Here is a 57,671-nt window from a genome sequence, read left to right as displayed (position 1 = left end):
CTGAAAATAATATGACAGTAAAAGCATTATATTTTGATGGACAGATATACAATATTGATAACGATAAAATTCCTCTTAATTTAATGATGAAAAAAGCCTATACATACTGTAATGATTGTAATTATGATTTCAGTTCAAGAAATGTTGAAAAGTGTTTATTTGGTGATCCAACAGAAACAGCATTGATTAAAGGTTTTTTCAATAATTCAAAGGAATTACAGGAATTTTTAAACAAAGCGAGACGTGTATATGAAATAGCATTTAACTCAACAAGAAAAATTATGTCCGTTATTGTTAAAGAAGATGGCAGAGAAGTTTGTTATGTAAAGGGTGCTCCGGAACGGGTTATAGAAAAATGTAATTATATATTAATTGAGGGACTTATACAGCCGATGCTTCCCGTTTATAAAAACAAACTAATGAGATCAGTTGAGGCTATGTCAAACAAGGCTTTAAGATGTATCGCCTCGGCCTATAAGGTTACTGGGGTTGTGCATAATGATAATTTGGAAAGTAACTTAATTTTCATAGGTGTAGCAGGTATAATTGATCCTCCAAGGAAAGAAGTAAAGGATGCAGTTATAAAGTGTAAGATTGCAGGTATAAGACCTATAATGATAACAGGAGATCATAAAAACACAGCTTATGCTATAGGAAAAGATTTAGAAATCTGTAAATCGCAAGAAGAAGTTATAACTGGGGATGAACTGGATAAATTAAGTGATAAGGAATTAGATAAGAATATTGATAATTTAAAAATATTTGCAAGAGTGAGTCCTAAACACAAGCTAAGGATAGTTAAGGCATTTAAACATAAAAATCATATTGTAGCTATGACTGGGGATGGTGTTAATGATGCACCAGCTATAAAAGAGGCAGATATTGGTATAGCTATGGGTATATCTGGTACAGATGTAACCAAAGAGGCATCATCTATGATTTTACTCGATGACAATTTTGCGACTATTGTTTCTGCAGTTGAAGAAGGACGAGTAATTTATAATAATATTAGAAAATTTATAAGATATTTATTATCTTGTAATTTGGGCGAAGTACTTACCATGTTTTTGGCTTCTTTATTTTATTTAGAGAATCCACTTCTTCCAATTCAAATTTTGTTTGTAAATTTAGTTACGGATGGTCTTCCAGCTATTGCATTAGGAGTAGATCCTGCAGATCCTGATATAATGCTCGAAAAACCTAGAGGAAAAAATGAAAGTGTATTTTCAAGAGGTCTTACAGAAAAGATTATCATACGTGGCTGCCTTATAGGTGTTTGTACTATATTGTCATTCATTGGTGGTAAATATTATGGTATGAGTATTGAGGCCTGTAGAACACTTGCTCTTGGAACTTTAGTTTTATCTCAACTAATACATGTGTTTGAATGTAGATCTGAAAAACATTCTTTATTTGAAATTAACCCATTTACAAATATGTATTTATTGGGGGCTGTAAGTATATCGGTAATTATGTTACTTAGTATAGTTTATATTCCATTTTTGCAGAATGTTTTTCATACTATACCACTTAATTTAGGACAATGGTTAATTGTTTTGTTTTTCTCAGGTATTATTTCATTTATAAATAGTTTGTACTTATATTTAACAAACAAGCACTAGCGGCACCTGATGGTGACAAGTTTTGTGAATTTAAAAAGCTATATGACAAAAGTCATATAGCTTTTATTACTTAAATCGTTTATCTGCTCTTACTCTTTGTACCTTTTGAGGCGGGGTTCCTTGTTTTTGTGGAACTAAGTCTTTTTTCGTAGTCATGTTTCTAATGTTAACAATTTGAATATGTTCCCTGTGTTCTTTACCTTTTTTGCCTTTCATTCCTTGAATTATAACAGACTGTCCTTGAAGTACTGATATAAAGCCTATCTTTTTAAACCAACGATGTTTTTTATATATGCACTTAGAAATTGATTTGCTTCCATCAGCCTTTACAAGGATGGTTACTGTTAATTTATAAAATATTCTAAGATAATTTTTTGCTTCCACTTTGACAGATAGAACTCTGCCTTGTGCTTGAGTAAGTCTATCACCATATCTTTTTAAATAAGCATTTGTGTAGCTATTAGTCAATTTGTCTTTTAATCCCATTAAATTACTCCTTCACAAAAAAAATTATAAAAAATATAAAAAGTCAATAAGCTTATTATATCTTAAGTTCTTATTTAACTCAAGTATTAAAAAAGGTGTATTTATAAATTTATTTTTACAATATATGTATAAAAGTGGGCGTAATCATAAAATTAGAAAAATTATTAATCCATAATGAGAATATTTGTCCCCAAATGTGTGATTTAAGAATATTAATAGAATAAAGAATTGAAAGGAGGAGGAATATGAGTAAGGAATTAACTCCAAAGGATATAATATATGAATTTGATATTGAAAATATAGATGCAAGGGAAACATTAAATCCCATGCCACAATATTTAGATGTAATAAAAAATATTAAAACTGCTATGAGTATAGATAAAGAGGGTTTTAATGTTTATTTAATAGACGATTTTTCAAAGGAAAGTCTTAAGGATATTACTGAATGTGTAGATAAAATCTTTCAGAATAATAGTAAACCAAAAGATATTTGTTATGTATTATATGAAGATGAAAAATCTCCTAAACCTATTATTGTAAGTAATGGGAGTGGAAATAGGTTAAAAGATATACTTGAGGGATTACAGGATGAGTATTTAGAGTGTACATTTCAGTTTTATAATAATTCATCAAATAAAGAAAAAGAGGGAATCCAAGAAGGAATTCAAAAAAAAAGGAATGAACTTATTGGGGGTCTAATAGATATAGCAAAAGAGAGAGGTTTTGATATAAAATCTACTAATAGTGGGTTTACATTCATTCCTTTAAGTAAAGGAAAGGAAATGTCAGAGAATGAATATGATACACTAGATAAAGAGAGAAAAGAAGAAATTTTAGCTACGGCAAAAATGTTAAAGGAAAAAGCTAAGGATACTTTAGAAAAATTAAAAGAATTTGAAGCAAGGGACTTAGAAAAAATAAAACAAATAATGGGAATATACTACAAAAATGAAATGAGTCAATTAAAAGATGATTTTAAAGATATGTTTATGGAAGATGAAATTGTAGTGAAGTATATTGATATAGTATGTAGTAGTATCGAAACAAGACTTATAGATAATTATTCTATGAATTATGATGAAGATGAGGAACAAATAAATGAAATTATCTACAAATATATTGTTAATGTAATTGTAGATAATAGCAATAATCAAGTTCCACCAGTAATTTTTGAGCAAGATCCTAATTTAACGAACTTAATTGGGAATATAGAATATGAAAATCACAAAGGGGTTTATTCAACTAATGTCGGATTTATAAGGAGCGGAAGTTTACTCAAAGCAAATGAAGGGTGTTTGATAATTAGAATAAATAGTTTGCTAAGTAACCCTTTGGCGTATAATCAGTTAAAGAAATCTTTATTAGCAGAAAAGGTAGATGTTGGAGCTAATAGTAACCATTATGAGATTATTTCTTTAAACACTTTAAAACCAGAACCTATATCCATCAAAACAAAAATTATTCTTATTGGAGATTATGAGACATACGACTTGCTTTATAATTATGATGAGGACTTTAAAAAAATTTTCACTATAAAAGCAGAATGTAATCCAGTACAGAATATAGATAATAATCTAAAAAACTCTTTAGTATTTGGGATTAATAAGATTTGCCTTGAAAATAATTTTAAATCACTTACAAACGGAGCTATTAGAGAAGTGGCAAGGATAATGTCTAAGAGGATAGAAAGCAAGAAAAAAGTTTATTATGACAAACATGAGATTAAAAAAATATTAATTTTAGCCAGTAATAAGGTTGAGTCAGAAAATAGAGCTGAGATTAATGAAAATGATATAATTGACGTAGGGTACACAAAAGATATTATGGAAAAGGAAATTTTAAATCACTATACTGAAAAGAAAATGCTTATCGATGTTACAAATAGTAAAATAGGACAGGTGAATGGATTATCAGTAATTGATACAGGATATTTTAGTTTTGGTAAGCCGATAAAAATTACCTGTTGTTGTTATAAGGGAGCAGGTAATATAATAGACGTTCAGCAAGAGAGCAATCTAAGTGGTAGCATTCATAGTAAATCTATTAATATTCTGAAGGGTTATATGAGCAATATAAATGGCGGGTTTAGTAAACTACCAGTTGATTTTCACGTAAGTTTTGAACAAATATACGGAAAAATAGATGGTGATAGTGCATCAGTTGCAGAAATTATAAGTATGATCTCTGCCTTAAGCAAAATACCAGTAAAGCAAAACATTGCCCTTACAGGTTCGGTAAATCAATTTGGAGAAGTCCAACCTATTGGAGGAGTAAATCATAAAATAGAAGGTTTCTTTGCAGCATGTAAAGCCTTAGACACTATAAAAGGCAAAGGTGTATTGATTCCACTATCTAATGCAGACGATTTGGTCCTAAATGGGGAAGTTGAACAGGAAATTAAAAATGGAAACTTTCATATATATACAATGACCTCAATCGATGATGCAATTCAAGTGATAATGGGTGACTCAGATCAAAACTTTGAATCTCTAATGTTAATCATTAGCAAAGAATTAAAAAAATACAGCAGCAGAAAATAACTAGTAATTGAAAATATAAATACAAAAAAATAGATATAAAAGTTGAAAATAATAAGATTAGACTACAAACCTATGTTTTATCCGTTAGGATATTGAGTTGGTTCAAATTTCAATGTGTTGTACTTGAATATATTGTAAAACAATAGAAAAGTAACAATAAAAAATATAATTAAAGCGTTAGTCGTATTTTTGAGAAGGTTGACTAGTAGCCTTTTAAAATTATATACAGGTGAGTAGTATTGTTTTGTCGTTGTCGTTAATCATAACATGTTAACAAAAGTATATATTGCGTAAAATGCATTTGAGCAAACCTTAGAAATTCTTAATTTATTATATTTATGTATGCGCTAAGAAACCCACATGTTTGAGCGCAGCGAGTTTGTGGGTTTTAGCATCCATAAATATAATAAATTCTAGAATTTCAAGGTGAAGCGAAACGCAGTTGTAGCAATATATACTCTTAGTTAACAGACATGAAAAACTATGAGATTAATGAAAAAAACCGCAGAAACTAATTTCTTAGTATCTGCGGCTTATATTTTTTATACGTTAAATCTAAAGTTGACCACATCACCATCTTGCATGATATACTCTTTTCCTTCAAGTCTATATTGTCCTTTTTCCTTAGCAGCAGCTTCGCTCCCACATTCAACTAATTTATCATATGAAACTATTTCTGCTCTTATAAAACCTCTTTCTATATCAGAATGAATTTTACCGGCAGCAGCAGGGGCTTTAGTTCCAACGTGTATAGTCCAGGCTCTTATTTCTTGAGGGCCTGCAGTTAAGTAACTCATTAGTCCGAGTAATCTATAACTTGAATGAATGAGTTTATCAAGTCCTGTTTCGTTAAGACCATATTCTTGTAAAAGCTCCATTTTTTCTGCGTCATCTAAAGTAGATAATTCTTCCTCTAGGCTTGCACAAACTACAATTACTTCTGAATTTTCATTTTTAGCAAATTCCTGGACTTTTTTAACCATAGCATTTTCTGTATTACCAGACATAAGATCATCTTCACTAATGTTTGCAGCATATAATACTGGTTTTGAAGTAATTAGGAAAAGACTGTTTACGAAAATAGTTTCTTCCTCTGTAAACTCAAGGGTCCTTGCCGGAAGATTTGCTTCAAGGTGTTCTTTTATTCTTTCCATAAGTTCATATTCCATTTTTGCCGTTTTATCTCCAGAACGAACAAGTTTTTGTGATCTTTCGAGTCTTCTCTCTAATACATCAAGATCAGAAAAAATAAGTTCTAAGTTAATAGTGTCTATATCTCGAAGTGGATCAACGTTACCATCTACATGTATGATATTTTCATCTACAAAACATCTTACTACATGAACAATAGATGCAACCTCTCTTATGTGAGATAAAAATTTATTACCTAAACCTTCTCCTTTGCTTGCTCCCTTTACGAGGCCAGCTATATCATAAAATTCAATAGCAGTGTGAATTATTTTTTTACTATCGTAAATACCTTGTAATACATCCAGTCTTTTGTCTGGAACACTTACAACGCCTACATTTGGTTCTATAGTACAAAATGGGTAGTTAGCAGATTCTGCGCCTGCCTTTGTAATTGCATTAAATAATGTGCTTTTTCCTACATTTGGTAAACCTACAATTCCTAGCTTCATATATATGTACATTCCTTTCCTGCGTTTAATATTATTAAGTTCTAATAAATTATACTCTAGATATTATTCTATTTCAAGCTAATGCATTTTAAAGAAGTAAATTTGGCTAATTGCTTAACTAAATACAGTTCAAAGATATTAATGTAATATTAGTTAATAAATTCAAGTAAAGGATTGAAATGATTTAATTACATTTAAAATTTCATTTAAAATTTTAAAAATGATATAAAATAAAGAGGAATTTTTGTTTTTCTATAGAATATTACTTAATAGTGGTTTAAAATGGTTTAAAGTGGTTCAAAGTGGAGTAATAATATAAAGTGGGGTAATAATATGTTTATTGGTGAATATCAACATGCCATTGATAGTAAAAACAGAATGATTATTCCCACAAAATTTCGCGAAGGACTAGGTAGCGAATTTATATTGACTAAGGGCCTTGATGGGTGCTTGTATATATATACAATGGACGAATGGAAAATAATGGAGGAAAAATTAAAAAAACTTCCATTAACGAGTAAGGATGCCAGAGCATTTGTGCGATTTTTTTTCTCAGGTGCAAATGAAATAACAAGTGATAAGCAAGGAAGGGCCTTAATACCACAAAATTTATGTGAATATGCTTCAATTAAAAAGGAAATAGTAAGTATAGGTGTATCAACTAGAATAGAAATATGGGCTAAAGACAAATGGGATAAATATAATGAGTCAGATATAAATTTTGATGAGATTGCAGAAAAAATGAACGAATTAGGTTTATAAAAGGAGATAAAAATGGAGTTTAAACATATATCAGTTTTATTAAATGAATGTATTGAAGCACTTGATATAAAGGAAGATGGAATTTATGTCGATTGTACATTAGGAGGTGCAGGTCATTCACTCGAAATTTTAAAAAGATTATCTTCTAAAGGAAGGCTTATTGGAATTGATCAAGACGAGGATGCACTAAAGGCTGCAAAAGAAAAGATTAAGGAATTTAACAACGTTACATACGTACATGATAATTTTTACAATATAAAAGCAATACTAGATAAATTAGAAATTGAAAAAGTTGATGGTATTTTTATGGATTTAGGGGTTTCGTCATATCAATTAGATAATACAGAGCGTGGATTTAGTTATATGAGGGATGCAAAACTTGATATGAGAATGGACAGAAGTAAAGGAATAACAGCTTTCGACGTTGTAAATAATTATGAAGAACAGCAAATAGCAGATGTATTAAGAAATTATGGTGAAGAAAAATTTTCTAAAAGAATTGCAAATTTCATAGTGGATAGGAGAAAAGACAAACCAATTGAAACAACGCTTGAGCTAGTGAATGTTATAGATGCAGCTATCCCTGCAAAGTTTAAGAGAGATGGAGGTCACCCGGCTAAAAGAACTTTCCAAGGCATAAGAATTGAAGTTAACGGGGAACTGAAAATACTTGATAAAGCAATAGAAGATGGGATAGATAGACTTCACTCCGGTGGAAGAATGGCAATTATTACATTCCAGTCACTGGAGGATAGAATTGTTAAAGTTAAATTTAAAAGCTTAGAAGATCCATGTAAATGTCCAAAAGAGTTACCTATGTGTGTGTGTGGTAAAACACCAATCGTAAAACTTATTAGTAGAAAACCTATAAGGGCAACAGAAGAAGAACTAGAGGTAAATAGTAGGAGTAGAAGTGCAAAACTAAGAGTTGCAGAAAAAATTTAGTTCTAAATTGTGGATGGGGTGAATAAAGTGATAGTAGCAAAAAAAGAGTTTGAAATGTTTGGAAATACAGTTTTAGCACCACAAGAACCAATTACAAAACGAAAATATGAAGATTTAGAAAAGTTACGAAGGCAGGCTAAGCAAAGTAAAAGACAAAAGGATATTAAAAAGAAAAAAAGAGTTCTTTTTAATATTTTTATAGGGTTTGCTATAGGAATGGTTATTATTGCAAGGTATTGTATGATCTATTCTTATCAACAAGCAAGTTCTAAAGCCAAAGCTCAGATCGATACAATAAGTAAACAAAATGATGCATATGAGGTAGACCTAATAAAGTTTAGAAATATAAGTTTTATTGAGAAAACGGCTACGACAAAACTTCATATGGTTAAACCTAAAATAAGTGATATACAATATTTTAATTTAAGCAAAAACAATTTAGAAGCGAATGATAATTCAAAAGTTAGAATAAGTAATAATGTAGTAAATAAAATAAAAGATATTATGTTTTAGAGAGTAGGTAATGCCCAGTTAAAAGTAGCAAGGGGGAAATAAGTTGGCAAGAGGAGAGTATAGAGACAAGGTAGTAGTTAAACGCAGAATGTTAATTGTCTTTTTCATACTTTTTATTTTGTTTTTTCTATTAGTTAGTAGGTTAAGCTACGTAATGATAGTTAAAGGATCTGATTACAAAGAAAAAGCAATTCTACAGTGGACAAGTGATGTTCGAATTTCACCAAAGAGGGGACGAATTCTAGATAGAAGTGGAAAAGAGTTAGCTATAAGTGCAAATGTTTTTAGAGTAGATTTAGATCTTAATGCATTAAGAGAAACTACGACGAAAAATAACTTAACTATGAAAATTATTGCGCCAGAACTAGCTACAATACTTGGAATGGAATCTAGTGACGTTTTATCAACTTTGACTAAGACAAATTCAAAAGGCAAAGTTATTGGATCAGCTATTTTGAAGAGAAGGATAGAAAAGGCTACAGCTGATAAAATAAGTGATTATTCGAAAAAACATAATCTTCGTGGAATTGTGGTTACAGGAGACACAAAAAGATTTTATCCCAATAATAATTTCTTATCAAGTGTTTTAGGACATACAAATTCTGATGGGAATGGATTAACAGGTGTTGAACTTTATTACAATAAGTTTCTATCAGGGGTACCTGGAATAAAAATTTCAGAAACCGATAGAAAAAGTGAGGAATTGCCTTACACAATATCTGATTATACAAAACCCATAAATGGTAAAGATGTAGTGCTTACAATTGATGAGATGATTCAGTATTTTTGCGAAAAAGCTGCATCACAAGCTATGATTGATAATAAAGCAAAAGCAGTTAGTATAATTGCAATGAATCCTAAAAATGGCGAAATATTAGGAATGGTTAATAAACCAGATTATAATCCTAATGATCCTTGGGATCTTAGCAAAAGTTATGATGAAAACCAAAAGGTATGGAGAAACAGGGCTGTTAGTGATATTTTTGAACCGGGGTCTATTTTTAAAGTGTTTACAGCCACAGCTGCAATGGAAGAAAAGTTAGTTAAGGAAGATGATAAATTTTTCTGCTCTGGAAGTACTGTAGTTGCAGGGAGAAGAATTAAGTGTTGGAAAACTACAGGGCATGGAGCTGAAAACTTTGTGGACATATTAAAAAACTCATGCAATGTTGGATTTATGGAGCTAGGTCGTAGACTAGGACCGGAAAAATTAAATAAGTATATTCATTTGTTTGGGTTTGGCCAAAAAACTAATATTGATGTAAATGGAGAAGCCTCAGGAATAATTAGAAAGACTAAAGATATGACTGCTCAAGATGTAGCGACAACATCATTTGGTCAAAGTAATGCTATATCTTGTATACAATATTTAGCGGGCTTTAATGCTATTGCAAATGGAGGAAAGCTTATAACTCCTCATATCATGAAAGAGATAGTTGATTATGGGGATACAAATACTAAAAAAGTTTTAGAGACATATTCAAATTACAATGAGAGAAAGATAATTGAACCAGCAGTTGCAAAGCAGCTTAGGGGTTACCTTGAACAAGTTGTAGAAAATGGTGGTGGTAAGAAGGCATTTATCGCAGGATATCATATCGCTGGAAAAACAGGAACTGCTCAAAAAATTAGTGAGACAGGTCCAGGATATGCAGCACAAAAATATGTTTCATCATTTGCGGGAATGGCTCCGTCAAATGATCCTCAAATAAGTATACTAATTAATATAGATGAGCCAGACCCATCTAATTACTATGGTGGTCAGATTGCGACTGTTGTTGGAAAACAAGTATTTAATGATATTTTTAATTATTTATCATTGAAATCTGATGCTACTAGTGAGGAAATTGGCAAAAGTTTATTAAAAGATATTATTGTACCTGAAGTAAGAGGTCTTAAAACAGCAGATGCGCAGAAGATAATAAAAGAAAACAATTTAAAGATAAAATTAACTTCAGATGGAGGTACTATTACTGATATGACCCCAAAACCTGGTTATACGGTTAAAGAGGGAACTGAAATTATCCTGCATACTGGAGCAGTAAAAGAAGATAGTAATACGGTTATGGTTCCAAGTATTATAGGGCGTAGTTCAGAAAGCGCTAGTGAGCTGTTGAGTAGTCTTGGACTGAAAGTTACATTTACTGGGGACGGAATAGTAACAGAGCAAACTTTAGAAGGTAAAGTCGTGAAGAAAGGAACTACAATCACTGCAGATCTAGATATTATGGCTGATTAGCTTTTATTTTTAGTAATAGATGACTATGATTCTGAAATGTTATTAAATATAGTGTATAATTATAAATTAGTACGTGGCAAACAAAAACCGACAGTATTCAGCATTTGTGAACTGTCGGATTTGCCATGTTAGAGGGTAGAGTGATTTTTTATAAAATCAACTTTATTTGTATATTATTTGTAAAAGAGGTTAGTAATAAAAAGAATAATATATTTTGCTTTGTGGCAATATGTTATGAATTAAGGGAGCGATTGTATGAAGTTAAGAAAAATTATGGAGAATATTAATTTCAATTTAATAAAGGGTGATATTGATATAGATATAAAAGAAATTCAATATGACTCAAGAAAGGTAAAAAAAGGGGACGTGTTTTTCGCTATAGAAGGATATAATCTCGATGGTCATAAATATATTCAAAGCGCTATTAATAATGGCGCTGTTGCTGTTGTATGTCAGAAAGATATAGAAGATGGACTAGATATCGTTGTAATTAAAGTTGAGGATGCGAGAAGGACACTAGCTATAAGCGCGGCTAATTATTACGAAAATCCAAGTCGTAGTATGAAAACGATAGGGATTACAGGAACTAACGGAAAAACAACATCAGCCTTTATGGTCAAAGCAATACTCGAGCAGAGTGGGTACAAGGTTGGACTAATAGGTACCATAGCAAATTTTATAGGAAAAAAGAAGATTCATACAGAGAGGACTACTCCAGAATCGCTAGAATTACATGAGCTTTTCAAAGAAATGGTAGATTCTAATGTTGATTATTGTGTAATGGAGGTGTCATCACATTCTTTAAGTTTAGACAGAGTATATGGAATAGAGTTTTGCGAAAGCATTTTCACAAATTTAACTCAAGATCATTTGGATTTTCATAAAACTTTTGAAAATTATTTTAATGCTAAATTAAAATTGTTTAAGCTAAGCAAAATATCAGTAATTAATATTGATGATGAATATGGCGCAAAAGCCTATAATTTAATAAAAAATAGTAAATTAAGTTTTGCATTAAACCATAAAGCAGATATTATGGCTAGCAATATAAAAATGCATTCAAGGGGGAGTGAATTTACTTTAAAGTATAAAGAAAGTTCTTTTGATATAGAATTAAATATACCAGGAAATTATAATGTATATAATGCTCTTGGGTCTATAGCAGTTTGTTTAAATCAAGGAATAGAGATTCAAGTAATTAAAAAAGCATTACAAAAGGTTCAAGTGCTTGGACGTTGTGAACTTGTTGAAAACAATCATAATTTGGGGTTTGAAATAATTTTAGATTATGCACATACACCTGATGGTTTAGAAAATATTTTGGAAACTGTAAGGGAATTCACAAAAGGTAAACTTATATCTGTTTACGGTTGCGGTGGAGATCGTGATAAAACCAAAAGACCTATAATGGGTAGAATAGGAACAAGCTTAAGTGATTTCTCATTTATAACTTCTGATAATCCAAGAACCGAAGACCCACTAGAAATAATAAAGGATGTGGTTCGCGGCATTGAAAAGAATAGCTATGAAATAATAGAGAATAGACGTGAGGCTATAAAACGAGCAATAGAGAGTGCAACAACTGGGGATATAATTGTTATTGCGGGAAAAGGTCATGAAGATTATCAAATACTTAAAGATAAAACTATACATTTTGACGAGAGAGAAGTCATTTCAGAGATACTTAAGGAGAAATTATAAATGGAGTATATTACTACAAATGAGATAATAGAGGCAATTCATGGAGAATTAGTATTGCAAGGTGAGGGGACTAAGCATAATAATGTATGCATAGATACAAGAATTATAAAAGATGAAGATGTTTTTATAGCAATAAAAGGTGAAAATTTTAATGCTAATGATTATGCCTTAGAGGCTAGTAAAAAAGGAGCTTCAATTTGTATAATTGATGATATGAAGTTTGAGAGGAGTGCGTTTAATAAGAAAACATCTGTTATTAAGGTAGAAGACACTAAAAAAGCACTTCTTATGCTTGCTAAATTTTACATAAATAAACTTAATATAAAGGTAGTAGGAATTACTGGTTCTACAGGTAAGACATCTACAAAAGATTTGGTTGCAGCAGTGCTTAGTGCTAAGTTCAAAGTGTTTAAAACACTAGGTAATTTTAATAACGAAATAGGATTACCTATGATGATATTTAAGTTAGATAAAAGTTATGATGTTGCTGTTCTTGAAATGGGCATGAGTGACTTTAAAGAGATTCATAACTTATGTGAAGTTGCAAAACCTGATATTGCTATTATTACTAATATTGGAATGTCTCACATTGAAAATCTTAAAACTAGAGAAAATATTTTAAAAGCTAAAATGGAAATAACAGACTTTTTTAGTGAGAATTCTGTTCTAATTGTAAATTCAGATAATGATCTATTGCAAGATATTGCATCAAAATATAAACTTATAAAAACGGGGATTGACTCTAAGGCTGATTACACAGCATGTAATTTAAATATACTTGAAAATAAAATAATATTTAACATAATGCACAAGGAAAATTTAATAGAAACTGGTATTGAGGTAAATATACCAGGACGTCATAATATACTTAATTCGATGCTCGCTGTAGCTTGCGCAAGGGTAATGGATATGAGTTACAAAGAAATTGCGGTAGGTTTTAAAAAACTTGAAGTTACATCTATGCGTTTAAATATAAAAAAAGGAAAAAGGTTTACTATAATTAATGATTGTTATAATGCTAGTCCTGATTCAATGCTCGCTGCAATTGATGTCCTAGGAAATACTAATGGTAACTCCAAAATTGCAATTTTTGGCACTATGAGAGAATTAGGGAATAGTGCATATGATGCGCATAAGCAAGTTGGAGAATATGCTAAAAGTAAAAACATTGATTTGTTAATTACACTTGGTGAATTTAATGAGGAATATAAAGAAGGATTTAATGATATAAATAAATATAGAAGTTTTAAAACCTATAAAGAGGTAGTTTCATTTTTAGATGGAATCATAAAACCCGGGGATGTTGTTTTGGTTAAGGCTTCAAGATATATGAAGTTTGAGAGCATAGTGAAGGAACTCGAAAACTTGAATTCTTGCGAAAATATTAATAATAAAGAGGTGATAGAAAAATGAATTTAATTATTTATTCTGTAATAATTGCATTTTTATTATCAATTATACAAGGACCCTTGTTAATTCCACTCCTACATAAGCTTAAGTTTGGTCAGAATATAAGGGCAGAAGGACCTAAAAGTCATCTGAAAAAAGCTGGGACACCTACTATGGGTGGCATAATATTTATGGTTTCAACAATAATTACAATGTTATTAATTGTTAGACATACAAATGATGAAGCAATGATTGCATTATATTGTTTTATAGCTTTTGGATTAATAGGACTTATTGATGATTTCCTTAAGATAACACATAAAGATAATGAAGGACTTAAATCTAAACAAAAGATGTTACTTATAGTAATAGTTGCAGGAGTAATTGGATATTACTCTTCCATTAGATTAGGAACGGATATAATGATACCATTTACAAATATGAATATAAATTTGGGGATTTGGTATGTACCTTGTATTATTATATATTTTGCGTCAACTACAAATGCAGTAAATTTAACTGATGGGTTAGATGGACTTGCAACTTCAGTTACAATAATAGTTATGACATTTTTTGCTTTAGTTAGCAATATGTTGTTTCATCCCTCTCTTGCAATATTTTGTGCAGCACTTGCGGGTGCATTATTAGGATTCCTAAAATACAATTTTTATAAAGCACAAATTTTCATGGGAGATATGGGTTCTTTAGCACTTGGAGGAGCGGTAGCAGGCGTTGGCATGATACTAAAATCACCAATCCTCGTTGCTATTGTAGGTGGTATATATGTTATGGAGACACTCTCAGTTATCATTCAAGTTTTTGTATTTAAGGCTACAGGTAAAAGAGTATTTAAAATGTCCCCCATTCATCATCATTTTGAATTAAGTGGATGGAATGAAACTAAAGTTGTTGCAGTATTCTCTATTGCAACAGTAGTTTTCTGTTTAATTGGATTTCTATCATTTTCCTATTAGTGATGTAAGGAGGATATAATATGAAAAAACACAATTCTAAAATGGGACAAATAGATTTTATATTATTTGCAACAATAATGATTCTTGTGGCTATTGGAGTAGTTATGGTTTATAGTTCCAGTTCATATGTTGCTGCTTTTAAATATAATGATCCAGAGTTTTTTCTGAAAAAGCAAATTATGTGGGCAATTGTTGGAAGTATTTTAATGGTTGTAGCAATTAAAATTGATTATCATATTTTAAAAAGATATACTGGCATTATTATGATAATTACTATACTACTTTTACTTGTAGTTTTAGCTTTCCCAGCCATTAACGGTGCTAAGAGATGGATTCCATTAGGATTCGCATCTATTCAACCATCTGAAATTGCAAAATACACTGTAGTTTTGTTTATGGCTAAGAGTTTAGATAGAAAGGGAGAAGGAGTAAAAGAATTTTTAAAAGGAATGTGTCCATACTTATTAGTTTCAGGATTTTATGCAGGTCTAGTTTTGCTTGGATCAAACTTAAGTATAGCAGCAGTTATAATGATTGTTACTGTAATTATTTTATTTGCAGCAGGTGCAAAATTTTTACACCTTTTTGCAATAGGTTCTACGCTTGTTGCAGCAGTTGGTGCTTTAACAATTCTTGAACCATATAGATTGGCTAGACTCATGAATTTCAGAGACCCTTTTGCTGATAGTCAAGGTAAGGGATATCAATTAGTTCAGTCACTTCTTGCACTAGGGTCAGGCGGAATTACTGGCGCAGGCATTGGTCAGTCAAGGCAAAAATGCCTTTATATACCAGAGCCTCAAACGGATTTCATCTTTGCAATAATTGGTGAGGAGCTAGGCCTAATAGGATGCACATTTATAATGTTGTTGTTTGTAATTTTTATATGGAGAGGTATTAAAACAGCAGTTACTGCTAAAGATATGTACGGAACCATCCTTGGTATTGGGATTACATCAGTTATAGCAATACAGGCAGTAATTAATATTGCGGTAGTTACAGGGTCGATGCCAGTAACTGGCGTGCCATTACCGTTTATAAGTTATGGTGGATCAGCTCTGGTTTTTAATATGGTTGCAATGGGAATACTTTTAAATATTTCAAGGCAAACTGCAAATAAAAATTAGAAAAGGCATGCGTAGTAGCATTGCCTTTTCTAATTTTTAAATTACAATTAGGGGGTATGAATTTAAATAAATAATAAGTCAAATGGCTTGTATATTTTGGTTGTTATTTGTTCTAGTGTAGTTACAGAAAATTAATATTATAAATACTAAAAATAGGTTGAAATTCAGATGAAAATAGTTAAGTTAAGTGTTATTATATATATGAGACTAGTTTTAAATAATATTGTGTAAATTAAATCTGGATCTATTTTACAATATACAAATTTTAATGGTGTATTTTAATATATAAATTTGTAAATTTGTTAAGGAATGCGAGGAAGTGAATGAGAAAGAAAAGTAATAATCTTGAAAAAGGGAATTACATTATAGAAAATAAAGAAAAATTATTACATAAAAGGAAAAAACGGAAAAAAATAAAGGGCTTAATTTTATTAGTCATAATTATGGTAACAACGCTTATTACATTATGTATAAAATTGCCATATTTTGATATTCAAAATATTGAAATAATAGGAAATGTGAATGCATCTAAAACTGAAATTAATGATATAGCTAAAACTCATTTAGGTAGTAATATTTTATATGATAGTTTTAGTGATACTAGTAAACAAATTATGGGAAATCCATACGTTTTAAGTGTAAAAGTTAAAAAAGTTTTTCCTAGCAAGATTATTATAGAAATAAATGAAAAAAGAGCTATGTTTTATGGAAAAGTAAATAATAATTTTTACATTATAGATAATAAAGGAAACCTGCTTCAAAAAAAATCAGATATTAAAGGTATGAACTTAGTAAATCTAATTGGATTTAATTATGAAAAAGCTCAAGTAGGTAGTTTAATTGGAGAGAAGAACGATCGAAAAATTGATACTTTAGTTTCAATGGCTAGTATCATTGAGAGTTATAGAAAAACTAGTAAATCAAGTAAGATAATGGCGGTAGATGTAAACAACGTGTTAGATATTAAGATTTTATATGGAAATATGTATATTAAATTTGGAACAACACTAGATTTAAAAAACAAATTTAATAAGGCAATAAATATTATTACGCAACCTCAATATGAGAATGCAAAGGGGTATGTAGATGTAAGTTTTACAGGAAATCCAGCGATTTATGTAGGACCAAAGAAGTAAGAAAGTATCTCCCCCGGAGAGTAGCAAGGAGGAAGTTTATGAAGAAGTTTATATCTCAAATATCTATTGGTATTATATGTGTATTATTAGGGTTTATGATAACTTATCAATTTAAAATGATAAGCAAACAAAATTCAGCATCAACATCAGATACAAATAAAAATACACCTGAAATTATAACTGAAAATGAACAATTAAAAAAGAATAAGATAGAGATGCAGAAAAAAATTGATGATTTAGATACTAAAACAAAAGAGTATGAAACTGCTGCAGGGGGTAAAAATGCAGAAAGTGAATTGTTAAATAAAGAATTAGTTGAGACGAGAATACTCACTGGAGATACCGATGTAAAAGGTGAAGGTATGACAATTTATATAACTCCTAAAAGTAGTATTTTTGGAAGTAATTCTGATGATCAAAAAATAAATGATACAGATTTAGTTCATATAGTAAATGAATTAAATGCTGCAGATGCAGAAGCGATTTCTATTAATGATATTAGACTAACTTCTCGTAGTGGTATAAGAAATGCTGGAAATGCGATTATTATAAATGATGAAAGAATTTCTTATAGTAAAAGAATAACTATTAAAGCAATTGGTAAAGGTGACATATTGGAAAGTGCTATTAGTTTCCCAGGAGCAATTCCACAAACACTTAGCCAGACTTGCGATATAACAATGGAAAAATCAAATAAAGTTGTAATTGATAAATCAAATAGAGCATATAAATTTGAGTTTGCGAAACCAATAGAAAAGAAGTAGAGGTGATTAAATGGTTGCTTTTGTAGGTTTATTAATAGGTGTGATATTAGGAATTGTATGGAATGTTAATATTCCAGTTAAATTTTCTCCATATATTTCGGTAGCAATTTTTGCTTGTTTAGATTCTGTTTTTGGTGCATTAAGAGGTTCAATGTCTCATAATTTCCGTGCAGATATTTTTGTGTCAGGTTTTTTTGGAAATGCTGCGCTAGCGGTAGCAATGGTTTATTTAGGTGATAAATTAGGAATTCCAATTTATTTGGCCGCTATTATTGTATTCGGAGGTCGGATATTTGATAACTTTGCAATTATTAGACGACTTTTAATTGACAAAGCTAAATCCCACTCATGAGGTGATTAAATGAAAAATAATGAAGCTACCATATTTGTTTTTATTGCTTCAATAATCATAGGAATTCTTATATCAATGAATATTGGATTTAAAGGGAAAAGCAATTTTTTAGATGTAAAACAGTATGATCAAGCCTATAATGAGAGAACTAAATTATATTCAGAACTAAACAGTTTAAAAGAGCAATACCATAGTACCAGTGTAAAGCTTAAAAAGTATGATACTGGTGATGAAAAAACACTTCAGGTTTCAAAAGAAATTAAAAAAGAAGTTATTAATAATAATTTAATAATTGGAAATAGTGATGTTTATGGCCAGGGAGTTAAAATTAAACTAGAAGATGGCGCCGATAGTTTTGATAAGAATGTTACTATGAGTCAGTTAATTCATGATTCTGATATTGTTCAAGTAGTAAATGATCTTAGAAATGCAGGGGCCGAAGCAATATCAGTAAATGGAATAAGAGTTATTTATAATAATTGGGGGTTATGTGCCGGTTCTAATATTGATTTAAATGGTGTCAAGATAGTAACTCCATTTTATATTAGTGCTATTGGAAACAAGGATATAATGTATAATTATTTAACTTTAGAGCAAACCCATACATCATTTCTCCAAAGTAGTAATGTTAAAATTAATATTGCTAAGTCAGATAATATAAAGATATTAGCATATAATGGTGACTTTATTTATAAGTATATGAGTTTAGTGAATAAATAATATTAAATATACGAATCTTAAAGGATTTTCATGTTTAATGAAGAATTAATACAGAAATGGGATAGGGTAATTAATAATTGTTTTGAGCCCTAAAAAAACTAAGGAGGGACGGATCGTTGTCAATTGGTGAAGTTTATAATAAAATAAAGAATGAAATTCCAGAAAACGTAACACTAATATGTGTTTCTAAGACTAGGCAAATTAGTGAAATAAAAGAGGCTTATGAATCTGGGGCTAGAGATTTTGGAGAAAACAAAGTTCAAGAATTTCTTGAAAAATATGACAACATAGAAAAAGACATTAGATGGCACTTCATAGGACATTTGCAGACAAATAAGGTGAAATATATAGTTGGAAAAGTTCATCTTATACATTCTTTAGATAGCATACATTTACTCAAAGAAATTGAAAAGCGTTATGGGGCAAAGAATGAAATAGCAAATGTTTTAATTCAAATAAATATTGGAAACGAAATTGCGAAGACAGGTGTTGCTCTTGAGGAAATGAATGAGCTGATAAAGGCCTGCGAAGAATGTAATAATGTAAAAGTCAAAGGGCTTATGGCTACAATTCCAATTGGTGACGATGAAAGTTCTAGAAAATATTTTGCGAAGATGAAGGCTATTTTTGATGATCTAAAGAATTATAAATACAAAAATGTTTCAATGGAGTTTTTATCTTTAGGGATGAGCAAAGATTTTCCAATTGCTTTAGAAAAGGGATCTAATATGATAAGACTAGGCACAAAAATATTTGGAAAAAGAGATTATAAAAAACTGGAGGTAATATAAAATGGCAAGTAAAGTGATTAATAAAGTTATGGATTTTTTGGGTATGGCAGAGGAAGAAGAGGATGAGGTTAAGGAAATGGATAATGAAGATGAAAGTGTGGATGTTGAATCATTGATGAGTGCAAACAAGAAACAGAGTAAAGTAGTGAATATTCATACATCAACATCTACAAAGGTAGTAATCATAAAACCAGATGATTTTGATGAAGCAACGGTGATTAGTGACAACTTAAAGGCTAGAAAGATAATTGTGATAAATACAACTGCGCTAGAACCAAAAACTGGCCAAAGATTATTAGATTTTGTCGGTGGAGTATGTTACGCTTTAGGTGGGGATCTTCAGCAGGTAGAAAAAGGAGTATATTTAATTTCTCCATCAAATATAGAAGTTAATAATGAATTGAAAACTGAACTAAGTTCAAAGGGAATTTTTAATTGGAATAAGTAAAAATGTGTATTAAAGAGATTTTTAGGACACAATAAAATATTGTTGTCTATATTTAGAAAATTCAGGAGGGTATAAAATTTGTATTTGTATAATGTAATTAATATGTTTTTTAAGGTGCTAGAGTATGCAATTATTATTGAAGTGGCTTTGTCTTGGTTTTATGCTGGGCGGTCAAATCAATATATTGAAATTTTACATAAAATAACTAATCCTTTATTAGAACCTGGTAGAAAGATTCAAGATAGATATTTTGGCAATATGATGATAGATTTTTCTCCAATAATAGCGCTTGGTATTATAATGATCTTAAAACAAATTGTGTATTTTTTATTTACACTATTATTATAAGGGTAAATGCAGATGGATAAAAAACATTTTTTAAATAGTATAAATTGTGAAGATAAGAATTTAATTTCTAACATATTTAATAAAATACAAATAGCTGAAAAGACAAATCAAATTATATTTACTAATGATTTTTTACCTCCAGCTATATGGCATCAAATTCTGGCTATAAGTGAAGATTATGAAATAAAACCATTTACAAATGGAATATTTAAAGATGCAGATAGGAGAATGTTATCATTTTCGACCGGTGATACACATATAGAGTATCCTATAGTTTTACTTAAAATAAAAAATAAATCTAAATTTGCGAAGGTTGATCATAAGGATTATTTAGGTGCAATAATGTCACTAGGCATAAAAAGAGAAAAATTGGGTGATTTAATAATTCAAGATTCTGTATGTTATGCACCGGTTTGCAGTGATATTAGTGATTTTATAATTAATAATTTAAATACAATAAAGAATTGTCCTTGCGACGTCACTGAGTATGATTATATATCACAGGCTCTTCCAGAAAGAAAATTCGAGGAAAAAGTTATTATAACTACGTCATTTAGGTTAGATGGTTTAGTTTCAGCTGTATGTAATATTTCTAGAAATAGTTCAGTTGAACTAATATCTTCAGGCAAAATACTAGTTAATTATTTTAATTGTTTAAAGAAAGATAAAGTAATTGAAAACAATGATACATTAACAATTAGAGGATATGGAAAATTTAAGCTGGTAGAGGTTGTAGGAAATACGCAAAAGGGTCGCTTGAAAGTTGTAATAAAGAAGTACATATAGGCATAGGGGGAGAAAGAATGAGAATAACATCTATGGATATTAACAATAAAGAATTTAAAAAGGTCATAAGAGGATACAGCTCAGAAGAGGTTGATGATTTTTTAGAAACAGTATCTGATGAATATGAAATGGCATATAAAGAAAATTCTACGCTTAAAGAGAAGATAAGTTTTTTAGAAGAAAAGTTAGATCATCATGTTAAGATAGAAGCAACAATTCAAAATACTTTAGTATTAGCCCAAAATGCAGCAGAACAAGCAAGGGTTTCTGCTCAAAAGGAAGCTGAATTGATTATTAGAAATGCAAATGACACTTCCCAAAGGATGCTAAATAAGGCTCATGATGATGTACTTAACGTAAATGATGAATATGAAAAAGTTAAGCAGGAATTTGCAAAATTTAGGACTAAATTCAGAAGTTTCATGAATTGTCAGCTTGAGATGTTTGAAGGACTCGAAAACGACTACCTTAAAAATTATAACATAGGAAATGTTACTCATGATGATAGAGTAGATGATGAAGCTGCGATTGATTCTGAATGTTCTAATTTAACACTCAAAAATATTGAGGAAAAAGATTTTCATGAAAATGGTGAGATGGAACAAATAAAAAGTTTTTTTGCCAAAGGGTAAAAACATAAAAAATCTCACTCATTGGGTGAGATTTTTTATGTAACAAATATTTAATGTATAAATTGGGATAAAATAAGGAGGAATATAAAAATGAATATAGGTATTATTGGAGCAATGCAGGAAGAGGTTCAATTTTTAATTAGGGATATGGAGTTTAAGCGGAAAGAAGTGAAGGCTAAAATGGAATTTAGTCTTGGAAATTTACATAATAAAAATGTTGTTGTAGTAACTAGTGGTATAGGTAAAGTTAATGCAGCAATTTGTGCTCAAATATTAATTGATGATTTTAATGTTGATTATATTATAAATGTTGGTATTGCAGGCGGAACGGTGGATAACATATATCCAGGAGACATTGTTATCGCAAATAATTTAGTACAACATGATATAGATACAACTATATTTGGTGATAAGATAGGACAAATTCCAAGGTTAGACACTTTTGATTTTAAATGTGATGTTTCTTTAATCAAATTTGCAGAAGAATCATGTAAAAATATAAAAGGACATAATCATTTTACCGGAAGAATCGTGTCAGGTGACCAATTTATTGCAAACATTGATAAGATAAAGTGGTTAAATTCTGAATTTGAATGTTTGGCATGTGAAATGGAAGGGGCAAGCATTGCTCAGGTATGTTATTTAAATGAAACCCCATTTATTGTTATTAGATCTATATCCGACAATGCAAGTAACGGGGCTCAAATGGAATATGAAAAATTCAAAGATATTGCAGTTGAAAATTCTACAAACATTTTAAATAATATGTTGAAACTAATCTAGAAATCAATCCTTATAAGTGCAAAAATATAAATATTATTAAATAAGTGTAATAAAATTCTTCCCATGAGAAAACATAATCATATAGAAGTTTTAGTTTTTTAATATTACTACTATATTAAAACTAGAGGAGTTGTTATCATGGAAAAGAATAAAATACAATATTTTAAAAAGAAATTGGTAAATGAACAGTCACGGGTACTTGATCTTATTAAATTAATGAGACAGAATGGGGTTATAGATTCTAATAGTGAAATGGCAACTGAATTGTCGTTTTATGACAATCATCCATCTGATGTTGCCACCGAAGTGTCTGATAAGGAAAAGGGAATTGCGTTAAAAGGAAATGAGATATCGGTATTAAATAAAATTGAAGATGCTTTAAAGAGCATTGATGACCATACTTATGGAAAATGCAAAAGTTGTGGAGTTGATATTGATCCAGAAAGATTAGAATTTATACCATATGCTACTAATTGTGTGTCATGTGAAAAATCTAGTGGTAATAAAAAACCAGCAGAGCAAAACAATAGATGTGTTGAGGAAGATATACTTGGATCATTTTTTAAATATAGCAATAAAGGCGATGTAGGTGTTGATGAAGAAGATACTTATCAGGACGTAGAACGTTTTAATAATAAATTAGATGATATAATCGAATTTGATGATGAGGATGGTTATGTTGAACCTGTAGAGAAAATAAGTAATCAACAATATAAAAATCAGCTACCAGATTAACAGTATATCTAATTAGAAAAAATAAAAGAGTATGTATTGCTTATAATTTTAAAAGAATAAATTTAGAGCAATATATACTTTCTTTTGTATTATTAGGGGGAAGGGTATGGAAGTTTTAATTATTTTTTTAGGCCTGGCGTTGGACAGATTAACTAAGGTTTGGGCACTCACTGCATTGAAAGATAATAATGGAGTTATATTAATTAAAGATTTCTTTAAATTGGAATATTTAGAGAATAGGGGAGCTGCTTTTGGAATACTTCAGAACAAATTAATATTGCTTGCATTAGTTACATTACTTGTTATATCGGGCATGATATATTATATTATTAAGTATAAGCCAAAATCAAAATTTCTTAGAATAAGTTTTGCGCTCATTATAAGTGGAGCACTTGGAAATTTATATGATAGAATATTTTATAAGTATGTAGTAGATTTTATTTTAATTCATTATAAAGAGGTTTACTCTTTTCCAACATTTAACGTAGCAGATACGTTAGTCGTTGTAGGAACATTGGTTTTGGCAATTTCAATAGTAAAGGAAGAGGTATAGATGGAAAATTATGATTTTAAAGTTGAAGAAAACTCGGTTGGTATGAGGCTTGATGTATTTATTGCTAATGAATTTGAGGATAAATCAAGGTCATACATTCAAGGAATAATAGAAAAAGAAAATGCTACTGTTAATGGAAAATGTCGAAAAAGTAATTTTAAATTAAAATTAAACGATACAATAGATTTATCTATTCCAGATCCTGTCGAGTTAAACGTAAAAGCAGAAGATATACCTTTGGACGTTATATATGAAGATAGCGATGTAATTGTGATTAATAAACCTCAAGACATGGTGGTTCACCCGGCACCAGGAAATTATTCAGGGACATTGGTTAATGCACTCTTAAATCATTGTACAGACCTATCAGGTATAAATGGTGTTCTTAGACCAGGCATAGTGCATAGAATCGATAAGGATACATCTGGGGCCTTAGTGGTAGCTAAAAATGATAATGCACATAACTCTCTTGCAGCTCAGCTTAAAGATCATTCAATGACAAGAAGTTATTTAGCACTTGTAGAAGGTCTTATTAAAGATGATGAAGGCATGGTTGATGCGCCTATCGGAAGACATTCAAAAGATAGGATAAAAATGGCGATAGTTGAGAGTGGAAAAAAAGCAGTAACTCATTATAAAGTAATTGAAAGATTTGAGGGTTATACGTTAGTAGAATGTAATTTAGAAACAGGGCGAACTCATCAAATAAGAGTACATATGGCAAAGATAGGGCATCCTTTAGTTGGTGACTTGATATATGGGTTCAAAAAGCAGAAGTTTAATTTAAAAGGTCAGGTTCTGCATGCAAAAAGGCTTGGATTTATACATCCAACTACTAATAAATATATGGAATTTGATTCACCAATCCCAACTTATTTTGAAAAGTTAATAACTAAGTTAAGAAATAGTTGAAATAGTATATGACATGTGATATTATATTGGAAGTGCAATATCACATATTATGTGTATTGTTTTTTTAATATAATATCTATCCCTTTAAATGTTCCAGAGAGAGCATAAGGATAAAGATAGTAATACTATTATACAAGTATAGTATGCCTTTACCTTTTGGTAAGGGCTTTTTTTTATACTAATTCCGTATAAATATACATTTGATAGGGGGCGAAATTATGGAATTTAAGTCAGTGTTATTAGATGAAAAAGCTATAAATCGTACATTAACAAGAGTTGCACATGAGATTACTGAAAAAAACAAGGGTACAGAAAACATTATACTAGTTGGAATAAAGAGACGTGGAGTACCAATTGCACAAAGAATTGCTTTTTTAATAGAAGAGTTTGAGGGAGTTAAAGTTCCAGTAAGTTCTGTTGACATTACATTATATAGAGACGATCTTACCACTTTAGATGACCAGCCAGTATTAAATAATGTGAATTTGGGCATAGATGTAAGAGGGAAGAAAGTAATTTTAGTAGATGATGTACTTTATACTGGAAGGACGGCTAGAGCTGCAATAGATGCCATAATAGATAATGGTAGACCCCAAATGATACAATTAGCTGTTTTAGTAGATAGAGGGCATAGGGAGCTACCTATAAGAGCAGATTATGTAGGTAAAAATATACCTACTTCGAGTAAAGAGATGATTTCCGTTGAACTTTTAGAAACTGATGAAAATGATTCAGTGAGTATATACGAACTGTAGCTTAAATAAACAAGCGGCACCTCAGGTGATGACTGATCTTTTAATATAGTCCGGCGAGACTAAAGGGAGGAACTAACTAATGAAAAATTTTATAGATGTTGATGAAAAGTTACCTATTTTAAAGACTATCCCATTAAGTTTACAACACTTATTTGCTATGGTGGGGGCAACTATACTTGTACCAATGCTTACAGGTCTTAGTCCCTCAATTGCGCTATTTTGTAGTGGTGTGGGAACGCTATTATATATATTATGTACAAAAGCTAGGCTTCCGGCATATGTAGGTTCATCATTTGCTTTTATAGGACCTATGGGTGTTGCTACAAAGGCATATGGACAAAGTTCAATGCTATCTGGAATTATTGCTGCAGGGCTTGTATATGTAATTGTGGCTTTAATTATTAAACTTATTGGTATTAAATGGTTAGATAGAATGTTACCACCAGTTGTTGTAGCTTCTGTTGTAATTGTAATAGGGCTAAGCCTCGCAAGTGGCGCAATAAATTGGTCAGGTTTAAATTCAACATTTACAGATCCTGGGCTTAAAGGTGTAGCTAGAGCCACATGGATATTTATATCAATGACAACTTTAGGCGTAGCAATAGTGGGTACTATGTATTTCAAGGGCTTTTTCGGGGTAGTACCTATTTTAATTGCAATGGTAGTTGGATATATACTATCAATATTATTGGGTGTAATTCCTCATGAAGTTCTAAAGGAAATATCATCAGCAAAATTTATTAGATTGCCAAGTTTTGTTTTGCCCACATTTAACATAAATGCTATTATGCTTATGGCTCCAATAGCTTTCGTAACACTTGCTGAACATATTGGACATGTGTATGTTACAAGTAATGTTTGCGGCAGAGATTTCACAAAAGATCCAGGACTTCATAGATCAATACTTGGAGATGGTATTGCTACAATGTTTGCAGGATTTGTTGGAGGCCCTCCTAATACGACTTACGGTGAGAACATAGGAGTTATGGCAATCACAAAGGTTTATAGTGTTTGGGTAATTGGTGGAGCTGCAATTATTGCAATTGTATTATCATTTATAGGACCTGTGTCAGTAGTTATAGGAAATATCCCATTACCTGTAATTGGTGGAGTAAGTGTAATGTTATTTGGAATAATTGCATCATCTGGTTTTAGAATTTTTGTTGAGGATAAAGTTGATTTTAGTAAAAAGAGAAATCTTATTATCTCTTCAGTGATAATAGTTTTAGGAGTAGGCGGAGGTGGCATTAATTTCCACTTAGCAGGTGCAGAGGTGCAAATTGCAGGTGTTGCACTTGCAACTTTAGTGGGTATAGTATTAAATTTAGTTTTACCTCAAACAAGCAAGTCAGGGGAGAATTAATAAAGTCTTAAAAAATCATAATATGTAGTGTCAGACTAGTTCTGGCACTTTTGTTTTTCAAAAGGACGCCTAATTTAAAAATTATAGACAATAATAGCAAATAGAGATATTATTATATGAGTGATACAAGTTAAAAGGGATTTTCAAATAAATAAAAACTTAGTATACTATTTATTTAAATATTCCTAAGGAAAAGAAGAAATGGGAGAGATAATATATGACATATACTTTAATAGCCACTACAACCTTTGGTTTAGAAGCAGTTACAGCTAAAGAACTAAAGGCACTAGGGTACGAGGATTTAATAGTTGAAAATGGAAGAGTCATGTTTGAAGGAGATGAAATGGATATTGCTATATGCAATATTTGGCTAAGAACTGCAGAAAGACTTTTTATAAAAATGGCTGAATTTAATGCATTGTCTTTTGAGGAATTATTTCAAGGTACAAAAGCTGTTGAATGGGGTAATTTAATACCAGAAGATGGGAAAATGCATATTGTAGGTAAATCTGTAAAATCACAACTACATAGTGTTCCAGATTGTCAGAGTATAGTAAAAAAGGCAGTAGTAGAATCTATGAAGAAAAAATATGATAAAGAGTGGTTTACAGAAGAGGGACCTGTCTATAAGATCGAGGTTTCAGTTTTAAGAGATGTTGTAACTTTATCAATAGATACTTCAGGTGTGGGATTACATAAGAGAGGGTATAGAGAATATGCTGGTGAGGCACCACTCAAGGAGACATTAGCTGCTGCCCTTGTTTTAATAAGTAAATGGGATAGTACGAGAGTACTTGCTGATCCACTTTGCGGTTCAGGAACCATCGCAATAGAAGCAGCGCTTATAGCAAAAAATATGGCACCAGGGGTTAATAGAGAATTTGTATCTGAGACTTGGCCAAGTATGGATAAGGACGTTTGGGAGCAAGTACGCGTAGGTGCAAAACGAACTATAAACCCTAATCCAGTTGAAATACTAGCTTCAGATATAGATGGAAGATTAATTAAGACAGCAATAGATAATGCAGAAAAAGCTGGTGTTAAGGAATTTATAAAATTTCAGAAAATACCAATGCAAGAGTTTGCTTCAAGGCAAAAGTATGGAGTTATAATAACAAATCCACCATATGGAGAAAGATTGGGCGAGGTTGAGGAAGTAAAGAGACTTCATATTGATCTTGGTGTTATGTATTCAAGCTTAAATGAATGGTCTTGTTTTGTTATAACAGCTAATCGTGATTTTCAAAAGGATTTTGGAAAGAAAGCCGATAAAAATAGAAAATTGTATAATGGAAGATTGTTATGTTACTATTATCAATATATAAAAGAAATACCTAGGAAAAAGAAGGAAGATTAGGGATATAGCAGTGTTAAAATTCTCCTTGACGTTACTTACAATAAGAACTCGGAACGTGAGATTTAATTAATAAATTCTAATCTTTTTCAAATATAAATTTCTCAGCCTCTGGGTAGTTCGCTGGGGCGCATAACAATTATTAATTGTTATGTACTCACATTCGCCTTCCTGGCTCAGGTTCGCTAGCCTGCCGTCCTAGCAGGCTTACGAGAATTTTATATTGGAAAAAGAAGAATTTATAATTTAAATTTCAATGTTCTTTCGCTACTTATTGAAAGCAACTTTGGAGACTAATTATACTTCTATGTATGTCTCTGTAGAAGATTAAAGGATAGAGACTAACTATCCCGCTGTTTAAAGAGTTCTGTGAATTTTCCATTTACAAAACAAGAATTTCTAAATTGAATTTCAATTTTTTCTGCTCTTCTTATTTCAAGTCACTTCCGCAGAAAGTCATAATATTATGTATGTGCTGCGGAAGGTCAAGGGACAAGGAGTCGCTAAAGGATTTTGTGAATTTTCAATAAAGATAAAGTGAATTCGGAAACTAATCGCTAATTTAACAAGGCTAACTCATAGAATGTATTTATATGAAAAAACGGTGGTAGTTATTTAAAGTAAGCCACTTGTAAAGCTAATTTTTCTAAAATAGATATAAAGTTAAACTTTGAAAATTTAATCCCGTAGGGACCTTTCACCATTATTAATACAAGTCCCATAACCTAGTGATAAAATCATAATGACTACATACACCAGGTATATTAATGGGTGAAACGCCTACGGCATAAGATGAAATGTGGGGTAGCTTTGAGAAATTCTATCCACTTTGAAATGCTGTTAAAATGGAGTTCAGACATTAAAATAAAAGAACGAAATATCTCAGGTTGTTGATTTGAAGGTTTGCCAGTAGTAGAAAAACGTGGTTTAAGTATATCTAAATCCAGGATATATATACGGGGGCATTAAGGGTTTCCGAATTCACTAAGATAAGACAAGGGAGGTATGTATAATACATTCCCTTGTCTTATCTTTTGGTTTATATTTTGGTGAATGAATTAGAAATATAGTTATATATCTTGATAAAAATAAGTCGCAATATTTCTATTTTATATTTTGTATCGATAAATTTAATTTATAATTTCCATATTTTAAAATTTCATCTAAGAAGTCTACAATTTCAGCTTGAGTAGAGGCTGTTAATTTTAGTATATAGCAGCCATCTCCGCTTATTCTGTGAGCCTCGGTTACTAATGAATTATTATTTATATATTTTTTAAATGATAAATGGTCAGTTGTTTTCATAAAAATAGTTATAAAAGCGGTTAGATTTTTACCGAGCATTTCAGAATTCATATTTACAGTATAACCTTTAATAACACCTGATTTTTCCATTTTGCTTATTCTGTTTTTAACTGCTTGTCCAGTTAAATGAACTTCTTCACCAATTTCTTGCCATTGCATTCGTGAATTTTTTGTAAGAAGACTTAAAATTTGAATGTCTGTTTGGTCAAGCATAATTACACAAATCCTTTCATGATGGGATCATTTCGACTCTTATAATTTATCTAATCAAGTAATATCTATTATATAATAAGTATATCATAAAGAATTGGAGGGATATACATTGAAAATTCAATTAATTCGTCATGCCACCTTAATAGTATCAGTAAATAATAAAAGAATACTTGTAGACCCTGTATTAAGTGAGGCAGGCTCTATGGTTCCTATTGAAAATGTGCCAAACCAAAACTATAATCCATTAGTTGCATTGCCTATAGATATTGATAACATTACTAATTGTGACGCTATAATTGTTACACATACTCATAGAGATCACTTCGACGAGGTAGCAGCAAAATTACTTCCTAAAAACATCCCTGTATTTTGCCAAGCTGAGGATGAAACAAAATTACAATCCTATGGATTTAATGATGTGCATCCTATTAATACTACTTTTAGTTGGAATGATATTGTTTTTAATCGTACAAATGGAAAGCATGGACATGATGAACTTGCTATAGAAATGGCACCAGTATCAGGGTTTGTTATGACCTGCTGTGGAGAACCTACTGTTTATATAGCAGGAGATACAGTCTGGTGTAAAGAAGTTGAAGATTCAATAGATAAATTCAAGCCTGATATTGTTGTTTGCAATTGTGGTGGAGCACAATTTGATCATGGAGAGCCTATTACTATGACAACTCAAGATATATATGCATTATGTCTTAGATATTCAAATTTAAAGGTTGTTGCTGTACACATGGAAGCATGGAACCATTGCAGACTATCAAGAAAAGATTTAAGTAATTATAGTAATACCAATAATATTAATACTAAGGTGCTTATACCTCAAAATGGAGAAGAATTGGATTTTGTATTTTAAATAATATTTTAGAGGATTATAGAGATATCTGTAGAATAAATATTTAAATATGTTATATAATACTCGTATTTTATAACAGGCTTAAAATTAAATTTACAGGGGGAAATAGAGAAATGGAAAAAATAGCACTATTAGTTATAGATTTTCAAAATGCATTAGTATTAGCAAAACCTTTTGCAGTGAAAGAGGTTATAAGTAATATAAAAAAATTAGTTAAAACATGTAGAGAAGGCAATGTAGAGGTGATTTATATTCAACATAATGATAAAGTCGGGGATGAATTAGAGCCTAATTCAGAAGGATGGAAGATATACGGAGAAATAACTCCAAATGTAAATGAAAAAGTAATAACTAAAAATTATAATTCTGCTTTTAAGGAGACGATTTTAAAAAAGTATTTAGATAATAAGGGAGTAAAACAATTAATTATTACAGGTATGCAAACGGAATATTGCTTTGATACTACTTGTAAAGTTGCATTTGAATATGGGTTTAAGGTAATTATTCCAGAGAAAACAAATACAACATTTGATAATGGAAATATATTAGCAAAGGATTTATATGAGCATTATAACTATAATATATTTAATGGTAGATTTGCTATTGTAGAAAGCATGGAGAATACAATGGAAAGATTAATAAAGTAATATATACTTGAAAATGGAGGTATAAGTAGTTTGGGATTTAATAATAGGGCAACGAAATTTCAAGAAATGGTTAGAGATCAATCAAATGATGAATTAGGGTTATTTGAAAAGTATGATGAGATTTTATTTGATATAAGAAGTAGGATAATTAAATATAAGGCTGTAAGTGTTATTGACATAGGCTGTGGAACAGGTAATCTATGCGGTGAATTAAGTGAGAGAATGGATATAACAGGAATTGACCAAAGCATGGAAATGATCCTATTTGCTAAAAATAAATATAATAAGATGAAATTTAAATTAGGAAATTTCCTAGATGAGCCTTATAGAAAAAACGATGTTGATGTTGTTGTAACAACATATGCTTTCCATAGCTTAAATGATAATGAAAAGAAAGAAGCAATTAAGTACATGTTAGGATATTTAAAAAATGATGGTAAAATTATTATTGTAGATTTTATGTTTGCCGATGATAATGAAAGAAAAAAATGCATAAAGAACCTATGCAGTAAAGGTAGAGAGGATTTATCGAGTGTAATTGAAAATAAACACTATACTAATATAGTAGAATTAGAAAAATATATTAGATTGTTAGGTTGTAAGATTCATAGTGAGCATATAGTAAATTTTACATGGATAGTAGAAATTGAAAATAAAGGTTTATTTTAAAATTATCGACTTTATAAGACAAATAGTCTCTTCAAATCTTTCTTATATAACATAGTAAGGAAACCCATATCATTATATTTGATATAGGTTTTAATATATTAGGTGCATATGGATATTTTGAATGTAGTAACCAACATCAATCGATGTTAGTTACTACATACGCAGCCTACCGGCTAAAAGATTTTTTTGTGGTGATTATTGGAGTCTATTATCTGTTTATCAGCCATTGCTTTTAGATATATATTAAGGAAATTGCATAATAGTAATATATACTTTTTCTATTCTATTCTATTCGTTTTAGAGTACTTTCAACAGGAGTTACATATATGGTTTTATTTGTCGTGTAAATAACCATTCCAGGTTTTGCTCCTGAAGGTTTCTTTACATTTCTAACTTGCGTATAATCCACTGGTACACTAGATGAATTCTGGGACTTACTATAAAATGCTGATAAGTTCACAGCTTCAAGTAGAGTATTTGCTGGGATATCACCAATGTTTTTAATAATAACATGAGAACCAGGTATATCCTTTGTGTGGAGCCACATATCATTTTTATTGGCAAACTTTAATGTTAAAAGATCATTTTGAATATTATTTCTACCAACATAAATATCAATCCCATCACTTGATATGAAGTGTCTTGGTTTGGTTGGTTTTACTTTTTTAGTTTTACCGTGTTTTTTTATTTTAATATATTCAGTTTCTACTAGTTCATTTTTAATATCTTCTATTCCACTATAATTATCTACATTTAATATATTAGTGAGCACGGAATGAAGATATTTTAATTCATTTTCGGTAAGAGCCATTTGAATTAAGGCCATTTCCTCGCCTATTTTAAATTTATTATATTTTTTGTAATAGTATTGGACATTTTGTGATGGAGTTTTATGTTCATCAAGTTTGATTTTAATATATTCACCATTGTCGCTGTAATAATTCATAAGATTTGCAAATTTATCGCCCTTTTTAAGTGAGTATATATTTGCAGTTAGGAGTTCGCCGTGTAATTTATAAGTACCTTTAGTGGAACAATCTTTCAAAGTTGCGTTAAGTATTCTCATTTTCTTGTCACAACGACTAATGTTGGTATTAATTATTTTTTGAAGGTTAGAACTTTTAGCGTTTAACCTATCATGTTTATCTTTACGAAAATAAAAAGTCTCTATAAGTTTAGAGGGTGAATCATATTGTTCTAGCTCGCAATCTTTTAATGAGGTAAGCTCAACAGAGTGAAAATCTTTAAGGACACCTTTCTTAGAATAGGCTGCTAAAAATTTATTTTCATGTATGTTTTTAAAAATGGCTGTTGTGAAATCATATATATTTTTAGCGTTTTTTAAGTTAAAATCTGCATTTTTAGTGAGGTATCTATACACAAGTTCGGAGGAAAGGTTTGAGCTTACGCCTGTGAAAGTACCTGTGAAAAATTTCTCAGTAAACTGTATATCCTTTGTAGTTATATACTTATAGAATTCATCATATTCAAAATTAAAAGCATCTAATTTTGTGGAAGCTGGTGGATAGATGTATTCAACGCCGGTATATAAAACACGGAAACTGTTGACATCTGCGCCAACATGTTTAATGCTATCCATAATTATATTATCTCTCGTACGAACGAGGCTTATATTACTATGTCTACCCATTATTTCAATTATTAATGAATACATACTATCAAAGCCTAATTCATCACTGCTCTTAAAGTCAATAACTAGTAACCTATCCGAATTTAGTTGTCTAACATCTAAGACAGTGGCTGTATTTAAATATTTTCTTAGAACCATACAAAATATAGGGGCTTGTTTTGGGTTTTCTAGGTTAAAGTCTGTAAAGTGAATTCTAGGATAATTGGCGCCTGAACTTATTAGCAACTTATGTATTTTTCTGTTTTTCTTGAAACTTAGTATGATTTGATCTTTCTCTGGTTGGTTTACTTTGTCAACTCTACAATCTATGATTACATCTTTTATTTCCTCAATGAGGCTAGATAAAAAAATTCCATCCAATGCCATATATATCATCCTTTCAGTTTGTTTTATCATTATAAATATTATTTATGCTTTGTAAATAATACATTATATTATATACTATTATATATAATATATTATCTTTTAGGTAATCTTTATGTATTCAGCGGAATGTGAGATATATTACTAATAATAGTATACCATTAAAGAAAATTAATGAAAAGTCACGGTATACGAATGTAAAAAGGAGGAATTATATGGAAATTATAAATTTTACTAAAATGCAGGGAACAGGAAATGATTTTATTGTTATTGAAGATTTAGAGGAAAAATATAATGATCTAGGGGTACTTGCTAAAAAACTTTGTGATAGGCATTATGGAATAGGTGCTGATGGAATTTTAGTGGTTAGAAAAAGTACTATAGCAGATATTCAGATGATAATTATAAATGCTGATGGTTCTTATGCTTCTATGTGTGGAAATGGTATTAGGTGCTTCGCTAAATATATATATGAAAAAAAATACGTATTAGGCGAAAATATAAAAATTGAGACTGGTGATGGAGTAAAAATTGCAAGTATTTGTGCTTACGATGGCGATTTTAAAGGTGTTACTATAAATATGGGGAAATATAATTTTAATCCTATAAGCATTCCAGCTTTATCATCTATTGAAATAATAAATAAGAAGTTAGATACTAATAATAAGGACTATTATATTACGTCATTACTTATGGGGGTTCCACATACTATTGTTTTCGGCAAACTTGAAGATTATGAAGTTTGCGAGGGGAAAGTTATTGAAAATAACTGTCTATTTCCTCAGAAAACAAATGTAAACTTTTGTGAAGTAGTGAACAAAAACATGATAAGAGTTAAGACGTGGGAAAGGGGTGCAGGGCCGACTCTTGCGTGTGGTACTGGTAGTTGTGCGACAGTGGTAGCAGCAAATAGACTAGGATATACAGAGGGGAAAGTCGAAGTGCAAGTTCCAGGTGGAATACTTAATATAGAAATTGTTAAAGGTGAGGTTTTAATGGAAGGACCCGCAGAAACTGTTTTTAAAGGACAATTTTTAATAAGTTAATTTATATGCAACTGTCTATGTAATAATAGTACAGTTGTTTTTTTATGGAAATTATTTCTGAATAAGTGAATAAAATTTCTAAAATTGACAATGATTACAAACAGAATAACATTTATAAATTTTACGTATCAGGAGAGGTAAAATACCATGAAAAAAAATTTGCTCCAAATATTATTAGATAAAAAACTGATTACCACAAGGAAATACAATGAAGTAAAGGAAGTTTCCCTCTTAAATAGGTGCAGCGAAGAGCAAATTATTATGAATGACACAAAAATAGACCTAAAGGAAGTTATTTCGATAATAGAGATTAATTTTGGAATATCTTATATTGATTTAGATTCTACATGTATAAAGGATGAAGTCTTTAACTTAATATCAAAGGAGGTCGCTACTAGGTACAGTTTAATCCCATTTTATGATAATAACAATGAGGTATATGTTGCCTTTTCAAATCCATTCGAGATAACAGTTATTGATGAACTAAGATTTATAACAAATAAAAAGATTAAGGTATTTTTCGATCTGACTAGCCATATTGCAGAGGCCATTGAGAATTGTTATGCAAAACAAATTGTAGATGTTGCAGTTGAAGAAATGAAAAAAGAATATATTTTGGAAGGCAAACAAAATAATGAAGCGAAGTCTTCTACATTCGGGGCTCAGAATGCACCGGTTATAAGGATAACGAACTCTTTGTTAAAAAGGGCCATAAATGTAGAGGCTAGTGATATTCATCTAGAGCCTTTTAAGGATTTCGCTTTAATTCGCATGAGAGTAGATGGCATATTAAATGAAATAAATAAAATTCCGAAAAATGTATATAAATCCTTATGTACAAGATTAAAGATAATGGCGAATATGGATATAGCTACAAAATTAACTCCGCTAGATGGGAAGATGACAGAAAATATAGATGGTATAGATTATGACTTTAGGGTATCTTCATTGCCTACAATGTATGGCGAGAAGTTAGTTATAAGGGTTTTATACAAAGTAGAAAGATTTATTAATTTGGACTCATTAGGTTTTAGCAAGGAGAAGGTTCTTCTTTTAAAAAGTGTATTAAAACTTTCTCATGGAATGATAATAGTAGCAGGACCTACAGGAAGTGGAAAATCAACAACATTATATGCACTACTAAATGAAATTAATAGTAAAACTAAGAATATAGTTACAATAGAGGATCCAATAGAATATAATATGCCTGGAATTAATCAAGTAAACGTAAACAACAAGGCAGGCTTAACTTTTTCAATAGGGCTTAGGAGCATTTTAAGGCAGGATCCTGACTTAATAATGATTGGGGAGATAAGAGACGAGGAGACAGCGAAAATAGCTGTTAGGGCTTCAATAACTGGACATCTAGTACTGTCGACACTTCATACAAATGGCGCGATGGCGACCATATCAAGGTTAATAGACATGGGTATTCCATCATATTTAGTTGCGGATTCATTAGTTGTAGTATTAGCTCAGAGGTTAGTGAGAAAGCTATGTCCTTATTGTAAGGCGGAATATAAAGTTATGAATGAGGAATTTGAACATTTAGGATTTAAGAGAGGTCAGAAAACATATAGTGCAGTAGGATGCAATAAGTGTTGTGAAACTGGATATAAAGGGAGAACTGTAATATATGAGTTGCTAGAAATGGATAGTAATCATAGATCAATTATAGTAAGAAGTGGAATAAGCGATGAACTTTGGAAATATTGCAATGAAAATAAGTCCAGTTCACTTAAGGATAGCTGTAAAACTTTAGTGATTAATGGGATAACATCAATAGAAGAATTTGTAAGTGCTACTTACAGCTATAATTTTAAATAAGGTATATCTAAACAAATTAAAAATGACGGGTAATAGGTGAATATAACATGAGATATAAATATGTTGCTAAAACATCAAATGGAGTTTTAATAAAGGGGAGTGCGCAAAGTGATAGTATTGAAGAATTAGCTTTAAGATTACGTGAAAAAAAAGTATATTTAATGAAAATTAGAAGCGTAAAAAATATAGGTGAAATTTCAAGTAAACCTAGTTTGAAAACAATATCAATGTTTTGCAAACAATTTTCTTTATGTATTAAAGCTGGTATTTCAATATGTGACATTCTTAATTTGCTTAATGAGCAAATGACGCATAAGTCAATAAAGAAGAGTCTAATTGATATTTGCGAAAATGTACAAAAGGGTAATTCACTCCATGAGAGTATGAAAAAAACTATAAATGTATATCCAAGGTTTATGATAAATATGATTTATTTGGGTGAGGAGAGCGGTAGACTCGATATAATTTTAGAAGAATTAGCTGAGTACTATGAAAAAGAGCATAAGCTGTTAAAAAGATTTACTAACGCCATGATTTACCCATTTATGGTATTCGTAACATCAATGATTGTATCCATGTTTCTGATGATAAAGGTAATTCCCGTATTTATTACAAATCTTAATTCTCTTGATGCAGAAATCCCACTAATAACACAAATAGTTCTAGGAACAAGTAGTTTTCTTCAGCACAATTTATTATTGATTTTACTTGCAATTTCAAGTGTAGGTTTTATTTTATTAGAATATTTTAAAACTGAAAGAGGAAAGATTATTTTTGGTAAATTTCTATTTATGTGCCCAATATTAGGACCGGTGTATAGGAAAATTATATACACAAAGTTTTCTAGAGGACTTAATATACTACTAAGTAGTGGCGTTGGGTTAATTAGAGCATTTGAAATAATCAATGATGTTATAGAGGATAGGTATTTTAAATTAAAACTTAAAATGGTTTTTAATGGTATAGAAAAAGGGGAAGATTTATCAAGCTCAATAAATGCAATGAATTTATTTCCACAATTTTTTGTTGCTATGATAAGAATTGGGGAGGAAACAGGCACTTTAGATGGAATGTTTTTAACTGCCGCAGATATCTTTTATGAGGATGCTCAGGAAAATGTAGATAAGGCGACAGTATTACTAGAACCAATTTTAATAATACTTTTGGGACTTATGATTGGAATAATCATATTAGCAGCTATGCTGCCGATGCTAAATGTTATGGACTCTGCAGGTAAGTTGTAATGATATTAAGGTTGCAGCTTTGTGGAGATAATTTTGGGGAACGTGAGAGGAAAATTTATGCGTAGAGGGTTCACATTAATTGAGATCATTTTAGTATTGTCTATTATGGGTATAATTGGAGGAGCTAGCGTTGTGTCTGTTAGATATTACAATACAATAAAAAACAAAGTGGATGCAGATTATTCTTGCAATGCTATAGTAAGTTTTATTAATAATTCGAAAATGTATTGCAGAGAGAATTCTTGCAGTGGAATTATAACTTTTGATGTATTAAGGAATGAAATAAAGTTACACGATGGTACGACAGAGATTAACAAATTATCATTATTTAATAAAATAAAATTATATGAGGTTATAGGGAGGAGAAGTGATAATGATATTGTAAGTGACGACAAGGGTTATAGTAATGATTCATGTACAATAATTTTAAATGATAACAATTTAATAGAACATAGAATAACAATGAGAGTAGGTACAGCATATGTCAAAATCATTAAGTAAAAAGGGATTTACATTAATTGAGGTATTATGCAGCCTTGGTGTATTTTCCATCATTTTCATTTGTATGATGTCATTTGATAAAGCTTGCATTAACATGAAAAAAGATATTAAAAATATAAATAATGATGTGATTATAATGGAAGCTATAAAAAATAATATTATATACTCAATGACATTCAAGGAATTAGAACAGTTAAAAACAAATAAAAATTTCTTTGTAAATAAAGAAAATATGAATTTTGACAAAATTAAAACTAATGTTATGCAGGTGTTTTCGGATTATGCTTCCACTCAGAATCCATATATAGAGTTAAGCTTAATAAAAGATGAATTAAATGTTTATAATGTTAAGCTTTTGTTACACACTGGTAAAAAAGATATAGAAGAGCTACAGTGCAATTTCTATAAAGGTTGTCATGAATGATTAAAAAAGGATTTACACTTGTAGAAATAATAATTGTTATGGCTTTGGTATTTTTAATGCTTGGAGTAGTAGAGGGCATGTTTATCTCTTATGTAAAAACTTACAAAAGCAGTGTAGTACAAAATAATGGGTTTAATTATTTAAGTGAATCAATAGCCATAATAGAAAAAGAAGTGAATTATCTGGCAAGAGATGTAATAACTGAGGAAAATATTATCAAAATTACTAATACGAATGGAAATGATATAAAGTATATAAAATGTATAAATAGTAATCTATATGTTTTATATGGCACAATGTATAAATTACCTAATGATAGTTCTAGTAAGGCCTTAATTGTAGATAATGTGAAAGATTTTGTTGCCGTAAAATCTGGGAAAAATATTTATATTAAAATAATTTGGTACAATGGCCAAAGTATTGAGAGGTGTTTGGTTATAGAAAATGCAAACTAAAAAAGGATTTATATTAATTTATACAATTTTAGTAGGACTAGTTTGCTTAACTATTATGATGTATATATTTGATGTCCAATTGTCAGAGGTTAAGTATTCAACAAGTAATAAAAAACATGTGTTAAAAAATAACAATTACCAAAGAGACAAAGAGTATTTAATGACTTTATTTTTTAAGTACATAAATGCAAATAAAGTACAAATAAAGAAGGAGGGAATAAATAAGTTTTTGTTCGATTCTTTAAGTAATACTGTAAAGTATGAGGGTGCTAATGTTAGCCATACTGGATCAACTAATGAATTCATTTTTATAACGTCTAATGTAAAAAATGAAAAAAGATATGATTATTTTATATTAGAGGATAGTGGTGAAAAGTTTAAGCTGGTATTTATAAAGACTGAATATCATAATAAATAAGGGAGGGGAAAATGAAGTTCAGAAAAAATATATTTTTAGAAGTTACGCAGCAGAAAATTTCAAGCATAGAATTTTCTAAACATTTGATTTTTAATAAGTTATACAATATTTCTAATAAAAGTACATATTATAAGGATGATTCCAATACAAAAAAGTTTCAAATTGATATAAAAAATAAGAATTTATACGTTTTGGTTGAAGGCGAAACAGTATACATAAGACTGGTAACATTGCCAATAGTTAAAAAATATTTAATACATGATATGATTAAAAATGAATTAAGATATTATTATAAGGATATAGATCAGATCTCATTCACCTATAAGCTAATTAAAGAGGATAAAATCAATATGCAGATATTAGTTTTTTGCTTAAAGGGAAATAACCTAGATATGTTAGAGGATAGTATTAATAATGTTACTTTCAAAAAAGTAAACCTAATCCAATTTTGTTTTAAAAACTTTTATGCAAACAAAATCCATGTAAAAAACTATATAATGGTATTTTATTATAACAGCAATTTATATTATTTAATATGCAACAATAATGAGATTGTAGCTAATAATAGTGTAAGTGTTAAGGAAGTCGCCTTATCAAAATTTTCAAAATCAATGAATGAATTTTTAGAACAGTATAACGATTATGCAAAATCCTGCGAAAAAATATATTATTCAAATATATCACAATTAGATATTGAATCAGATATTAAAAAATTTGAATATTTACAATTGTCTCATCAAATACTAGACGAGTTAAAGAGAGAAGAATTGTTGAAATATATAATATTAAAGGGGTAGATAATTATGAAGAAAAATACATTTATTCCTAATTGGTATATTGATAAAAAGAATAAAACAAAAATGAAGATAATTAAAATGGGTATTATGCTATTTTTTATATTAGATATTATTTTGCTAGGGCTTATATTAAATATCACAAATAAAACAGGAAGTATAGAGGGGGAAAGCGATAGTACTCAAAAGAACAGTATTGAAGTTAGAACAAAGCAGGGTAAAATCATTATTGAAAAATATAAAAAACTAAATAATTTTTTAAAGGAAAATGGTTTGAATTACAAGGATATTAAAATAACTGACAATTATTTTGAAATGAATATAGAAGTTAAAAATTATGAAGAATATATTAAAGTAATAAGTTGCATAGAGAATAAATATCACGTAAAAAAATTAACCCCCAATATTAAAGATAAAGACAAATTTACCTTTAATATTAAATGCGAGGTATAAAATGTATAAAAATCGACAGTCTGAATGGATGTTAGTTATACTTATGATGATAATGGCTATTTTATCTTTTGAATTTATAATTGTTAAAAATAAATTTGTAACATATAAAGATAATAAAGTAATTAGTAGTATTACTGCTAAAAACGTGAAAAGCGATCAGAAATTTGGATATAGTGATATTTTGGAATGTTTAAGCAAAAATAAAAATTTTAAGGTAGAGTCCATTAATATGATGGAAAATGAAAAATGTAATGTTGAAGTTAATTACAAAGGGGATTTAAATTTATTATATAGTTCATTAGTTAAGTTAACTGAAAGCAAAAATTTATTAAATGTAAGCAAAATTATTATTAACAAAGACACTGAAATTACAAATATAGAGATTGATTTTAAAAAGAATAAGTGATTAATTGAAATATTTGCTACAATTTTAGGGAGCTGATATTTTAATTAATGATTTTTATTAAAATATATACACTTTAAATGGTATACTTATAATAAAGACATAAAATTATTCAAATAATATATATTTATATTTGCAAATATCCTTAAGTTTTGATAAAATAACATTGTTCCACTGTAATGTTTACATTTAGTGGAGTGCAAACGTAATGATTGGTATTAATTTACCTAATAAGGTTATAATATAAATGGGTTAATTGAATTATTTATAAATTTTGGAGGGATACTTAATGATTTCAGCAGGCGATATAAGAAAAGGAACAACATTTGATGAAGGTGGACAAGTTTACACAGTTATAGATTTTTTACATGTAAAACCGGGTAAGGGAGCTGCATTTGTTAGAACTAAGTTAAGAAACGTTATAAACTCAGGGGTTACAGAAAAAACATTTAATCCTACTACAAAATTACAAGAGGCAGTTATAGAAAGAAAAGAAATGCAATATTTATATGCAGCTGACGGACTATACTACTTCATGGATCAAGAAACTTTTGAACAAATACCACTTAACTACGAAAAAGTTGAAGAGGCAATAAAATACTTAAAAGAAAATATGTTTGCTATAATAAAATTTTATAAGGATGAGGCTTTCTCAGTGGAGGCTCCAAATTTTGTAGAATTACTTATAACTAGTACTGAACCAGGTGTTAAAGGTAATACATCTTCTAGTGTAACAAAACCAGCTACTGTAGAAACAGGAGCAATTATTCAAGTTCCAATGTTCGTCAATGAAGGTGAAACTATAAGAATAGATACTAGAAATGGAGATTACATGTTAAGAGTTTAAATTTCTATTTAAAAGAACCGATATCGGTTCTTTTTTTTTGTTCTTTTTTTGTTAACTAATACATATATTATGGGAATGAATCCGAATTTAAATAATATGTTTTAATTTATATGGAATATTATGTAAGGCAAAGAAATACAAATTATATATGGGAGGATGAGAAGATGTTAGTTACAAAAGATTTATTCGAAATACTACCTAAAACTATTAGAAATATTCTTGAAAAAGTTGATAATTTGCAACAACTTGAAGAGATTAGAGTAAAAGTGAACAAGCCTCTGTTTATTCACATTGGCAGTAAAGAAAAAGTCTGGGAATATATTGCGACTCCAGAGGATTTAAAATACATAATGCAGAGGATAAGCAATTACTCCATATATGCCTTTGAAGACGAGATACGGCAAGGGTATATAACTATAAAAGGCGGACACCGAGTTGGATTATGTGGGATTTGTGTTATTGAAAATAATAGCATTAAGACCATTAAAGACATTTCGTCTATAAATATAAGAGCATGTAAAGAAATTATTGGATGTGCGGACAAAGTTATGCCATATATTATTAATAATAATTCAGTATACAATACAATAATTATATCTCCTCCTAAATGTGGAAAGACAACTTTAATTAGAGATATTTCGAGGCAGATATCACAGGGATATAAAGATATGAGTTTTAGAGGAAAGAACGTCTCTATAATTGATGAGCGGTCCGAGATAGCTGGTTCTTTTAAAGGAATACCACAAATGGACGTTGGAGTGCGTACTGATGTACTAGATAATTGTCCTAAGAGTCAAGGAATTATGATGGCGATTAGAAGTATGTCACCTGATGTGATAGTTTGTGATGAAATTGGTACTAAAAATGATATGGAAAGTATTTTAATGGCATTAAATTCTGGAATTAGTTTAATTACAACTATTCATGGTTTTGGGATTGAAGATTTGTATAAAAGATTAATTTTCAAGGATATTGTTGATAATTACGTATTTACGAGGGGGATAGTGCTTAGTAATAAAAAAGGAATTGGAACAATAGAACGTATTTATGATTTTACTAAGGGCATAGATGTATGGAGGTCGTAATATGATTAAAATAGTTGGGTGTCTTGTAATCTTAGTTGCGTCAACTATAGCTGGATTTATATACAGCGAAAGGTTAAAATATAGGGTTTTTCAACTAAATGAAATTCAAAGAGCTGTTTATCAACTTCAAAATGAGATAACTTATGTACATGCTCTTTTGCCTGATGCTTTTAAAAGTATAGCAAGGAAAAGTAAAGAACCGATAAATGAACTATTTAATAAAACAAGTGAATTGTTAACTAACAACGAATACGAGAACGTATATGAAGCTATGAATAGTGCAATAAACCTAACAAAAGATAAATTGTATATAAATTCTGATGATATAAATGTTATTTTGGATTTATCAAAAACACTTGGAGAATCTGATATTCAAGGTCAAAACAGTATGTTTCTGCTTACTATAGCAAATTTAAAAAAACAAATTACAATATCTGAAGAATATATGAATAAGAATATAAAAATGTATAGATGTTTAGGGTTTTCTTTTGGGGCAATGATTGTAATAGTACTAATATAGGGAGGAGGTTTTTATGTGTTAGATGTTAGTTTACTGTTTAAAATAGGGGCAATAGGTATTCTCATTATTATTATTGACAAGATTTTAAAAAGTGGAGGCAAGGATGATATAGCTGTAGTTGCGAATTTAGCTGGAGTAATAATAATTCTTATGATGGTGATAAATTTAGTAAACAAACTGTTTACTTCTGTAAAAACTTTGTTTCAATTTTAGGATGAATAGATAAAAATTAAAAACTTTTATTCACTCGCAGAGTCAATCGAGGAGGGTGTTATGGAAATAATCAAAGTTGTTGCATTCGCTTTCATAGCATTATTTATTGTGCTTATATTCAAAGGTAGAAGAGATGATTTAGCTATTCAAGTTAGTATAGCAGCAGGAATATTGATATTTTTATTTATGGTAAACAAACTTACAATAATTCTGGGGTTTTTACAAACATTAGCAAATAAGGCTAATATCGATGTCGTCTATTTAAATACTGTTTTTAAAATACTGGGGATTGCCTATTTAGCGTCTTTTTGTAGTGAGATTTGCAGGGATGCTGGTCAGAGTAACATAGCAGGTAAAGTTGAATTTGCTGGAAAAATATTTATATTAGTTTTGGCAATACCAATTTTAATGGCAGTAATGCAATCTATTTTGAAAATAATGTAGAGGTGTAGGATGAGAAAATGTAAAATGAAGAAACGAAATATGAAGAGATTTAATATAAAAAAGATTTTACTAATTTTATTATTTTTATTATCTTTGAACATTAGTGTACAAGCTACTGAGATAGGTAAGATAGGGGAAAAGCAGCAAACTGAAATAAATAATTTATATGACTACATTTCTAATGTTAAATCTCAATATGAAATATTTAACGATATGCAGCCACAAACTTTTGTAGAGCAATTTATAAAAACTGGTGATAATGGTTTAAGTTTTAATAAAACATCAACTTTCATTATTAAATATACGTTTAAAGAGGTTATTGCATGCATGGAATTAATTGGGAGTCTTATGATTATTGCTATTATTTGTGCGATGCTAAATAATCTTCAAAGTGCTTTTAATAGAGAGAGTTTATCAAATATTGCTTACCTTGCGTGTTATGGTGTAATGATTTTAATGATAACTAAAAGTTTTTATGTAGTAGCAGAACTTGCCAAAAATACGATTGTTAGTATGTCTAATTTTATGTCAGCACTTATCCCAGTACTCATGATGCTCCTAGCAAGTGTTGGCGGATTTGCAGAAGCAACGCTGCTTGATCCTGTAATTATGGGTTTTGCAACGGTAAGTTCTAGGATATATGTAGATATTATCATTCCTATAATATTTATGAGCTTCGTAATGCAGTTTGTGACCAGTATATCTAGTGATTACAAAATAAAAAATCTAACAAAACTTTTAAAACAAACTGCCATTTGGATACAAGGAATAGTTATGACAGTGTTTATTGCGGTAATTACAATACGAAGCATTGCAGCAAAAACATTAGATCAAGTTACTATAAAAACAGCAAAATTTGCGGTAGATACATTTGTACCTGTAGTTGGAAAATGTTTATCAGATGCAATTTCTACAGTAGCTGGATACTCACTTCTTTTAAAGAGTGCTATAAGTGGGCTTGGGTTGATTGTTCTTATGGTAATAGTAATACTTCCTATTATAAAACTTCTGATTATGGCTTTTTTATATAAAGCGGCAGCTGCACTAATTGAACCAATAAGTGATAATCGCACAGTAGAGTGTATAAATTCAGTAGGGGATTCTATTCTCCTTTTAATGTCTTGTGTAATATCGGTAAGTGTAATGTTTTTTATAATGGTTGCGATAGTAGCGGCTACTGGAAAAGGTATAATATCAGGATGATAATTACCATATATATGTATACTTATATGGTAAATTTGATTCTAATCATAAAGGAGGTGGTGGTAATTTGATTGAACTATTAAAAGTCTGGGTAACAAATATTACTATCGCTATATTTTTTATTACTGCGGTAGAGATGATTTTGCCAGACAATAACATGAAAAAATATGCAAAATTTGTATTGGGTTTAATGTTGATTGTTGTAATAATAAACCCTATAATAAAAATTTTTGATAAGAACTTTGATTTGAATTCTTATTCTAATAAAGCAACAAGTTACATTGAGGGAAGCACTCAGGCCTTAGACATGAAGAAATATAAAGATATTAATATAGTAAATACAACAGAAAATTTTAAAAAAAATTTACAGAAAGAGTGTATTACAAATTTAGAGCAGACTTATCCAGATAATAAATACAATGCTGATGTCGATGTTGTTTATGATAGTAAAAATGGAGTTTTCAATATTAATAGGGTGAAAATTGAAGTTGTTGATAGCGGGGTTCAAAGTATTAAAAGCATAAAAATTGATACACAAAGTGTGGATGCTTCTAATAAAAATGTTTTAACAAGCACTCAAGGGAAACAGATAAAGAAGTTTTTAAGTAATAAACTTAAAATATCTGATGATGTTATAACTGTTTATAAAGTAAATTCATAAAACACATGATTACTAATTGATATATAAATAAGAAAAGAGGGGGATTTCTATGAACAATGATAATTTACTTAGTAAATTTACTGAGTTTATTAAAACAAAAATTAATAGAGGTAATGAAAGTAGCAAAAATGACAAAAGCAAAAAGTCTGATAAACTATTAGGAAATATAGTATTACTGATTTTGGTGGCAGTTGTAATAGTATTAGCAAGTAGTTCATTTAAGCCATCAAAGCCAACTTCAACTGCACAGACTACAATAGATACTGAAACACAGAAAAATGCTGCTGCGAAGGCAAGTAACACGGCTGCAGTGAATGATTATGAAGCACAACTAGAAAGTAAACTTAAATTAACACTTGAAGGGATGGAAGGGGTTGGAAAGGTACAAGTGATGATCTACTTTGAGAGTGGAGAGGAAAGTGTCCCAGCAGTAAATGTTAATGATTCTAAAAGTGTTACAAAAGAAGATGATAAAACAGGTGGAACAAGAAATATAACTCAAGATAATAATGGGCGCACTGTAGTTATGGAGAATAATGGGAGTGCGAATGAACCGTTAATTGTAAAAAAAATAAAGCCAATTATTACTGGCGTATGTGTAGTAGCAGAAGGATCAGGTGTAAAAATTACAGAACTTAGGATTAGACAGGCAGTGATTAATTTATTTAATTTGCCTGAGAACAAAGTTAATGTATATCCTATGAATAAGTAGCATATAATTTCTTAGAAAGGCAGATGGGGGGAAATATTATGAATAAAAAACAGTCAGGTATAATTGTTACGTTGGTAGTGCTTATTGTGTTTGCAGGGTATCTTGCAACGAAGGTAAATGGTCCATTGTATGTAAATGACAGTGATTTTAGTAGTGAGAAAAGTGCAATATCTTTAAAAGACACCAAAACTGCTTCAACTGCTTCAACTTATTTTGTAGAAGCAAAATTATCAAGAAATCAAGACAATGACAAAACGCTTCAAACTATTAAAACTTTAATTGATGATACTAATACTCCAAAAGATCAAAAGGCAGTTGCAGCTAAGCAATACTTAAACATATCGATGGCAGCTCAGAACCAATCAGACATCGAACTAGCATTAAAAGCTCAAGGGTTTGAAGAATCAATGTGCAGTATAGTTAATGACAAAGTACAAGTAGTAATTAAAACTGATAAAAAACAACTTACAGATGAACAGCTTCGAAGCATTAAAGATATTGTCATGAGTAAAACAAAACTAGAAAAAATTGAAGTTAAGATTAAACAATAATATTTGTAAAAGAAATATTTATCTGCTATAATAAATATAGCATTATCATGTTTTACCTAAGTTAAATAAGGGGGTATTACTATGGAGGATAAAATTTTAAATGAAACTGAAATGGGTGTTGTTAAAATATCTGAGGATGTAGTTAGTGTCATAGCGGGACTCGCTGTTGCTGAAATACAGGGAATTGTTGGAATGAGTGCAAGTCTTGTTGGTGGAATAACTCAAATATTAAGTGGAAAGAAAAATTTGTCTAAAGGCGTTAAAGTCAATGTTGGAGAAAATAGTGCAATAATTGATTTACACGTTGTAGTTGAATATGGTATTAAAATTCCAGAAGTAACTGAAAAAGCACAAATAAATGTTAAAAAATCCGTAGAGCTTATGACAGGACTAGTAGTATCAGCAGTAAATGTGTATGTTCAAAATGTTGTATTACCTAAAACAGAAAAGCTTGAGGAAATAGAAGCATAGTAATAAACACCCTCTCTAATCGGAGGGTGTTTATTTATATGTTTGTTATTCTTATGATAAGGTATAATATAGTATGGAAAAATTAGGAGGATTACTAATGAATAGAAGAAAGTCGAGAGAAACAGCAATGAAATTGCTTTTTGAAATGTCAATAAACAAAGAAAAATATGAGGATATAATTGAGAATTTTAAAGAGAACACCGATGTTGATTTAAATGACCTTGATATGTCATATATCACGAAGGTGTTAGCTGGTATTCACGAAAATGGTAAAGATATTGATAAAAACATTGAAAAATATTTAATTAAATGGAAACTTGCTAGGTTATCAAAAATGAATTTGGCTATATTAAGAATAAGTACATATGAAATATTATATGAGGAAGAAATACCTAATAGGGTTTCTGTGAATGAGGGAATTGAGCTAGCGAAGAAATATGGTGAGGATAGTTCTCCAGCATTTATAAATGGAATACTCGCGAAGATGATTTAAAATATTATATATTAATAGTAATAAGATAACTAGTCAGTATACTAGCCTACATTGCGACTTACTTAACCAAGTTAACATCTGATAGTACTAACTATTAGGGGCTAAATTGGCTTTGTAATGCAAGATCTGAGGGTGTATATTTGATTAGTTTTTTATTTATAAAAAAAATAATTAAAATTATGTTAAAATATTCTGGTACTAGTTAATATTTTAAAATGCATAAAAGGAGAGAATAATATGGGAATTAGAGTTAATGGTAAGATAATAGTTGAAACTTACAGAGATGAGATTAAAAATATCATAAAGGATGGCGTTGATAGGGGACTTAGAGCTCCGTCGATTAAAACTATATTGGTAGGCTCTGATGGAGGTTCTTTATCATATGTAAGAAGTCAAAATAACTTGTGCAATAAATTAGGAATTTCCTACGATTGTATTCAATTAGAGAAAGATATAAGTCAAAAGGATATCATAGATATTATAGAAAAATTTAATGACGATAATGGCGTAGATGGGATAATAATTCAATTACCCTTACCTAAAAACCTAGATGAGAAAGAAATCACTTCTAAAATTTCATTTAAAAAGGATATTGATGGATTAACAGATGTAAATATGGGTAGATTTTATAAGGGAGATAAAAGCTTTATTCCTTGTACTGCATTAGGGGTTATTGAAATGATTAAAAACACGGGATGTCATATTAAAGGCAAACATGCAGTTGTTATTGGTAGAAGCAATATTGTTGGAAAACCGGTAGCTCAATTGTTATTAAATGAAGATGCAACCGTAACCATATGTCATTCAAAAACAACGAATTTGAAAGAAGTTTGTAAAACGGCGGATATAATAGTTGCGGCTATTGGTAAACCAGGCTTTGTGACAAGTGAATTTATTAAGGATGGAGCAATTGTTATAGATGTTGGAACTACAATGATAGATAATAAAATTACTGGGGATGTAAATTTTGACGATGTTATTAATCATGCAAGTTTTGTTACCCCAGTTCCAGGTGGAACGGGACTAATGACTACAACGATGCTTATAAAAAATGCTTGCGCTTCGTGGAGGGATAATGTTTATTAAAGTAATAACAGTAACTGCCCTTAATGGGTATATTAAAAAAGTAATAGATAGTGATTTTATATTAAATAATGCAAATGTTAAAGGAGAATTATCTAATGTAAAACTACATAGTAGTGGACATATATACTTCTCATTAAAAGACGAATTTGGAAAAGTAAATTGTGTAATGTTTAAATCGCAGGCTCAAAAGCTTGTTATTATACCTAAGGATGGTATGAATGTTATAATTAGAGGAAGAGTTTCGGTTTATGAAAAGGGTGGGGCATATCAAGTTTATTGTGATTCTATGGAGACGGATGGAGAAGGGCAATTGTTTTTAGCTTTTCAAAATTTAAAAGAGAAGTTACAGAAATTGGGATTGTTTGATGAAGAACACAAAAAAATTATACCCTCATTTCCTAGGAGGATAGGTATAGTTACATCACAAACAGGTGCTGCTGTTAAAGATATTATTAATGTTGCAACAAGGCGTAATGCTAATGTTAACATGTTGATATATCCAGCTCTTGTTCAAGGAGTAAGTGCTAGTGCTGAAATTGAACAAGGTATAAAATATTTCAATAACTCAAAAAATGTTGATTTAATTATTATTGCAAGAGGAGGAGGCTCAATCGAGGAATTATGGGCATTCAATGAAGAAAATTTAGCTTATGCAATATATAATTCTAAGATCCCTATAATTACTGGCATTGGTCATGAAACAGATTTTACTATAGCAGATTTCGCAAGCGACCATAGAGCTCCAACTCCATCCTCAGCTGCAGAAATAGCAGTGAGAAATTTAAAAGATTTAAATAATGAAATTAAATCAATTAGGGAACTTTTATTAAGAGTTGTGGAATTTAAGCTTACTAAAGAATACAATAAAATTAATTTACTAAGTAAAACTTTGAAAGTAAATAATCCCTTGAATTTTATAGTTAATCAATATACGCATATAGATAACCTAAGAGAAAATTTAAATTATAAATTTAATGCGAAAATTTTAATGGAAAAGCAGAAACTTTCAAAGTTAAATGCTCTAATGAATGCACATAACCCTTTAAATGTATTAAACAGGGGGTATGCAGTACTTCAAACCCATGAAAATGAGGTTATTAGTGAAATTAGTATTTTAAAAAATATTAAAGATGTAAAGATTACATTAAAGGATGGCACTGCTAGATTTAATATAAGCAATTTGGAGGAGTTATAATGGCAAAGAAAAAAGAATCTTATGAAACCATGATGGAAAGGCTTGAAAAAATTGTAGAAGTGATGGATTCAAATGAAGTAACACTCGAAGGAACAATGGTAAATTATGAGGAAGGTGTCAAGTTATGCAACGATTTGTATAAAATTCTCAATGACACAGAAGGTAAAATAAAAATATTAACTGATGAGGGCGAAAAAGATTTTACGCCTCATGAGGAATAGATAAAGAATTAAAATCATAAGGCGACTTAATAATTATAATGGAAAGAAGGGGTAAAATGAATATACAATTGCTTAGAGAGTCTGTTGAAAAATGGATAGACGATTATTTTAAAGGTAAGTCTGAAAAGAATAGTAAAAACTTTGAGGCAATGAGTTACAGTATAAAAGTAGGGGGAAAAAGAGTTAGACCAATTTTAATGCTTCTTACATATGGTATGTATAAGGAAGATTATAGAGATATATTACCCTTTGCTGCAGCCCTTGAAATGATTCATACATACTCACTTATTCATGATGATTTGCCTTGTATGGATAATGATGATTTACGTCGTGGAAAACCTACAAATCATAAAATTTATGGAGAAGCGATTGCGGTCCTCGCAGGGGATGGGCTATTAAATGAGGCTATGGTAATAATGTTAGATCAATGTTTAAATGGAAATTTAAACACAATTAAGGCAAGCAATCTTATAGCAAAAGCTTCTGGGGCAGAGGGCATGATAGCTGGGCAAATTTGTGATATCTTAAGTGAAGGAATGAAAATATCAGAAGAAAAATTACTGTATATGCATAAAAACAAAACTGGGGAACTAATTAAAGCGGCTGTAGTATGTGGTGCAACCCTTGGAAATGCTGATGAGACTGATTTATGTTATTTAAAAGAGTATGGTGATAAATTGGGTTTAGCATTTCAAATAAAGGATGATATATTAGATGTAATTGGTGATGTTGCTATTCTAGGAAAGAATACAAAAAGTGATGAATTTAATAATAAAACTACTTTTATAACAATGTATGGTTTAGAAAAATGCAAGCAAAAGTGTAATGATTTAACTCAGGAATGTTTTAAGATATTAAAACAAATTAAGGTGAATACTAAATATTTAGAAGAAATTACGGAGTCTTTATTGAGAAGGGAATATTAAAAATAAAACAACTATTTCCAATTATTAAGTATATTTAAGATGTCATTAAATGGGTTTTATAGTCGAAATAGCTTTTGAATTAAACAATATTATATGATATAATATTTCCATAAATGTGGGTGAAATAATATATTTTATAAAAGAGGATAGATATATGAGTAAAATATTAGATAATTTTAATGATATAAATGAAATAAAAAAAATGACTATACAAGAGTTGAATGACTTTGCAAAGGAAATTAGACACTTTTTAATTGAAAAAGTATCTAAAACGGGAGGACATCTAGCTTCTAATTTGGGCGTAGTGGAATTAACATTAAGCTTATATAATGTTTTTGATTTGGATAAAGATAAATTAATATGGGATGTAGGGCACCAATCATATGTACATAAAATTCTTACTGGAAGAAAAGATAAATTTGATTTACTTAGAAATTATGGTGGATTAAGTGGCTTTCCGAAAAGAGAAGAAAGTAAATATGATATCTTTGAATCGGGACATAGTAGTACTTCTATTTCTGCAGGGGCTGGTATTGCAAGGGCTCGTGATTTGCAAAAGGGAGACTATAGTGTTATTTCAGTTATAGGTGATGGGGCTCTTACGGGTGGTATGTCTTTTGAGGCATTAAACGATATAGGATTTAGAAAAACTAAAATGATTATTGTACTAAATGATAATCAAATGTCTATTTCTAAAAATGTGGGAGGCATGTCAAGGTATCTAAGTCAATTTAGGATTGATCCAACTTATAATAGAATTAAAAAAGAAATAAATTCTACGCTTAGAAAGATCCCTAGCGTAGGTGATGGAATGATTAATTCAATTCAAAAGATAAAAAACGGAATTAAACAGGTAGTGGTTCCGGGAATGTTATTTGAAAATATGGGTATAACTTATTTAGGCCCTATAGATGGACACGATATTAAAGAAGTGAGTAAGGTTTTAAAACTTGCTAAAAAAATAGGTGGACCTGTGATTATCCATGTAATAACTAAAAAAGGCAAGGGGTATAAATTTGCTGAAGAGCAGCCAAATAAATTTCATGGTGTGGGTCCATTTAATCCATCAAATGGAGAATTATGTAGTAGTCATAAGGAAAGTTATTCTGAGGCATTTGGGGAGCAAATTGTAACTCTAGCAAAGGAAAATAAAAATATAGTAGCAATAACGGCGGCAATGCCTGAAGGCACAGGACTAGAATCGTTTTCAAAAGAATTTAAAAATAGATTTTTCGATGTGGGTATTGCAGAGCAACATGCAGTTACTATGGCTGCAGGAATGGCTTCACAAGGACTTAAACCGATTTTTGCAGTTTACTCTACATTTTTACAACGAGCGTATGACCAAATTTTACATGATGTATGTATTCAAAAATTACCTGTTATTTTTGCGATTGATAGGGCAGGCATTGTTGGACAGGATGGGGAAACACATCAAGGAATATTTGATTTATCATATTTATCGCATATTCCAAATATGACAATTATGGCGCCTAAATGTATAGGAGAACTTAAAACAATGCTTACGTTTGCAGTTAAACAAGATTATCCAATTGCTATAAGATACCCTAGAGGTGGAGATAACCAAAATGTTAAAATGTCTCCTATTAATGATTTTAAGAGGGGGAAATGGGAGACTCTGCTCGGCGGTGGTAAAATAGCATTTATAGCTACAGGTAAAATGGTACAAAATGCAATATTAGTTAGAGAAAAATTATTGAATATGGGAATAGAAGCTACTGTAGTTAATGCATGTTTTATCAAACCTATTGATAAAGCACTACTATTAGATCTTGTAGATAAGAAATATTCTTTAGTGACTATTGAAGATAATATAGTGCATGGTGGATTAGGTTCTTTAGTATTAGAATATGTGAATTCATTGAACAAGAAGGCGAAGGTAATTAATTTAGGGTTTAATGATGAATTTATTCCACATGGGTCAGTTGATATACTTTATAAGTTATATAAACTAGATGTGGATGGAATTTTTGATAGTATTTTAAAATTAGTTTGAAATGTACTTTAGTAGGGATTAAGGAGTTTTTTATGATAGAAAATAAAGAGAGATTAGATGTTATTGTGGTTGAAAGAGGCATTTTATTTTCAAGAGAAAGAGCAAAGGAAAATATTATTGCTGGAAATATATTTGTCGATGGTATTAGGACTACTAAATGCGGAAAAAAAATTGATGTTACATCTAGTATTGAGTTTATTGGTAAAGATATCCCTTATGTTAGTAGGGGGGGACTTAAACTTAAAAAGGCTATAGATGCCTTTAAGATTGATCTTAAGGATAAAGTCTGCCTAGATATAGGCGCATCTACAGGAGGGTTTACAGACTGTATGCTCCAACATGGGGCATACAGGGTGTACTCAATAGATGTTGGAATAAATCAGCTAGATGATAAGTTGAGAGGTGACCCTCGAGTAGTTTCTATGGAGAAAACAAATATCAGATATTTAAATAAAGACAGCATTTGCGAACTTGCGGATTTTGCAAGCATTGATGTATCATTTATATCGCTTGAAAAAGTTATTCCTAATTTATTAAATCTATTGAAAAATGATGGTAGTGTTGTTGCATTATTGAAGCCACAATTTGAAGTAGGTATAGGTGTAGTAAATAAAAAAGGTGTGGTTAAAAAATCTAGTGACCATGTCGATGTAATAGTTGGAGTACTAAATCTACTTAAAAGCCTTAATGTAAAGGTTATTAATGTTGATTATTCATCAATAAAAGGGCCTAATGGGAATATTGAGTATCTAGTTTATTTTACTAAATCTAAAAATAGCTATGTTGATTATGTTGAAGATAACGTAGCTTTATTAGTTAGTGATGCTCATAGAAGTTTAAATTGTCTCAAACGGGAATAATTTATAGTGTGTGGTACAAAATGGTAAGGAGGAAATATGAAAAACATTGGCATTAATATAAATACCACTAAAGATAAGGATGGGAAAATCGGTAAATATGTAAAAGATATTATTAGCCAATATATTGATGATACTAATATATTTGTGTTTAAAGATTCCATTGGACTTGAAAATATTAAATATAACTATTTGGATATTATTGTTGCTTTAGGTGGAGATGGGACTATTTTAAGAACATCTCGTAATTTAAATAACTCCAATATTCCAATACTAGGAGTGAATATTGGAAATTTAGGATTTCTCTCTAGTGTAGAACTACTAGAATTTGAAACTGCTATGAAAAGATTTATTAATGATGATTATTATGTAGAAGAGAGAATGATGCTTAATTGTACGTTGCCAAATAGGAATGAACTTGAAAAATATACGGCACTTAATGATATTGTTGTATCAAAGGGAACACTTGCGAGAGTTGTTAAATATGAACTTCATATAGATAATAAGTTTTACATCGATTTTACAGGTGATGGACTTATAATAGCTACACCAACAGGATCTACAGCATACTCTCTATCAGCAGGAGGACCTATAATATATCCTAACCTAGATGTTATAGAGGTAACACCTATTTGTCCATTATCGTTATCTATGAGAACTATAGTGCTAGATAGTAAAAGTGAAATATCTGTAAATATAAAATGTGAACATGAAAGCATATTTTTGACATTAGATGGTCAAAGAGCAATAAAACTAAATAGCTATGAGAAAATATTGGTAAGTGTTTCAGAGCAAAAATGTAGATTAGTTAAATTTAATGATTATAATTATTTTGGTATTTTGAGGAAGAAAATAATTTCTAGAACAGCAGATTGTGAGGGAGAAAAAGATGAAGATATCGCGTCATGCAAAAATAATTGAGATCATTCAGTCTAAAGATGTTGAAACTCAAGAACAGTTAGCACAAGAATTAAAAAACAATGGGTTTGATATTACTCAGGCAACTGTTTCTAGAGATATAAAAGAACTAAAATTAATTAAGGTTATGAATGCACATGGAACTCACATATATTCGACTAGTTCTCCGGGTGATAGTTTTTTGTCAAATAAATTGGTTAATATTTTTTCTCAAACCGTTTTGTATGTTGATAATGTAGATAAATTTATAGTAATTAAGACAATATCAGGAGCTGGCGCTGCCGCAGCTGAAGCCTTAGATTCTTTGAAATTCAGTGGGATTGTAGGGACGGTAGCTGGAGATAACACTATTTTTATTTTAGTTAGAAACGAAGAAGATTGTAAAGATATAATTCAAAAGGTTAAAAAAATGATTAGTGAATAGGAGGAATACGTATGCTCCTACAATTAAATATTATGAATTTTGCTCTAATTGAAAAATTAAGCATTAATTTTGAAAGAGGTTTTAATGTTCTTTCAGGTGAAACTGGAGCAGGAAAATCAATTTTAATTGATGCTATAAATTATGTATTAGGGGGTAAATTTAATAAGAGCTTAATTAGAACAGGGGAAAATAAAACTTATGTAGAGGCTATTTTTACCATAGATAACCAAAATAATAGGAGCGTTTTAGAAGAGATGGATATTGATTATGAAGATACAGTATTCATAAGTCGTGAGACTTTTCAATCTGGGAAAAGCATTGCTAAAGTTAATGGTAAATCATTGCTACTCTCAAAAGTTAAATATATTAGTAAGAATCTACTAGATATTCATGGTCAACATGATAACCATAACTTATTAGATAAAGCTAATCATATATTTTATGTGGATTCTTTTGGTAATGAGAGGCTTAGAACGGCTATAATTGAATATAATGACAAATATACAAGAATGATTAGTATAAAAAATAGAATTATTAAACTTGAAGGTAATGAAGGAGAACGAGATAAGAGAATTGATTTTTTAAATTATCAATTAGAAGAGATTAAAAATGCTAATCTCAAAATTGGTGAAGATGAGGAACTTTTAGAAAAATATGCAATAGTTAGTAATTCTGAAAACTTGGAGAAGCATTTATCAAGAAGTTATCAATTATTATACACTAGTGATGAGGAAAATCCCTCAGTATTGTATAACTTAGCTATTGCGATAAAAGAACTTCGAACTATTGAAAAACATATGGATAAAATAAAAGAAATTACAGATTCTATTGAAGAAAGTTATTTTAATATTGAGGAAAATATCACAGAAATTAGAGACTTAAAAGAGTCAATTTATTATGATGAAAAAGAATTGGAATATATGAATAGTAGAATAAACCAAATTAATAATTGTAAGAAGAAGTATGGATCTACTATAAAAGAAATTTATGAATATAGAGATAAAATTGATGTTGAGTATGAAGAATTAACTAATAGTAGTGAAATAATCGCTTCTCTTAAAAAAGAAAAAATAGCTCTTGAGGGTGAAATGAGAATTATAGGGAATGAAATTCATGAAATTAGATGTGAGACAGCAAAAAATCTTCAAAATAAAATAAAAGATGAACTTAATTATA

At 29.9% G+C, this 57,671-nt stretch carries 63 protein-coding genes (2 of these 63 only partly in view); 59 read left to right on the top strand and 4 right to left on the bottom strand.

Annotated features, from left to right (window positions below):
- Nucleotides 1-1,622 carry the 3' portion of a calcium-translocating P-type ATPase, SERCA-type gene (locus KPL54_RS03790; RefSeq protein ID WP_216105027.1) on the top strand. 973 nt of this gene lie to the left of the window's left edge, so only the last 1,622 of its 2,595 coding nucleotides appear in the window; its start codon lies off the left edge, out of view; its stop codon occupies nt 1,620-1,622.
- 66 nt (nt 1,623-1,688) lie between these two features.
- On the opposite strand, the gene KPL54_RS03785 is transcribed toward KPL54_RS03790, so the two are convergent.
- Complete coding sequence (locus KPL54_RS03785; RefSeq protein ID WP_216104874.1) at nt 1,689-2,108, bottom strand: hypothetical protein; 420 nt, start codon at nt 2,106-2,108, stop codon at nt 1,689-1,691.
- A gap of 245 nt (nt 2,109-2,353) precedes the next feature.
- Between KPL54_RS03785 and KPL54_RS03780 the strand changes: the two genes are divergently transcribed.
- On the top strand, nt 2,354-4,648 hold the full coding sequence (locus KPL54_RS03780) for an AAA family ATPase (protein WP_216104872.1): 2,295 nt from the start codon (nt 2,354-2,356) through the stop codon (nt 4,646-4,648).
- A gap of 542 nt (nt 4,649-5,190) precedes the next feature.
- Here KPL54_RS03780 and ychF read toward each other — a convergent pair.
- A complete protein-coding gene (gene ychF, locus KPL54_RS03775) occupies nt 5,191-6,288 on the bottom strand; it encodes a redox-regulated ATPase YchF (protein ID WP_216104870.1) in 1,098 nt (365 codons plus the stop codon).
- Between the two features lie 333 nt (nt 6,289-6,621).
- Between ychF and mraZ the strand changes: the two genes are divergently transcribed.
- The 24 genes from mraZ (at nt 6,622) to KPL54_RS03655 (ending at nt 28,373) form a co-directional block, all read left to right on the top strand.
- Entirely contained in the window at nt 6,622-7,050 is a 429-nt protein-coding gene (gene mraZ, locus KPL54_RS03770) for a division/cell wall cluster transcriptional repressor MraZ (protein WP_216104864.1), read from the top strand.
- Between the two features lie 12 nt (nt 7,051-7,062).
- Nucleotides 7,063-7,995 (top strand): 16S rRNA (cytosine(1402)-N(4))-methyltransferase RsmH, encoded by a 933-nt coding sequence (gene rsmH / locus KPL54_RS03765; RefSeq protein WP_216104862.1) that lies wholly within the window; start codon nt 7,063-7,065, stop codon nt 7,993-7,995.
- 27 nt (nt 7,996-8,022) lie between these two features.
- Nucleotides 8,023-8,508 (top strand): hypothetical protein, encoded by a 486-nt coding sequence (locus tag KPL54_RS03760; RefSeq protein WP_216104853.1) that lies wholly within the window; start codon nt 8,023-8,025, stop codon nt 8,506-8,508.
- A gap of 43 nt (nt 8,509-8,551) precedes the next feature.
- A complete protein-coding gene (locus tag KPL54_RS03755; protein WP_216104851.1) occupies nt 8,552-10,747 on the top strand; it encodes a stage V sporulation protein D in 2,196 nt (731 codons plus the stop codon).
- Between the two features lie 255 nt (nt 10,748-11,002).
- Entirely contained in the window at nt 11,003-12,448 is a 1,446-nt protein-coding gene (locus KPL54_RS03750; protein ID WP_216104849.1) for a UDP-N-acetylmuramoyl-L-alanyl-D-glutamate--2,6-diaminopimelate ligase, read from the top strand.
- A complete protein-coding gene (locus KPL54_RS03745) occupies nt 12,449-13,861 on the top strand; it encodes a UDP-N-acetylmuramoyl-tripeptide--D-alanyl-D-alanine ligase (protein ID WP_216104847.1) in 1,413 nt (470 codons plus the stop codon). It abuts the gene before it with no gap.
- Nucleotides 13,858-14,811, top strand: coding sequence for a phospho-N-acetylmuramoyl-pentapeptide-transferase (gene mraY, locus KPL54_RS03740; protein ID WP_216104845.1), 954 nt, complete (start codon nt 13,858-13,860; stop codon nt 14,809-14,811). The genes KPL54_RS03745 and mraY overlap by 4 nt, the downstream gene beginning before the upstream one ends.
- A gap of 20 nt (nt 14,812-14,831) precedes the next feature.
- The gene (gene spoVE / locus KPL54_RS03735; protein ID WP_216104843.1) at nt 14,832-15,938 is read left to right on the top strand and encodes a stage V sporulation protein E; all 1,107 of its coding nucleotides are present in this window, start codon (nt 14,832-14,834) and stop codon (nt 15,936-15,938) included.
- Nucleotides 15,939-16,261: 323 nt separating this feature from the next.
- Nucleotides 16,262-17,074, top strand: a complete 813-nt coding sequence (locus KPL54_RS03730) for a cell division protein FtsQ/DivIB (RefSeq protein WP_216104841.1) — start codon at nt 16,262-16,264, stop codon at nt 17,072-17,074.
- A 38-nt stretch (nt 17,075-17,112) separates the two neighbouring features.
- Nucleotides 17,113-17,838 carry a DUF881 domain-containing protein gene (locus KPL54_RS03725; RefSeq protein WP_216104839.1) on the top strand — a complete coding sequence of 242 codons (726 nt, stop codon included), beginning with the start codon at nt 17,113-17,115 and terminating at the stop codon, nt 17,836-17,838.
- Between the two features lie 10 nt (nt 17,839-17,848).
- Nucleotides 17,849-18,190, top strand: coding sequence for a small basic family protein (locus KPL54_RS03720; RefSeq protein ID WP_071613405.1), 342 nt, complete (start codon nt 17,849-17,851; stop codon nt 18,188-18,190).
- 9 nt (nt 18,191-18,199) lie between these two features.
- On the top strand, nt 18,200-18,910 hold the full coding sequence (locus KPL54_RS03715; RefSeq protein WP_216104837.1) for a DUF881 domain-containing protein: 711 nt from the start codon (nt 18,200-18,202) through the stop codon (nt 18,908-18,910).
- Between the two features lie 116 nt (nt 18,911-19,026).
- Nucleotides 19,027-19,701, top strand: a complete 675-nt coding sequence (locus KPL54_RS03710; protein ID WP_216104835.1) for a YggS family pyridoxal phosphate-dependent enzyme — start codon at nt 19,027-19,029, stop codon at nt 19,699-19,701.
- Nucleotide 19,702: 1 nt separating this feature from the next.
- The gene (locus KPL54_RS03705; RefSeq protein ID WP_216104833.1) at nt 19,703-20,149 is read left to right on the top strand and encodes a cell division protein SepF; all 447 of its coding nucleotides are present in this window, start codon (nt 19,703-19,705) and stop codon (nt 20,147-20,149) included.
- Nucleotides 20,150-20,227: 78 nt separating this feature from the next.
- Nucleotides 20,228-20,497 (top strand): YggT family protein, encoded by a 270-nt coding sequence (locus KPL54_RS03700; protein ID WP_253203330.1) that lies wholly within the window; start codon nt 20,228-20,230, stop codon nt 20,495-20,497.
- Nucleotides 20,498-20,509: 12 nt separating this feature from the next.
- Nucleotides 20,510-21,283, top strand: a complete 774-nt coding sequence (locus KPL54_RS03695; RefSeq protein WP_216104831.1) for a YlmH family RNA-binding protein — start codon at nt 20,510-20,512, stop codon at nt 21,281-21,283.
- A 17-nt stretch (nt 21,284-21,300) separates the two neighbouring features.
- Nucleotides 21,301-21,915 carry a DivIVA domain-containing protein gene (locus KPL54_RS03690; protein WP_216104829.1) on the top strand — a complete coding sequence of 205 codons (615 nt, stop codon included), beginning with the start codon at nt 21,301-21,303 and terminating at the stop codon, nt 21,913-21,915.
- A gap of 90 nt (nt 21,916-22,005) precedes the next feature.
- Nucleotides 22,006-22,698 carry a 5'-methylthioadenosine/adenosylhomocysteine nucleosidase gene (locus KPL54_RS03685; RefSeq protein WP_216104827.1) on the top strand — a complete coding sequence of 231 codons (693 nt, stop codon included), beginning with the start codon at nt 22,006-22,008 and terminating at the stop codon, nt 22,696-22,698.
- 138 nt (nt 22,699-22,836) lie between these two features.
- Nucleotides 22,837-23,433 (top strand): TraR/DksA C4-type zinc finger protein, encoded by a 597-nt coding sequence (locus KPL54_RS03680; RefSeq protein WP_216104825.1) that lies wholly within the window; start codon nt 22,837-22,839, stop codon nt 23,431-23,433.
- Nucleotides 23,434-23,539: 106 nt separating this feature from the next.
- Nucleotides 23,540-23,986: a signal peptidase II gene (gene lspA / locus KPL54_RS03675; protein ID WP_071613397.1), complete on the top strand. Its 447-nt coding sequence runs from the start codon at nt 23,540-23,542 to the stop codon at nt 23,984-23,986.
- Nucleotides 23,987-24,898, top strand: a complete 912-nt coding sequence (locus KPL54_RS03670; RefSeq protein ID WP_216104824.1) for an RluA family pseudouridine synthase — start codon at nt 23,987-23,989, stop codon at nt 24,896-24,898. It begins immediately after the preceding gene.
- Between the two features lie 218 nt (nt 24,899-25,116).
- Nucleotides 25,117-25,653, top strand: coding sequence for a bifunctional pyr operon transcriptional regulator/uracil phosphoribosyltransferase PyrR (gene pyrR / locus KPL54_RS03665; protein WP_216104815.1), 537 nt, complete (start codon nt 25,117-25,119; stop codon nt 25,651-25,653).
- A gap of 79 nt (nt 25,654-25,732) precedes the next feature.
- The gene (gene uraA, locus KPL54_RS03660; protein ID WP_216104813.1) at nt 25,733-27,016 is read left to right on the top strand and encodes a uracil permease; all 1,284 of its coding nucleotides are present in this window, start codon (nt 25,733-25,735) and stop codon (nt 27,014-27,016) included.
- A 217-nt stretch (nt 27,017-27,233) separates the two neighbouring features.
- The gene (locus KPL54_RS03655) at nt 27,234-28,373 is read left to right on the top strand and encodes a THUMP domain-containing class I SAM-dependent RNA methyltransferase (protein ID WP_216104811.1); all 1,140 of its coding nucleotides are present in this window, start codon (nt 27,234-27,236) and stop codon (nt 28,371-28,373) included.
- A gap of 1,101 nt (nt 28,374-29,474) precedes the next feature.
- On the opposite strand, the gene KPL54_RS03650 is transcribed toward KPL54_RS03655, so the two are convergent.
- Entirely contained in the window at nt 29,475-29,888 is a 414-nt protein-coding gene (locus KPL54_RS03650; protein WP_216104809.1) for an Lrp/AsnC family transcriptional regulator, read from the bottom strand.
- Nucleotides 29,889-29,997: 109 nt separating this feature from the next.
- Between KPL54_RS03650 and KPL54_RS03645 the strand changes: the two genes are divergently transcribed.
- From KPL54_RS03645 to KPL54_RS03635, 3 genes are all read left to right on the top strand, one after another.
- On the top strand, nt 29,998-30,756 hold the full coding sequence (locus KPL54_RS03645; RefSeq protein ID WP_216104807.1) for an MBL fold metallo-hydrolase: 759 nt from the start codon (nt 29,998-30,000) through the stop codon (nt 30,754-30,756).
- A 113-nt stretch (nt 30,757-30,869) separates the two neighbouring features.
- Nucleotides 30,870-31,403, top strand: coding sequence for a cysteine hydrolase family protein (locus KPL54_RS03640; protein ID WP_216104805.1), 534 nt, complete (start codon nt 30,870-30,872; stop codon nt 31,401-31,403).
- Between the two features lie 30 nt (nt 31,404-31,433).
- A complete protein-coding gene (locus KPL54_RS03635) occupies nt 31,434-32,072 on the top strand; it encodes a class I SAM-dependent methyltransferase (protein ID WP_253203329.1) in 639 nt (212 codons plus the stop codon).
- A gap of 283 nt (nt 32,073-32,355) precedes the next feature.
- Here the strand turns inward: KPL54_RS03635 and KPL54_RS03630 are convergent, their stop codons facing one another.
- Nucleotides 32,356-34,089, bottom strand: coding sequence for an Rqc2 family fibronectin-binding protein (locus KPL54_RS03630; protein WP_216104804.1), 1,734 nt, complete (start codon nt 34,087-34,089; stop codon nt 32,356-32,358).
- Nucleotides 34,090-34,310: 221 nt separating this feature from the next.
- On the opposite strand from KPL54_RS03630, the gene dapF reads away from it, so the two are divergent.
- The 30 genes from dapF to recN all read left to right on the top strand — a co-directional run.
- Nucleotides 34,311-35,132, top strand: coding sequence for a diaminopimelate epimerase (gene dapF, locus KPL54_RS03625; RefSeq protein ID WP_216105021.1), 822 nt, complete (start codon nt 34,311-34,313; stop codon nt 35,130-35,132).
- A gap of 147 nt (nt 35,133-35,279) precedes the next feature.
- On the top strand, nt 35,280-36,959 hold the full coding sequence (locus KPL54_RS03620; protein ID WP_216104802.1) for a GspE/PulE family protein: 1,680 nt from the start codon (nt 35,280-35,282) through the stop codon (nt 36,957-36,959).
- Between the two features lie 47 nt (nt 36,960-37,006).
- The gene (locus KPL54_RS03615) at nt 37,007-38,203 is read left to right on the top strand and encodes a type II secretion system F family protein (RefSeq protein WP_216104799.1); all 1,197 of its coding nucleotides are present in this window, start codon (nt 37,007-37,009) and stop codon (nt 38,201-38,203) included.
- Between the two features lie 57 nt (nt 38,204-38,260).
- On the top strand, nt 38,261-38,704 hold the full coding sequence (locus tag KPL54_RS03610) for a type II secretion system protein (RefSeq protein ID WP_216104797.1): 444 nt from the start codon (nt 38,261-38,263) through the stop codon (nt 38,702-38,704).
- Nucleotides 38,685-39,128, top strand: a complete 444-nt coding sequence (locus tag KPL54_RS03605; RefSeq protein ID WP_216104795.1) for a type II secretion system protein — start codon at nt 38,685-38,687, stop codon at nt 39,126-39,128. Before KPL54_RS03610 ends, KPL54_RS03605 begins: the two co-directional genes overlap by 20 nt.
- A complete protein-coding gene (locus tag KPL54_RS03600) occupies nt 39,125-39,583 on the top strand; it encodes a PilW family protein (protein WP_216104793.1) in 459 nt (152 codons plus the stop codon). The genes KPL54_RS03605 and KPL54_RS03600 overlap by 4 nt, the downstream gene beginning before the upstream one ends.
- A complete protein-coding gene (locus tag KPL54_RS03595) occupies nt 39,573-40,001 on the top strand; it encodes a hypothetical protein (RefSeq protein ID WP_216104791.1) in 429 nt (142 codons plus the stop codon). The genes KPL54_RS03600 and KPL54_RS03595 overlap by 11 nt, the downstream gene beginning before the upstream one ends.
- Before the next feature lie 11 nt (nt 40,002-40,012).
- Nucleotides 40,013-40,798, top strand: a complete 786-nt coding sequence (locus KPL54_RS03590) for a hypothetical protein (RefSeq protein ID WP_216104789.1) — start codon at nt 40,013-40,015, stop codon at nt 40,796-40,798.
- 6 nt (nt 40,799-40,804) lie between these two features.
- Nucleotides 40,805-41,248 (top strand): hypothetical protein, encoded by a 444-nt coding sequence (locus KPL54_RS03585; protein WP_216104787.1) that lies wholly within the window; start codon nt 40,805-40,807, stop codon nt 41,246-41,248.
- Nucleotide 41,249: 1 nt separating this feature from the next.
- Complete coding sequence (locus KPL54_RS03580) at nt 41,250-41,654, top strand: hypothetical protein (RefSeq protein ID WP_216104785.1); 405 nt, start codon at nt 41,250-41,252, stop codon at nt 41,652-41,654.
- A 286-nt stretch (nt 41,655-41,940) separates the two neighbouring features.
- Nucleotides 41,941-42,498 carry an elongation factor P gene (gene efp / locus KPL54_RS03575; protein WP_071613316.1) on the top strand — a complete coding sequence of 186 codons (558 nt, stop codon included), beginning with the start codon at nt 41,941-41,943 and terminating at the stop codon, nt 42,496-42,498.
- Between the two features lie 164 nt (nt 42,499-42,662).
- A complete protein-coding gene (spoIIIAA, locus tag KPL54_RS03570; RefSeq protein ID WP_216104783.1) occupies nt 42,663-43,583 on the top strand; it encodes a stage III sporulation protein AA in 921 nt (306 codons plus the stop codon).
- Nucleotide 43,584: 1 nt separating this feature from the next.
- Nucleotides 43,585-44,103, top strand: a complete 519-nt coding sequence (gene spoIIIAB, locus KPL54_RS03565) for a stage III sporulation protein SpoIIIAB (RefSeq protein ID WP_216104782.1) — start codon at nt 43,585-43,587, stop codon at nt 44,101-44,103.
- A 15-nt stretch (nt 44,104-44,118) separates the two neighbouring features.
- Entirely contained in the window at nt 44,119-44,316 is a 198-nt protein-coding gene (gene spoIIIAC, locus KPL54_RS03560; protein ID WP_071613313.1) for a stage III sporulation protein AC, read from the top strand.
- Nucleotides 44,317-44,376: 60 nt separating this feature from the next.
- The gene (gene spoIIIAD / locus KPL54_RS03555) at nt 44,377-44,760 is read left to right on the top strand and encodes a stage III sporulation protein AD (RefSeq protein ID WP_216104780.1); all 384 of its coding nucleotides are present in this window, start codon (nt 44,377-44,379) and stop codon (nt 44,758-44,760) included.
- Nucleotides 44,761-44,784: 24 nt separating this feature from the next.
- Complete coding sequence (spoIIIAE, locus tag KPL54_RS03550; RefSeq protein WP_253203327.1) at nt 44,785-45,963, top strand: stage III sporulation protein AE; 1,179 nt, start codon at nt 44,785-44,787, stop codon at nt 45,961-45,963.
- 67 nt (nt 45,964-46,030) lie between these two features.
- Entirely contained in the window at nt 46,031-46,624 is a 594-nt protein-coding gene (spoIIIAF, locus tag KPL54_RS03545) for a stage III sporulation protein AF (protein ID WP_216104778.1), read from the top strand.
- A 49-nt stretch (nt 46,625-46,673) separates the two neighbouring features.
- A complete protein-coding gene (gene spoIIIAG, locus KPL54_RS03540) occupies nt 46,674-47,336 on the top strand; it encodes a stage III sporulation protein AG (RefSeq protein WP_216104776.1) in 663 nt (220 codons plus the stop codon).
- Nucleotides 47,337-47,374: 38 nt separating this feature from the next.
- Nucleotides 47,375-47,887 (top strand): SpoIIIAH-like family protein, encoded by a 513-nt coding sequence (locus tag KPL54_RS03535; RefSeq protein ID WP_216104774.1) that lies wholly within the window; start codon nt 47,375-47,377, stop codon nt 47,885-47,887.
- An 81-nt stretch (nt 47,888-47,968) separates the two neighbouring features.
- On the top strand, nt 47,969-48,358 hold the full coding sequence (locus KPL54_RS03530; RefSeq protein WP_071613307.1) for an Asp23/Gls24 family envelope stress response protein: 390 nt from the start codon (nt 47,969-47,971) through the stop codon (nt 48,356-48,358).
- Between the two features lie 97 nt (nt 48,359-48,455).
- On the top strand, nt 48,456-48,851 hold the full coding sequence (nusB, locus tag KPL54_RS03525) for a transcription antitermination factor NusB (RefSeq protein ID WP_071613306.1): 396 nt from the start codon (nt 48,456-48,458) through the stop codon (nt 48,849-48,851).
- Nucleotides 48,852-49,088: 237 nt separating this feature from the next.
- Nucleotides 49,089-49,937, top strand: coding sequence for a bifunctional 5,10-methylenetetrahydrofolate dehydrogenase/5,10-methenyltetrahydrofolate cyclohydrolase (locus tag KPL54_RS03520; RefSeq protein ID WP_216104771.1), 849 nt, complete (start codon nt 49,089-49,091; stop codon nt 49,935-49,937).
- Complete coding sequence (xseA, locus tag KPL54_RS03515) at nt 49,927-51,132, top strand: exodeoxyribonuclease VII large subunit (protein ID WP_216104770.1); 1,206 nt, start codon at nt 49,927-49,929, stop codon at nt 51,130-51,132. Before KPL54_RS03520 ends, xseA begins: the two co-directional genes overlap by 11 nt.
- Complete coding sequence (locus tag KPL54_RS03510) at nt 51,132-51,353, top strand: exodeoxyribonuclease VII small subunit (RefSeq protein ID WP_216104761.1); 222 nt, start codon at nt 51,132-51,134, stop codon at nt 51,351-51,353. The genes xseA and KPL54_RS03510 overlap by 1 nt, the downstream gene beginning before the upstream one ends.
- A 56-nt stretch (nt 51,354-51,409) precedes the next feature.
- On the top strand, nt 51,410-52,279 hold the full coding sequence (locus KPL54_RS03505; RefSeq protein WP_216104759.1) for a polyprenyl synthetase family protein: 870 nt from the start codon (nt 51,410-51,412) through the stop codon (nt 52,277-52,279).
- Nucleotides 52,280-52,433: 154 nt separating this feature from the next.
- Nucleotides 52,434-54,296 carry a 1-deoxy-D-xylulose-5-phosphate synthase gene (dxs, locus tag KPL54_RS03500; RefSeq protein ID WP_216104757.1) on the top strand — a complete coding sequence of 621 codons (1,863 nt, stop codon included), beginning with the start codon at nt 52,434-52,436 and terminating at the stop codon, nt 54,294-54,296.
- 32 nt (nt 54,297-54,328) lie between these two features.
- The gene (locus KPL54_RS03495; protein WP_216104755.1) at nt 54,329-55,156 is read left to right on the top strand and encodes a TlyA family RNA methyltransferase; all 828 of its coding nucleotides are present in this window, start codon (nt 54,329-54,331) and stop codon (nt 55,154-55,156) included.
- A 36-nt stretch (nt 55,157-55,192) separates the two neighbouring features.
- Nucleotides 55,193-56,074: an NAD(+)/NADH kinase gene (locus KPL54_RS03490; protein WP_152752616.1), complete on the top strand. Its 882-nt coding sequence runs from the start codon at nt 55,193-55,195 to the stop codon at nt 56,072-56,074.
- Nucleotides 56,043-56,495, top strand: coding sequence for an arginine repressor (locus KPL54_RS03485; RefSeq protein ID WP_216104753.1), 453 nt, complete (start codon nt 56,043-56,045; stop codon nt 56,493-56,495). Before KPL54_RS03490 ends, KPL54_RS03485 begins: the two co-directional genes overlap by 32 nt.
- An 11-nt stretch (nt 56,496-56,506) precedes the next feature.
- On the top strand, nt 56,507-57,671 hold the 5' portion of the coding sequence (gene recN / locus KPL54_RS03480; protein WP_216104751.1) for a DNA repair protein RecN. 524 nt of this gene lie beyond the right edge of the window; 1,165 of the gene's 1,689 nt are visible here — the first part of the coding sequence; it begins with the start codon at nt 56,507-56,509; the stop codon falls past the right edge of the window.

Source organism: Clostridium estertheticum, assembly GCF_018861295.1.
Lineage (GTDB): Bacteria > Bacillota > Clostridia > Clostridiales > Clostridiaceae > Clostridium_AD > Clostridium_AD estertheticum_D.
Note: the sequence above shows the minus strand (reverse complement) of the source record. Positions and strands in the feature narration are given on the sequence as shown.

Excerpts from the sequence above, each read along its gene's own strand:
- spoIIIAA (WP_216104783.1), top strand. The coding sequence starts at position 42,663 with ATGTTAGTTACAAAAGATTTATTCGAAATACTACCTAAAACTATTAGA.
- KPL54_RS03655 (WP_216104811.1), top strand. The coding sequence starts at position 27,234 with ATGACATATACTTTAATAGCCACTACAACCTTTGGTTTAGAAGCAGTT.
- KPL54_RS03505 (WP_216104759.1), top strand. The coding sequence starts at position 51,410 with ATGAATATACAATTGCTTAGAGAGTCTGTTGAAAAATGGATAGACGAT.
- KPL54_RS03615 (WP_216104799.1), top strand. The coding sequence starts at position 37,007 with ATGAGATATAAATATGTTGCTAAAACATCAAATGGAGTTTTAATAAAG.
- KPL54_RS03745 (WP_216104847.1), top strand. The coding sequence starts at position 12,449 with ATGGAGTATATTACTACAAATGAGATAATAGAGGCAATTCATGGAGAA.
- KPL54_RS03650 (WP_216104809.1), bottom strand. The coding sequence starts at position 29,888 with ATGCTTGACCAAACAGACATTCAAATTTTAAGTCTTCTTACAAAAAAT.
- mraY (WP_216104845.1), top strand. The coding sequence starts at position 13,858 with ATGAATTTAATTATTTATTCTGTAATAATTGCATTTTTATTATCAATT.
- KPL54_RS03670 (WP_216104824.1), top strand. The coding sequence starts at position 23,987 with ATGGAAAATTATGATTTTAAAGTTGAAGAAAACTCGGTTGGTATGAGG.
- KPL54_RS03520 (WP_216104771.1), top strand. The coding sequence starts at position 49,089 with ATGGGAATTAGAGTTAATGGTAAGATAATAGTTGAAACTTACAGAGAT.
- KPL54_RS03780 (WP_216104872.1), top strand. The coding sequence starts at position 2,354 with ATGAGTAAGGAATTAACTCCAAAGGATATAATATATGAATTTGATATT.
- KPL54_RS03590 (WP_216104789.1), top strand. The coding sequence starts at position 40,013 with ATGAAGTTCAGAAAAAATATATTTTTAGAAGTTACGCAGCAGAAAATT.
- spoVE (WP_216104843.1), top strand. The coding sequence starts at position 14,832 with ATGAAAAAACACAATTCTAAAATGGGACAAATAGATTTTATATTATTT.
- ychF (WP_216104870.1), bottom strand. The coding sequence starts at position 6,288 with ATGAAGCTAGGAATTGTAGGTTTACCAAATGTAGGAAAAAGCACATTA.
- KPL54_RS03695 (WP_216104831.1), top strand. The coding sequence starts at position 20,510 with ATGGATAAAAAACATTTTTTAAATAGTATAAATTGTGAAGATAAGAAT.
- KPL54_RS03620 (WP_216104802.1), top strand. The coding sequence starts at position 35,280 with ATGAAAAAAAATTTGCTCCAAATATTATTAGATAAAAAACTGATTACC.
- KPL54_RS03640 (WP_216104805.1), top strand. The coding sequence starts at position 30,870 with ATGGAAAAAATAGCACTATTAGTTATAGATTTTCAAAATGCATTAGTA.
- KPL54_RS03490 (WP_152752616.1), top strand. The coding sequence starts at position 55,193 with ATGAAAAACATTGGCATTAATATAAATACCACTAAAGATAAGGATGGG.
- KPL54_RS03785 (WP_216104874.1), bottom strand. The coding sequence starts at position 2,108 with ATGGGATTAAAAGACAAATTGACTAATAGCTACACAAATGCTTATTTA.
- rsmH (WP_216104862.1), top strand. The coding sequence starts at position 7,063 with ATGGAGTTTAAACATATATCAGTTTTATTAAATGAATGTATTGAAGCA.
- spoIIIAB (WP_216104782.1), top strand. The coding sequence starts at position 43,585 with ATGATTAAAATAGTTGGGTGTCTTGTAATCTTAGTTGCGTCAACTATA.
- spoIIIAE (WP_253203327.1), top strand. The coding sequence starts at position 44,785 with ATGAAGAAACGAAATATGAAGAGATTTAATATAAAAAAGATTTTACTA.
- KPL54_RS03720 (WP_071613405.1), top strand. The coding sequence starts at position 17,849 with ATGGTTGCTTTTGTAGGTTTATTAATAGGTGTGATATTAGGAATTGTA.
- KPL54_RS03580 (WP_216104785.1), top strand. The coding sequence starts at position 41,250 with ATGTATAAAAATCGACAGTCTGAATGGATGTTAGTTATACTTATGATG.
- dxs (WP_216104757.1), top strand. The coding sequence starts at position 52,434 with ATGAGTAAAATATTAGATAATTTTAATGATATAAATGAAATAAAAAAA.
- xseA (WP_216104770.1), top strand. The coding sequence starts at position 49,927 with ATGTTTATTAAAGTAATAACAGTAACTGCCCTTAATGGGTATATTAAA.
- KPL54_RS03730 (WP_216104841.1), top strand. The coding sequence starts at position 16,262 with ATGAGAAAGAAAAGTAATAATCTTGAAAAAGGGAATTACATTATAGAA.
- nusB (WP_071613306.1), top strand. The coding sequence starts at position 48,456 with ATGAATAGAAGAAAGTCGAGAGAAACAGCAATGAAATTGCTTTTTGAA.
- KPL54_RS03690 (WP_216104829.1), top strand. The coding sequence starts at position 21,301 with ATGAGAATAACATCTATGGATATTAACAATAAAGAATTTAAAAAGGTC.
- KPL54_RS03510 (WP_216104761.1), top strand. The coding sequence starts at position 51,132 with ATGGCAAAGAAAAAAGAATCTTATGAAACCATGATGGAAAGGCTTGAA.
- pyrR (WP_216104815.1), top strand. The coding sequence starts at position 25,117 with ATGGAATTTAAGTCAGTGTTATTAGATGAAAAAGCTATAAATCGTACA.
- efp (WP_071613316.1), top strand. The coding sequence starts at position 41,941 with ATGATTTCAGCAGGCGATATAAGAAAAGGAACAACATTTGATGAAGGT.
- mraZ (WP_216104864.1), top strand. The coding sequence starts at position 6,622 with ATGTTTATTGGTGAATATCAACATGCCATTGATAGTAAAAACAGAATG.
- KPL54_RS03535 (WP_216104774.1), top strand. The coding sequence starts at position 47,375 with ATGAATAAAAAACAGTCAGGTATAATTGTTACGTTGGTAGTGCTTATT.
- KPL54_RS03715 (WP_216104837.1), top strand. The coding sequence starts at position 18,200 with ATGAAAAATAATGAAGCTACCATATTTGTTTTTATTGCTTCAATAATC.
- spoIIIAG (WP_216104776.1), top strand. The coding sequence starts at position 46,674 with ATGAACAATGATAATTTACTTAGTAAATTTACTGAGTTTATTAAAACA.
- KPL54_RS03605 (WP_216104795.1), top strand. The coding sequence starts at position 38,685 with ATGTCAAAATCATTAAGTAAAAAGGGATTTACATTAATTGAGGTATTA.
- lspA (WP_071613397.1), top strand. The coding sequence starts at position 23,540 with ATGGAAGTTTTAATTATTTTTTTAGGCCTGGCGTTGGACAGATTAACT.
- KPL54_RS03680 (WP_216104825.1), top strand. The coding sequence starts at position 22,837 with ATGGAAAAGAATAAAATACAATATTTTAAAAAGAAATTGGTAAATGAA.
- KPL54_RS03495 (WP_216104755.1), top strand. The coding sequence starts at position 54,329 with ATGATAGAAAATAAAGAGAGATTAGATGTTATTGTGGTTGAAAGAGGC.
- KPL54_RS03610 (WP_216104797.1), top strand. The coding sequence starts at position 38,261 with ATGCGTAGAGGGTTCACATTAATTGAGATCATTTTAGTATTGTCTATT.
- KPL54_RS03630 (WP_216104804.1), bottom strand. The coding sequence starts at position 34,089 with ATGGCATTGGATGGAATTTTTTTATCTAGCCTCATTGAGGAAATAAAA.
- KPL54_RS03485 (WP_216104753.1), top strand. The coding sequence starts at position 56,043 with ATGAAGATATCGCGTCATGCAAAAATAATTGAGATCATTCAGTCTAAA.
- spoIIIAD (WP_216104780.1), top strand. The coding sequence starts at position 44,377 with ATGGAAATAATCAAAGTTGTTGCATTCGCTTTCATAGCATTATTTATT.
- KPL54_RS03600 (WP_216104793.1), top strand. The coding sequence starts at position 39,125 with ATGATTAAAAAAGGATTTACACTTGTAGAAATAATAATTGTTATGGCT.
- KPL54_RS03685 (WP_216104827.1), top strand. The coding sequence starts at position 22,006 with ATGAATATAGGTATTATTGGAGCAATGCAGGAAGAGGTTCAATTTTTA.
- KPL54_RS03705 (WP_216104833.1), top strand. The coding sequence starts at position 19,703 with ATGGCAAGTAAAGTGATTAATAAAGTTATGGATTTTTTGGGTATGGCA.
- KPL54_RS03530 (WP_071613307.1), top strand. The coding sequence starts at position 47,969 with ATGGAGGATAAAATTTTAAATGAAACTGAAATGGGTGTTGTTAAAATA.
- KPL54_RS03750 (WP_216104849.1), top strand. The coding sequence starts at position 11,003 with ATGAAGTTAAGAAAAATTATGGAGAATATTAATTTCAATTTAATAAAG.
- uraA (WP_216104813.1), top strand. The coding sequence starts at position 25,733 with ATGAAAAATTTTATAGATGTTGATGAAAAGTTACCTATTTTAAAGACT.
- KPL54_RS03595 (WP_216104791.1), top strand. The coding sequence starts at position 39,573 with ATGCAAACTAAAAAAGGATTTATATTAATTTATACAATTTTAGTAGGA.
- KPL54_RS03585 (WP_216104787.1), top strand. The coding sequence starts at position 40,805 with ATGAAGAAAAATACATTTATTCCTAATTGGTATATTGATAAAAAGAAT.
- KPL54_RS03725 (WP_216104839.1), top strand. The coding sequence starts at position 17,113 with ATGAAGAAGTTTATATCTCAAATATCTATTGGTATTATATGTGTATTA.